The sequence below is a fragment of the Collinsella sp. AM40-7AC genome, assembly GCF_003468125.1.
In the GTDB taxonomy this organism is placed as follows: domain Bacteria; phylum Actinomycetota; class Coriobacteriia; order Coriobacteriales; family Coriobacteriaceae; genus Collinsella; species Collinsella aerofaciens_O.
Map to the genome: position 1 here is coordinate 113,750 of NZ_QSGK01000002.1, position 57,671 is coordinate 171,420.

The 57,671-nt window shown below is 60.6% G+C and carries 42 protein-coding genes (2 of these 42 running past the window's edge); 7 read left to right on the forward strand and 35 right to left on the reverse strand.

Annotated elements, in window-relative coordinates; genetic code table 11:
* The 10 genes from DW892_RS02270 to DW892_RS02315 all read right to left on the reverse strand — a co-directional run.
* Positions 1-36 carry the 5' portion of an HAD family hydrolase gene (locus DW892_RS02270; RefSeq protein WP_117765390.1) on the reverse strand. It extends 786 nt beyond the left edge of the window, so 36 of the gene's 822 nt are visible here — the first part of the coding sequence; its start codon is at positions 34-36; its stop codon lies off the left edge, out of view.
* A gap of 252 nt (positions 37-288) precedes the next feature.
* Entirely contained in the window at positions 289-1,569 is a 1,281-nt protein-coding gene (locus DW892_RS02275; protein ID WP_158551566.1) for an MFS transporter, read from the reverse strand.
* 236 nt (positions 1,570-1,805) lie between these two features.
* Positions 1,806-3,254 (reverse strand): glycoside hydrolase family 1 protein, encoded by a 1,449-nt coding sequence (locus tag DW892_RS02280; protein WP_117563637.1) that lies wholly within the window; start codon positions 3,252-3,254, stop codon positions 1,806-1,808.
* Between the two features lie 653 nt (positions 3,255-3,907).
* Positions 3,908-5,347, reverse strand: a complete 1,440-nt coding sequence (locus tag DW892_RS02285) for a PTS transporter subunit EIIC (protein ID WP_117635881.1) — start codon at positions 5,345-5,347, stop codon at positions 3,908-3,910.
* Positions 5,348-5,465: 118 nt separating this feature from the next.
* A complete protein-coding gene (locus DW892_RS02290; RefSeq protein WP_117765392.1) occupies positions 5,466-6,311 on the reverse strand; it encodes a PRD domain-containing protein in 846 nt (281 codons plus the stop codon).
* 248 nt (positions 6,312-6,559) lie between these two features.
* Positions 6,560-7,144 (reverse strand): histidine phosphatase family protein, encoded by a 585-nt coding sequence (locus tag DW892_RS02295; RefSeq protein ID WP_117563640.1) that lies wholly within the window; start codon positions 7,142-7,144, stop codon positions 6,560-6,562.
* A gap of 242 nt (positions 7,145-7,386) precedes the next feature.
* Positions 7,387-8,688: a molybdopterin-guanine dinucleotide biosynthesis protein B gene (gene mobB, locus DW892_RS10640; RefSeq protein ID WP_117765394.1), complete on the reverse strand. Its 1,302-nt coding sequence runs from the start codon at positions 8,686-8,688 to the stop codon at positions 7,387-7,389.
* A 4-nt stretch (positions 8,689-8,692) separates the two neighbouring features.
* Complete coding sequence (gene moaA / locus DW892_RS02305) at positions 8,693-9,748, reverse strand: GTP 3',8-cyclase MoaA (protein ID WP_233546770.1); 1,056 nt, start codon at positions 9,746-9,748, stop codon at positions 8,693-8,695.
* Between the two features lie 245 nt (positions 9,749-9,993).
* On the reverse strand, positions 9,994-11,892 hold the full coding sequence (locus DW892_RS02310; RefSeq protein ID WP_117765396.1) for an ABC transporter ATP-binding protein: 1,899 nt from the start codon (positions 11,890-11,892) through the stop codon (positions 9,994-9,996).
* Positions 11,885-13,714 (reverse strand): ABC transporter ATP-binding protein, encoded by a 1,830-nt coding sequence (locus DW892_RS02315; protein ID WP_117765398.1) that lies wholly within the window; start codon positions 13,712-13,714, stop codon positions 11,885-11,887. The genes DW892_RS02310 and DW892_RS02315 overlap by 8 nt, the downstream gene beginning before the upstream one ends.
* Positions 13,715-13,975: 261 nt before the next feature.
* Between DW892_RS02315 and DW892_RS02320 the strand changes: the two genes are divergently transcribed.
* Both DW892_RS02320 and DW892_RS02325 read left to right on the forward strand, forming a co-directional pair.
* Positions 13,976-15,322, forward strand: a complete 1,347-nt coding sequence (locus DW892_RS02320; protein WP_055252511.1) for an MATE family efflux transporter — start codon at positions 13,976-13,978, stop codon at positions 15,320-15,322.
* Between the two features lie 64 nt (positions 15,323-15,386).
* Positions 15,387-16,226: a MerR family transcriptional regulator gene (locus tag DW892_RS02325; protein WP_070097163.1), complete on the forward strand. Its 840-nt coding sequence runs from the start codon at positions 15,387-15,389 to the stop codon at positions 16,224-16,226.
* A 57-nt stretch (positions 16,227-16,283) separates the two neighbouring features.
* On the opposite strand, the gene ligA is transcribed toward DW892_RS02325, so the two are convergent.
* From ligA to DW892_RS02405, 16 genes are all read right to left on the reverse strand, one after another.
* Positions 16,284-18,512 carry an NAD-dependent DNA ligase LigA gene (ligA, locus tag DW892_RS02330; RefSeq protein ID WP_117765400.1) on the reverse strand — a complete coding sequence of 743 codons (2,229 nt, stop codon included), beginning with the start codon at positions 18,510-18,512 and terminating at the stop codon, positions 16,284-16,286.
* 248 nt (positions 18,513-18,760) lie between these two features.
* On the reverse strand, positions 18,761-20,227 hold the full coding sequence (locus DW892_RS02335) for a S1C family serine protease (RefSeq protein WP_117765402.1): 1,467 nt from the start codon (positions 20,225-20,227) through the stop codon (positions 18,761-18,763).
* Positions 20,228-20,435: 208 nt separating this feature from the next.
* Positions 20,436-21,098 (reverse strand): response regulator transcription factor, encoded by a 663-nt coding sequence (locus DW892_RS02340; protein ID WP_006234733.1) that lies wholly within the window; start codon positions 21,096-21,098, stop codon positions 20,436-20,438.
* Between the two features lie 50 nt (positions 21,099-21,148).
* Entirely contained in the window at positions 21,149-22,486 is a 1,338-nt protein-coding gene (locus DW892_RS02345) for a glutamine synthetase family protein (protein WP_117765404.1), read from the reverse strand.
* A 134-nt stretch (positions 22,487-22,620) separates the two neighbouring features.
* Entirely contained in the window at positions 22,621-23,643 is a 1,023-nt protein-coding gene (locus DW892_RS02350; RefSeq protein ID WP_158567007.1) for a LacI family DNA-binding transcriptional regulator, read from the reverse strand.
* 125 nt (positions 23,644-23,768) lie between these two features.
* Complete coding sequence (locus tag DW892_RS02355; RefSeq protein WP_117634203.1) at positions 23,769-24,461, reverse strand: GntR family transcriptional regulator; 693 nt, start codon at positions 24,459-24,461, stop codon at positions 23,769-23,771.
* Positions 24,462-25,000: 539 nt separating this feature from the next.
* Positions 25,001-26,254, reverse strand: a complete 1,254-nt coding sequence (locus DW892_RS02360) for an ATP-binding protein (protein WP_158550928.1) — start codon at positions 26,252-26,254, stop codon at positions 25,001-25,003.
* A 367-nt stretch (positions 26,255-26,621) separates the two neighbouring features.
* Complete coding sequence (locus tag DW892_RS02365) at positions 26,622-28,571, reverse strand: NAD(P)/FAD-dependent oxidoreductase (RefSeq protein ID WP_117765408.1); 1,950 nt, start codon at positions 28,569-28,571, stop codon at positions 26,622-26,624.
* 135 nt (positions 28,572-28,706) lie between these two features.
* Positions 28,707-28,907, reverse strand: coding sequence for a hypothetical protein (locus DW892_RS02370; protein WP_035136858.1), 201 nt, complete (start codon positions 28,905-28,907; stop codon positions 28,707-28,709).
* A 175-nt stretch (positions 28,908-29,082) separates the two neighbouring features.
* Complete coding sequence (locus DW892_RS02375; protein WP_117765410.1) at positions 29,083-31,410, reverse strand: ferrous iron transporter B; 2,328 nt, start codon at positions 31,408-31,410, stop codon at positions 29,083-29,085.
* A 123-nt stretch (positions 31,411-31,533) separates the two neighbouring features.
* Complete coding sequence (locus DW892_RS02380) at positions 31,534-31,755, reverse strand: FeoA family protein (protein WP_006234774.1); 222 nt, start codon at positions 31,753-31,755, stop codon at positions 31,534-31,536.
* A 40-nt stretch (positions 31,756-31,795) separates the two neighbouring features.
* Positions 31,796-32,038 (reverse strand): FeoA family protein, encoded by a 243-nt coding sequence (locus tag DW892_RS02385; RefSeq protein WP_022094360.1) that lies wholly within the window; start codon positions 32,036-32,038, stop codon positions 31,796-31,798.
* 189 nt (positions 32,039-32,227) lie between these two features.
* Positions 32,228-32,476 (reverse strand): HPr family phosphocarrier protein, encoded by a 249-nt coding sequence (locus DW892_RS02390; protein ID WP_158559602.1) that lies wholly within the window; start codon positions 32,474-32,476, stop codon positions 32,228-32,230.
* Between the two features lie 421 nt (positions 32,477-32,897).
* Positions 32,898-34,361 carry an amino acid permease gene (locus tag DW892_RS02395; RefSeq protein ID WP_117765412.1) on the reverse strand — a complete coding sequence of 488 codons (1,464 nt, stop codon included), beginning with the start codon at positions 34,359-34,361 and terminating at the stop codon, positions 32,898-32,900.
* A 153-nt stretch (positions 34,362-34,514) separates the two neighbouring features.
* Positions 34,515-34,970 (reverse strand): hypothetical protein, encoded by a 456-nt coding sequence (locus DW892_RS02400; RefSeq protein ID WP_117765414.1) that lies wholly within the window; start codon positions 34,968-34,970, stop codon positions 34,515-34,517.
* Between the two features lie 3 nt (positions 34,971-34,973).
* Complete coding sequence (locus DW892_RS02405; RefSeq protein WP_117765416.1) at positions 34,974-37,982, reverse strand: glycoside hydrolase family 2 TIM barrel-domain containing protein; 3,009 nt, start codon at positions 37,980-37,982, stop codon at positions 34,974-34,976.
* A 376-nt stretch (positions 37,983-38,358) separates the two neighbouring features.
* On the opposite strand from DW892_RS02405, the gene DW892_RS02410 reads away from it, so the two are divergent.
* Positions 38,359-39,375 carry a LacI family DNA-binding transcriptional regulator gene (locus tag DW892_RS02410; protein ID WP_117640050.1) on the forward strand — a complete coding sequence of 339 codons (1,017 nt, stop codon included), beginning with the start codon at positions 38,359-38,361 and terminating at the stop codon, positions 39,373-39,375.
* 242 nt (positions 39,376-39,617) lie between these two features.
* Here DW892_RS02410 and aspS read toward each other — a convergent pair whose 3' ends face one another.
* On the reverse strand, positions 39,618-41,405 hold the full coding sequence (gene aspS, locus DW892_RS02415; RefSeq protein WP_117640048.1) for an aspartate--tRNA ligase: 1,788 nt from the start codon (positions 41,403-41,405) through the stop codon (positions 39,618-39,620).
* A gap of 256 nt (positions 41,406-41,661) precedes the next feature.
* On the opposite strand from aspS, the gene serB reads away from it, so the two are divergent.
* The 4 genes from serB (at position 41,662) to DW892_RS02435 (ending at position 44,739) form a co-directional block, all read left to right on the forward strand.
* Positions 41,662-42,297 carry a phosphoserine phosphatase SerB gene (gene serB, locus DW892_RS02420; protein ID WP_117640046.1) on the forward strand — a complete coding sequence of 212 codons (636 nt, stop codon included), beginning with the start codon at positions 41,662-41,664 and terminating at the stop codon, positions 42,295-42,297.
* A gap of 114 nt (positions 42,298-42,411) precedes the next feature.
* Positions 42,412-43,194 carry a nickel pincer cofactor biosynthesis protein LarB gene (gene larB / locus DW892_RS02425; protein WP_117765418.1) on the forward strand — a complete coding sequence of 261 codons (783 nt, stop codon included), beginning with the start codon at positions 42,412-42,414 and terminating at the stop codon, positions 43,192-43,194.
* 10 nt (positions 43,195-43,204) lie between these two features.
* Complete coding sequence (locus DW892_RS02430) at positions 43,205-44,197, forward strand: LarC family nickel insertion protein (RefSeq protein ID WP_117765420.1); 993 nt, start codon at positions 43,205-43,207, stop codon at positions 44,195-44,197.
* 2 nt (positions 44,198-44,199) lie between these two features.
* Complete coding sequence (locus DW892_RS02435; protein ID WP_117765421.1) at positions 44,200-44,739, forward strand: TetR/AcrR family transcriptional regulator; 540 nt, start codon at positions 44,200-44,202, stop codon at positions 44,737-44,739.
* A 323-nt stretch (positions 44,740-45,062) separates the two neighbouring features.
* On the opposite strand, the gene larD is transcribed toward DW892_RS02435, so the two are convergent.
* The 8 genes from larD to DW892_RS02475 all read right to left on the reverse strand — a co-directional run.
* Entirely contained in the window at positions 45,063-45,794 is a 732-nt protein-coding gene (gene larD, locus DW892_RS02440) for a D/L-lactic acid transporter LarD (protein ID WP_117765423.1), read from the reverse strand.
* A gap of 49 nt (positions 45,795-45,843) precedes the next feature.
* A complete protein-coding gene (gene larA / locus DW892_RS02445; protein ID WP_117647964.1) occupies positions 45,844-47,121 on the reverse strand; it encodes a nickel-dependent lactate racemase in 1,278 nt (425 codons plus the stop codon).
* Positions 47,122-47,586: 465 nt separating this feature from the next.
* On the reverse strand, positions 47,587-50,400 hold the full coding sequence (locus DW892_RS02450; protein ID WP_369831972.1) for a phosphoenolpyruvate carboxylase: 2,814 nt from the start codon (positions 50,398-50,400) through the stop codon (positions 47,587-47,589).
* Positions 50,401-50,658: 258 nt separating this feature from the next.
* Positions 50,659-51,972, reverse strand: a complete 1,314-nt coding sequence (gene hisS / locus DW892_RS02455) for a histidine--tRNA ligase (RefSeq protein WP_117765427.1) — start codon at positions 51,970-51,972, stop codon at positions 50,659-50,661.
* Between the two features lie 171 nt (positions 51,973-52,143).
* Positions 52,144-53,448: an MFS transporter gene (locus tag DW892_RS02460; RefSeq protein WP_117765429.1), complete on the reverse strand. Its 1,305-nt coding sequence runs from the start codon at positions 53,446-53,448 to the stop codon at positions 52,144-52,146.
* 3 nt (positions 53,449-53,451) lie between these two features.
* A complete protein-coding gene (locus tag DW892_RS02465) occupies positions 53,452-54,750 on the reverse strand; it encodes a M20 family metallopeptidase (RefSeq protein ID WP_117765431.1) in 1,299 nt (432 codons plus the stop codon).
* A gap of 116 nt (positions 54,751-54,866) precedes the next feature.
* Positions 54,867-55,850, reverse strand: a complete 984-nt coding sequence (locus DW892_RS02470) for a DMT family transporter (RefSeq protein ID WP_117765433.1) — start codon at positions 55,848-55,850, stop codon at positions 54,867-54,869.
* A 200-nt stretch (positions 55,851-56,050) separates the two neighbouring features.
* A protein-coding gene (locus DW892_RS02475; protein WP_117765435.1) for a YhgE/Pip domain-containing protein crosses the window boundary here: on the reverse strand, positions 56,051-57,671 show its 3' portion. 569 nt of this gene lie beyond the right edge of the window; 1,621 of the gene's 2,190 nt are visible here — the last part of the coding sequence; its start codon lies beyond the right edge, outside the window; the stop codon is at positions 56,051-56,053.

The following is a 57,671-nucleotide window of genomic DNA, read 5'->3' on the forward strand; positions in this document are numbered from 1 at the left end:
GAACACGGCTTTGATGTGGCTGAAGGTGGTGTCCATGGGGGCCTTCTGGGTTGTACGGCGGTGTGGGGTGTATTCGCAAACGGCGTACATGGTATACCAAGGCACAGGCGCGGCCCGTTAAAGCAAAAACCACCACAAAGGTGCCTGGCCCCTTTGTGGTGGCCGGACCCGCAGGGTGGCCGGATCCGCAGGATGGCCTGACCCGGGGCGCAAACCATCACAACATTCGACGTTTTTCGGCAAAATCGCGATTTTCATCGAATGTTGTGATGGTTTCTTACCTGTTTCTTACCGCTTTACGGCACGATCCAGATGCCGGCGTCCAAACAGCAGCAGCGCCGCGGGAACCGCCGTCACGACCATGCCTGCCCCCACGAGTGTCCGTTGTACGCCAAATGTCGCCGCCAGCCACGGGGCAATCGCCAGCGGGGCCACGCCGGCGAACATATTGCCAAAGCCCATGACCGAGTTCACGCGACCGAGCTGCTCGAGCGGCGCCGTCGTTTGCACGATCGTGTTGTGGAGCGGGTTGACGATGCCCCAAGCTATGCCCAGGGCGACCTGACCGACGAGGGCCACACCCACGTACGGCGTCCCCACATAGAGCAGGCTTCCCAGGCCCACGGACATAAGTGCCACGAGCAGCGTTTTAAGGTTGACCAGGTGCGGCGGCAAGCGGAGCGCGAGCACGGCACCCAGCACCGCGCCGACACCGCAGGCAGACGAGAGCCAGCCCATCCACTCAACGCCGACGTGCAGGACATCGCGGTAGAAGAACGACTCCAGCGGATCGAAGGCTCCGTAGCCAAAGTTCGAAAGAAAAATGATGCAGAACAGCAGGGCGAGGACGCTGTTGGTGAAGACTGTCTTGATGCTGGCTGCGAAGGTGGCGCGGGCGGACGTGCTGGGGTTGGAGCTTTGTCCCGCACGCTCCCCTTCCTCTGCCGAATCGGCATCCGCATGCCCGGCGACATGGCTGGTCTGCGGCCTAAAGCCCCAACCGACAACGAACGCCAGCACGGTAAAGAGCATCATGAGCACGAACACCGCGCGCGACGATGCAGCCGCCGCGACAAAGCCGCCCAGCGTGGGGCCAACGATGATACTCACGTTTGAAAACATGGCGATGGCGGAGTTGATGTCTTTGAGCTCGACAGGATCGTCGGTGAGGTAGGCCGGATAGGACGTGGCGATGGGCTGGGCAAATCCCATCACAAAGCCCAGGAACACCGCGCCGAGTAGGACGACGCCGGTCGCGCTACCAAAGGCGATGATTGCCGTGCCAGTTGCGAGAGCGCCGACGATGCTCAGCAAGAAATGGCGGCGCGGACCCCATGCGTCGAGCGCAGCGCCACCCGCAAAGGAACCCAGGATCACGAAAACGTTCATGAACAGGACGGCCAGCGACGTCGCGACGACCGAGGCATCGTCCGCATAGGTAAGCGTTCCGATGACGCCGATAAAATAACTGGTCTGAAACCCGGTGTAGATGAGGAAGCGCATTGCCACCAGGCGTTTAGCCTGCACGGACAGCGATGATTGAGGCTTTGAGAAAAGAGATGCGAGCATGGAGACTCCTTGTTTCATACGAATACGGGCGGTGGGCATTCGCCACCGTCTGTCAAATCAATCTATCCGCATGAAACATTAAGGACGCATCAGGACCCTTCTCTCCGTTTTTCGCCCGTCATGAACTACTTGGTAGATTGTAAGGCATGTCCCACACATCTACCAAAGCAAAAACCACCACAAAGGTGCCTGGCCCCTTTGTGGTGGTTGCGACGTTTACGCTGGTTGAGACTTGGCTAGGCCAGGTCGGCGCCGTTGGTGGCGATGACCTTCTTGTACCAGAAGAAGCTGTCCTTGCGGCTGCGGGCGAGCGTGCCGTTGCCGTCGTTGTCCTTGTCGACGTAGATGAAGCCGTAGCGCTTCTTCATCTCGCCGGTCGAGGCGCTCACCAAATCGATGCAGCCCCACATGGTGTAGCCCATCAGGTCCACGCCGTCCTCGATGGCAATCTCCATCTGCTTGATATGCTCGCGCAGGTAATCGATGCGGTAGCCGTCGTGAATCGCACCGTCCGCCTCGACCTCGTCCACCGCGCCCAGGCCGTTCTCGACGATCATCAGCGGCACCTGGTAGCGGTCGTAGACCTCCTCCAGGTAGTAACGCAGGCCCTCGGGGTCGATCGCCCAACCCCAATCGCTCTTCTTGAGGTACTCGTTGCCGGCGCCACCAAAGATGTTGCCCTGCTCCAGCAGCACCGGGTCAGCCGTGGCCGTGGCGCTCATGTAGTAGCTAAAGCTGTAGAAGTCGACCTTGCCGGCGGCCAGCGTGGCGGCGTCCTCGGGCGAAACCTCCACGTGCACGCCTTCGCGGCGCCACACGCTGGGCGCCCACGAGGGATACGCACCGCGCACCTGCACGTCGCCGCAGTAGAAGTTCATCTCGCGCTGCTGCTTTTGTGCGGCCAGAACGTCTGCCGGATTGCACGTGTGCGGGTAGCAGGCGTTGCCGGCGATCATGCAGCCGATCTTGTTCTGGGGATCGATCTGATGGCCCATGGTGACGCACTTGGCGCTCGCCAGGAACTGATGGTGCAGGGCATCGAAGCGCGCCTGCGGGTCGTCCCAGTCGCAGTCGCCAAAGGCCATGGGCGTGTCGGTTGCCTCGGGCACCATGCCGCCGCCCATCACGCCGCCAAAGCCGCCCATGAGCAGGCAATTGATTTCGTTAAAGGTGAGCCAGTAGCGCACCAGGCCCTTGTACTCGGTCATGACGGTGCGGGCGTAGTTGAGGTAGAAATCGATGAGCTTGGGGTTCTTCCAGCCTCCGTAGTTTTTGGACAGACCATAAGGCAGCTCATAGTGGCTAAGGGTGACCATGGGCTCGATGCCCTGCTCCTGACAGGCCTGGAACACACGGCGGTAGAACTCGATGCCGGCCTGGTTGGGCTCGGCCTCGTCGCCGTTGGGGAAGATACGGCTCCAGTTGATGGACATGCGGTAGCACTTAAAGCCCATCTCGCCAAAAAGCTTGATGTCGTCGAGATAGTGATGGTACATGTCCACGGCCTCGTGGCTGGGATAGTGGTACTGGGGCAGAATGCCGTCGGTAATGTGGCGCGGCTCGGAGACCGTGCCGCCGGTCATGATGTCGGGAACGCCGAGGCCCTTGCCGTCCTCGTTGTATCCGCCTTCGCACTGATTGGCGGCAGTGGCACCGCCCCACAGAAATCCATCGGGAAAAGCCATGTTGGCTCCTTTCGTACGTGTTGGGATGTTGCGTGGACGCCGAAGCGGCGTCCACGAGGTAATTTGCGTCCCGATCGGAGTTCGCGTTGAGTCGGCCGCCACGAAACCGGCCCATCTACTACGTTTAGTCGTGAACCCCCGACCACGCCGCAATTGTCAAAAATAAAACCGCAGGTAGACGGCTTGGCGGTTTTCGAAAAACCACCGTGTGGTTGGCCCCTACCACTTAAACGTAGTAGATAGGCCGGTTTCGTGGCGAGGCATGTTGCGGGACGCGCACGGACCGACCCATCGAAACTATGCCGGCTTAAGATATGCGGACGGAGCTGACGGAGACGACGTTTGCCCAGATAAAACCGACCAAAATAAACCTGTCCCTTATTGGCAGGTTCAAAACCATGCCGGTTTACGGGGCAGAACCAGTGCCCCTTGAGCATGCCAGAAACGGCAAGGACAAAACCGCAGGTAGGAGGCTTGTCAGTTTACGGAAAAACGGGGTATGGTCAGCACTCACCGTTTCAGCCCCGTAATCCGGCATGGTTTTGATTTTGAGCAGTCGCTCGGACGAGCGCATGGCATCTAGCCCCTTTGAAAAAAACCGGCGGGGCGCTCCCCCCCCCCGCCGGCTTGGTACCGAGTCTTTGTCGTTTGGGCTACTTGGCAGCCTCGGGCTTGTAGGTGGCAAACTCGATCGCAAAGCCCACGGCGGCACCCACGAAAGAGGCAACGATAGCCCAGATCATGTGGTTGATGCCGTTAACACCGGAGGGGTCGATGAAGGACAGCCAGTTGAAGACGCCCAGACCACCGGACATGTACACCACGGCGCCGGAGAGACCAATGATGAGGCCGCCCACAGCAGAACCGATGCTGGCGTTGATGAAGGCCTTCTTATCGGGCAGGGCGACACCGTAGATAGCGGGCTCGGTGACACCAAAGAAGAAGGCGGAGATCATGGCCGGCAGCGCGATACCGCGGAACTTCTCGTCCTTGTTCTTGAGATACATGGCGAAGAGCACGGCGCCCAGCGAGAAGGAGTGGGCGATAACGGAGCCCAGGATGTAGTCGTGGCCCAGAGTGGACAGGTTGACCAGCGCGATGGGCACGAGCGACCAGTGGAAGCCAAAGATGACCAGGCACATCCAGAAGGCACCAACGAGGGTGCAGCCCAGGAGGGAGCCGATCATGGGCAGGCCAAACAGCAGCGCGAAGAACTCACCAAGCAGGTTGGTGATGAGCGTGGCGATGGGGCCAATGACCAGATAGCCAAGGGTGACGGTAACGGTGACGACGATCAGCGGGGTGAAGAACATCTTCATAGAAGCGGGCATCCACTTCTTAACCCAGTGCTCGAGGGTGGAGCCAAACCAGACCATGAGCAGGATGGGGATAACGGAGCTGGTGTAACCCGAGGCAGGCATGATGAGCGGCAGGCCCAGGAACGTGGTGTACCAAGAGAAGGTGCCAGCAAAGCCGAGCTCGACGGAGCCGACAACCTCGCCCGAGGTCAGGGCAACCATGGTGGGATACACCAGGGCAAAGGCGATGGCCATGCCGTTGAACTCGCTCATCTTGAACTTCTTGGCCGCGGTAAAGCCAAGCACCACGGGCAGGAAGTAGAACATGCCGTCAGCGACGGTGTAGAGCAGCGTGTAGGCGCCGTCGTTGGCAAAGCTCGGGACCAGGAAGGTAGCGAGCGCCAGCAGGCCCTTCATGATACCGGCAGCGGCGAAGGTGCCGAGCATGGGGGCGAAGATGCCCGAGATGAGGTCGATGATCACATCGGTAACGCCCTTGGGAGCGGCATCGTCGTCATCGGCGTCGACGGCGCCGCCGTCGCTAAAACCGCCGGCCTTGAGAACGGCGTCGTAGACGTCCTCGACGATGTTGCCCACAACAACCTGGTACTGGCCGTTGGCGTGCATGACCTTGATGACGTTGGGCAGCTCGGAGATTGCCTCGTCATTGGCCTTCGACTCGTCCTTGAGCTTAAAACGAACACGGGTAATGCAGTGTGCGACGCATTTGACGTTGGACTTGCCGCCAACCAGCTCTACGATCTGGGCAGCAAGATCGTCGTATTTACCTGCCATGATCTGTCCTCTCTTTTCCAAATTTCGACAAAAATATCCCCTACCGCGAGCCGGTACCTTGCCCGCAGTTAGAAACCAAAAAGAATTGTTGCGATTGCCGCCGGGCTGGCGGCTTTACTCACTCGGTCTGCGAAGCCGATCGCAGACGGTTGATATGCATCATCAGATACAAGAGCTCCTCGTCCGAGCAGCTCTGCTTGAACTCTTTCTCGAACACGCGGTTGATGGCGTACGCACACTGGTAGGCCTCGGGAAAATCGCGGGCGGCCTGCATAAACAGTGAGGAGTTCTCGGTCTGCGTGCAGCTGCCCTTAACAAGGCGGCGAACCAAAAAGCGCAGGTGCGCAAGAAAGCGAATGTAGCAGTACGACGCCGTGTCGAGCGAGCAGCCGAGCTGCTTTTCCACGGAATGGGTTACCTCGTCAAGCACGCGGGTGCTCTTCATGATGAAGTCCATGTCCTTGGCGCGGCCCATGCCGTCGACCTCGGCGTTAACGATGTGGAGCGCGATGCTCGTGGCCTCGTTCTGACCCAGCTTGGCGCCGGTGTGCTTTTGCACGATGGCGAGCGCGGCCTGACCGATTTCGAGCTCACGCGGGTAGATGAAAGCCACCTCATGCTCGAGCGGGTTGGGAGCGCTGATCTGGTCGTCGTCGCGCTGAACGGCAAACTGCAGGTGATCTGCCAGGATAAAGGGCAGGCCACCGGACAGCTTGCAACCAAGCTGCTGGGATGCGAAGCAGGCAATGTCGCTTGCCGCGAGCAGAACGTCGTCGGGAAGTGTGCCGACCATATCCTGCAGGCTCTCGGGAACGTTATAGAATTTGCGCTGGATGAGCGACTCATCGACAAGCTCGTAGGGCATCTCGTGAAAACCGATGCCCTTGCCAAAGACAACAACCTCTCGGCCGTCATCGCTGGCGGCGAGAGCAACGTTATTGTTGATCTTCTTTAAAATGAGCATGAAAAAACTCCTCGGACATCGGCGCTAGACGACGGGGCGATATTCCTCGTCTTCTATTATGCGCAAGTGATGCCTCCCGAGGAGTAACAAACTTGTGAGCACGTGGGCGATTGTAGGATGAAACTTGCATGCAGCGTAAGCCCCATTGGTGCGAAAGTCCGCTGAACGGTAGGAAATCGCCTGTAAACGGCAAAACCACCACAAAGGTGCCTGGCCCCTTTGTGGTGGTTTTGGCTGATGCCCCGATGTTACTCGCGCGGGGTGCCGTAGGGGTTGTACAAATCTGCAAGAGCAAATGTGCCGGTAGTAGCATCAAAGTCGAGTTCGAGCACACAGCAGTTGCCAATGCGGTGCTTCATCTTGAGCGGCTCCACGCCCACGCCGCGCATGACCTGAGCCGCTGCGGCGCCATGGCTCACGCACAACACGCTCTCATGTCCAGGGCGCTGCATGAACTCGGTGATGGTCGCCATCATACGCTCGCGAAACTCGACTTCGCCCTCGCCGTCATACTGCTTGTAAAAATCGCCGTACGGCAGGCGCGGATTCAAATCCTCGCTCGCGCCCTCAAATTTGCCAAAGTTCCACTCCTTAAGGCCCTTGACGCGCTCGTAAGGCTGACCGGGGAACGCAAGCTCAAGCGTGTCGCACGCACGCTCGGACGTCGAACTGTACGCATGGTCAAACGTAAGGCCACGCCCTCGCAGGGTCGCACCGACAGTTTTAGCCTGCTCGATTCCCAGCTCGGTGAGCGGCGAGTCACACCAGCCCTGCTTGCGACGAAGCAAGTTAAAGAGCGTTTGACCGTGACGCATAAAGTACAGTTTTGACATGAGGCCTCCGTGATCGCAATCGTTTGTCAGCGATTATGACACCTTGAGCTAACTTTAAGTCAAAGCTTTTTTGCAAAAACCACCACAAAGATGCCTGTCCCTTTTTGGCATGTTATGGCAGCGCAGCGAGCCGGTTCCAAGTGCCCCAGGTCGCCCCGAAAGAGGAGCGACGCGTACTTTGGTACGCGAGCGACGGCTTGAGGGGCGAGATGGGGTGCTTGGGGCCGGCGCAGCGTCAAGCCTTAAAGGTGATCTTGGATAAGATCGCAGATGGCTCGGGCGTCGTTGATGTTGATGGCTCGGGTCGCAAAGCCGGCGTCGAAGGCCTGACGCGCCAGGGCCTCGTTGCAGGCAAGGGCCAGCGTGTGACCGTCGACCAGATCGAGCGAGCTCTTGCCGCGCAGACGGTCGACACCGGAGCGCGCCACCACGATGTTGTCGAAGCCCTCGGTCTTGTAGCCCTCGATGATCACCACGTCAACATCGTTGTAGCGCGACAGCAGCTCGCGCGCGAGCATCTCGTCCTCCTCGCGCGTATCGGCGTACTCCGCCCAGCGCGTGGCGCAGATGAGTCCCACGTGCTTGGATCCGGCCTGGTGATGGCGCCACGTATCCTTAGCGGGCACATCGATATCAAAGCCATGATGCCCATGATGCTTGAGCGAACCTACGCGCAGGCCGCGGCGTGTGAGCTCGGCGATGACCTTCTCGACGAGTGTGGTCTTGCCCGAGTTTTGGTAGCCGATAAACGCGATCGCGGGAACGGCCGGTGCCGGAGCTGCGGGCGCAACGGCGACGGGTGTGCCCGCGGGTGCATTGCCCGCGGCTCCCACGGCCTCAACAGTAGCGGCCTGGCGTTCGGCACGATCCCACACGCCCGAGCGACCGCCCTCCTTGTGCAGCAGGCGCACGTCGACGATCTCCATGCCGCGATCGACGGCCTTGCACATGTCATAGATGGTCAGACACGCGGCACTCGCGCCGGTCAGGGCCTCCATCTCAATACCCGTCTTGCCCGTCACACCAGCTGTAACCAGTACGTGAAAGCCAACCTGCCCGTCCACGCGCGCCGGCGCCCAGCCCTCGGGCACGTCCTCGGCCGGCGTCCCCGCCGGAGCGATGGGCGCAATGTCGCACTTGCTCTTGGTAATGAGCAGCGGATGGCACATGGGGATGATGTCGCTCGTGCGCTTGATGGCCATGATGCCCGCCACGCGCGCACAAGCAAGCACATCGCCCTTTTTAGCGCGGTCCTGCAGCACCATGGCCTGCGTCTCGGGATGCATGAGGATGGTGCCCTCGGCGATGGCAATGCGATGGGTCTCGGCCTTGTCGGACACGTCCACCATACGCACCTCGCCCTTGGCGTCCACGTGCGTGAGCTCGTCGCGACGGGCGTCACGGGCGGGCTCGGTGGCAGCACCGGCAGTCGGCTGCGCGGACGCGTCGGCGTTGCCAGCATTCGCCGCAGCCGTGACTTTGTGGGCAGACATCGCGGCCCTGCGAGCGGCCTTGGTGGCATCGGCGTACCTGCTCTTGGCCATATGATCATCCTCCGATTTGGGACATAAATCGTTGCGTGCCCTCAATTATCGCGTGTTCCTGCGGTTTGTGGGCCACAGCATCGCGCCAAATCGAAAGTACCTGCATATCATCACCACGGCGCAGCGCCTCACGCACCGAATACTCGGCATCGCTGAACAGGCACGGACGCACGTTGCCATCGGCCGTCAGGCGCAGACGGTTGCAGTTCGCACAAAAATGATTGGACATGGCGCTGATGAAGCCGACCGTTCCCGCCGCACCCGGAAAGCGCCAGTAGCGCGCAGGGCCCGCGCCGGCAGGAGCGTCGTTGATGTCGAGCGGCTCGAGGTCGCCCAGTCCCACCGCGGCGGCCCCGGCATTGATGCGCGCCCGCAGCTCGTCGCTCGGCACGGTATCGCTCGCGTCCCACAGCTCGGGATTGAGCGCGGGCGCATGCGGGTCCACAGCGCAATGCGAGCTCGTGCGCTCGTCGCCAATGGGCATGTATTCGATAAAGCGCAGGTGGATGGGGCGGTCGAGCGTGAGCCGCGCAAGGGCCGCCACATCCTGGTTGAGTCGGCGCACCACAACGCAGTTGACCTTAACGGGCTCAAAGCCCCAAACCAGCGCCGCGTCGATGCCGGCCATGGTCTGCTCGAGCCGACCCAGGCGCGTGATCTTTCCAAACAGCAAGGGGTCGAGCGTGTCGAGCGAGATGTTGACGCGGTTAAGCCCCGCGTCTTTGAGCTGCGGCGCCAGCTTGGGCAGCAAGGCGCCGTTGGTGGTAAGCGAGATGTCCTCGATCTGCGGAATCGCGCGGATGTCGCGAATAAGCGGAATGATACGGCGGCTGACCAGCGGCTCGCCGCCCGTCAGGCGCACGCGGCGAATGCCCTCCCCCGCTACCAAGCGCACAAAGCGGGCGATTTCCTCGGCGCTGAGCAGCTCGTCGTGCGCGCGGGGCGCCACGCCATCGGCCGGCATGCAGTAAATGCAGCGGAAATTGCACTTGTCGGTAACGGCAATGCGCAGGTAGTTGATATCGCGGCCAAAGCCGTCATGTTGCACGTGCCCGTCCACGCAGCCTCCCCTCACGCGGCGTTTTATTCTTCGGAAAACATAATACCCCACGGGAGAATCATGCCGACACCCGTACGACAGGACAGGTCGCTTTGAGCAAAACGGACTTTCCAAGCCCATCCTCAGCACGCAAACCATCACAACATTCGATGCTTTTCCCGTTTTTGGCAAAAAACGTCGAATGTTGTGATGGTTTGAGGCGAGGTGAAGAGCACGGAGAGGTCAAAGCATCGTGCTCGAACGGGTTAATCCAGCTCTTTTAAGCCATGCGCGAGCTGCCAGTATTCGCCGTGCTGAGCGAGCAGCTCTTCGTGCGTGCCGCGCTCGATGATGCGGCCGTGTTCGAGGACCATGATGGCATCGGCGTCGCGGACGGTGGACAGGCGGTGCGCGATCATAAACGTGGTGCGTCCGCGCATGATGCGGTCCATACCGCGCTCGATGAGCTTTTCGGTACGCGTGTCGATGGAGCTCGTGGCCTCGTCCAAGATGAGCACCGGCGGGTCGGCAACGGCCACGCGTGCGATGGCGAGCAGTTGGCGCTGGCCCTGCGACAGGTTGGCGCCGTCGGCCGTGACCGGCGTGTCGTACCCTCTAGGCAGGCGGCGGATAAACGAATCCGCGCAGGCTGCCTCGGCAGCGGCGCGCACCTCCTCGTCGGTCGCGTCGAGCTTGCCAAAGCGGATGTTCTGCGCAATGGTGCCGCTAAACAGGTGCGTGTCCTGCAGCACAATGCCGAGCGACCCACGCAGACTGGCCTTGGCAATGTGCTTGACATCGATGCCGTCGTACGTGATCTCGCCGTCATCGACCTCGTAAAAGCGGTTGATGAGGTTGGTGATGGTCGTCTTTCCGGCGCCCGTCGAGCCCACAAACGCGATTTTTTGCCCCGGCTTGGCAAACAGGTTGAGGTCCGTGAGCACACGGGTGCCCGGCACGTAGGAAAAGTCCACGGCATGGAAGCGCACGTCGCCGGCAAGCGGGACCAAGCCGCACGTGAGCTCGGTACCGTCGGCAGCCACCGCACGGCCCGACTCATCAACGGCAGCCACATCATGCAAGTGCCCGTACGCGCCCACGCCCTGGCCCTCGGGAATCTTCCACGCCCACGAGGCGTCGCCCGTCTGCACCAGCTCCACGCAGCCCTCGTCCACCTCAGGCTTAAGGTCCATCGCGGCAAACAGACGCTCGGCACCGGCCAGCGCATTGAGCAAGAAGTTGCCCAGCTGCGTAAACTGGTTGATGGGCATGGCGGCCTGGCGTACGAAGACCAGATAGCTCGCAAGCGCACCTACGTCGGCGAGTCCCTTGATGCAGAGCATGCCGCCCGCCACGGCGACGATGGCGTAGTTGGCATAGCCGATCACCACGGTCATGGGCACCATCGAGTTGGCGTAGGCTTGCGCGGCGCCACCGGTGCGGCGCAGTTCTTGGTTGCGCACGTCAAAACCAGCCACGTTGGCCTGTTCGTGATTAAAGACCTTGATGACCTTTTGGCCCGAGACCATCTCTTCGATATATCCGTCCAAATCGCCCAGCGACGCCTGCTGAGCGGCAAAAAAGCGCTTGGAACGCATGCCCGAGTAGCGCGCGTACAGCACAATGGCCGCGTCGCACACGAGCGTGATAATCGTGAGCTGCCAGTTGAGGATGATGAGCATAGCCGTGGTGCCGACCATTTGGATGCTCGCCTGAATCACGTTGGCAAAGCTGTTGTTGAGCGCCTCGGAGACGGTGTCGACGTCGTTGGTAAAGAAGCTCATGATGTCGCCCGAGCGCGTGCTGTCAAAATAACTGAGCGGCAGCGTCTGGATGTGCGCGAACAGGTCGCGGCGGATATCGGATACCACGCGCTGGGCCGCACGCACCATAATTTGCGAGTAGCCCAGAGCGGAGGGTACGCCCACGGCGTAGATGATCGCCGTCAGGATGACCTGCTTGGCGAGCAGTTCCTCCCCGCCCGTGGCCAAACCGTTAACGATGGGGCGCACCATGTAGGTGCCGGCGAGGCTCGCGATGGCGGCGACGGAGGCGAGCACGCCCACCGCGAGCAACGAGAACTTGGCATGCCCCATGTAGGAGAGCAAGCGACGCACAGTGCGCTTGAGGTCGGCAGGGCGTGCTTGGGCTGCGGTCTTAGGCATGGCGCTCACCCCCTTCCAAAGGCGATCCGCTGGAGGCGAAGGAAAACGGATCATTCGTGCGGTCATCATCGCTGCCGTCACCGGTGTCTGCGTTCCCCGCGAACTCCATCTGCGAGGCATAAATCTCCTGGTAGATGTTGTCGCCCGCCAGCAATTCCTCGTGCGTGCCCTCGCCGTGGACACGACCGTCGTCCAACACCACAATGCGATCGGCATCCATGACGCTCGCGATGCGCTGGGCGATGATGAGCACGGTCGTATTGGGAATCCGAGCGATGTGTTCGCGAATCTTAGCGTCGGTCGCCATATCGACCGCGCTGGTGGAGTCATCAAAAATGAGCACGCGTGGATGCTTGAGCAGCGTGCGCGCGATGCACAGGCGTTGCTTCTGGCCACCCGAAACACCGGCGCCGCCTTGGCCCAACTCGCCGTCCAGCCCGCCGATGCGATCAAGGAACTCGTCCACGCACGCCGCACGGCAAGCCACGAGGAGCTCATCGTCCGACGCCTGCGGATTGCCCCACTGCAGGTTCTCGCGCACGGTGCCCGTGAACAGCACATTCTTTTGCAGCACAATGCCCACGGCGTCGCGTAGGGCCGCAAGGTCGTAGTCGCGCACGTCGTGTCCGCCCACAAGCACGGTGCCCTCAGTGGCGTCGTACAGGCGCGCAATCAGCTGTACAAGCGAGCTCTTGCCCGAGCCCGTGCCGCCGAGGATGCCCACCGTTGAGCCGCTCTCGATGCGAAGGTCGATATGCTCGAGCACATCCTCGGCTGCATCCGCGCGGTATTTAAAGGAAACGTCGCGAAACTCGATACTGCCGTCCGCTGGCGCCGCAGTCGCGAGGTCTCCCGCAGGGTTGGCGATAAAGGGCTCTTCATCGAGCACCTCCGCGATACGGCCCACACTCGTGAGAGCGCGCGTGAGCAGCAAAAACACGTTGGAAATCATCATGAGCGAGTTCATGATCAGCAGCACGTAGCTCATAAAGCCCGTGAGCGAGCCCACGCCCAAGCGACCTTCGATGATCATGCGGCCGCCAATCCACAAGATCGAGAGCGCAGCCACGTACATCGAGAGTTGGAACACCGGCAGGTTGAGCACGGCGGTGCCGAAGGTCTTGGTCGCCGTGCCGGCGAGCTCGGTATTGACGGTGTCGAACTTGTCACACTCGTGCTCGGCGCGCACGTAAGCCTTCACGGCGCGCACGGCGGTAAGGTCCTCTTGCACCACGCCGTTGAGGTGGTCCATCGAGGTCTGGAGTTGGCGGTAGAGCGGGCTCACGCGCACGGTAATGATACCGAGCACGATGGCGAGCATCGGCAGAATGACGGCAAAGACCGCCGCGAGCTCGCGCGAGAGCGCAAAAGCGTAGACGAGGCCCATGACCAGATTTACCGGCCCGCGCACCATGGGGCGGAAGCCGTTACCTACGGCGTTTTGAATCACGGTGATGTCGGTGGTCATGCGAGTGACAAGCGAGCTGGCGTCGTAGTTGTCCAGATTGCCAAAAGCGAGCGTCTGGATCTTGCGATACTCCGCCTCGCGCAGGTTAGCGCCCAGCCCCGAGGCGACGCGAGCAGACGTGCGTGCATAGCCCAAGCCAAGTACCAGCGAACATGCGGCGCATACCAACATATACGTGCCCTGCAACAGCATGTAGTTGATGTCGCCCGCGGGCACGCCCACATCGATGATATTTGCCATGATGACCGGGATAAACAGCTCGAGCGCCGTCTCGGCCGTCACAAAGAGCACGCCGAGTATGGCATCGCGGCGGTATGTCCCCAGATAGGAAAACAAAATCTTGAGATTGCGCACGCAGATTCATCCCCCATCAAACGTTGTTCGCAAACCCACGTATTATGGCGCGCCGTGCGGCGGTGTCAAGTGATGCGAAATCGATTTCTGCAAGGCTAGTGCAGGCGCCATGCTCACAGGGCGCACGTCCGTATTCAATTAGAAATGAACGCGAGCGTGACTTTTTCGCCCCACTGCCGACACAAACCTTGACTCTACAATCGTTGTAGGGTTTTCACTACACTGGTACGTAAACGACCCAAGCCAGAAAGTGCCCCGCCCATGGAACACGACCTCACACGCGGCAATGTCCTCAAGACCATCGCGGTCTTTGCCCTGCCTTATATGCTCTCGTACTTTTTGCAGATGCTCTACGGCATGGCCGACCTGTACATGATGGGGCAGTTCAGCGGCGCCGCCGGCATCACCGCCGTAGGCAATGGCGCGCAGACGCTCTATATCATTACCGTGACGCTCGTGGGCCTGGCCATGGGAACGACGGTTATCGTCGGCCACGCCGTGGGCTCGCGCCGGTTTGACCGCGCCGAGACCGCCATCGGCAATACCATCACGCTCTTTATGGGTGTCTCGGTGGTACTGGCCGCTGTCCTGCTCGCGCTTTGCCCGCAGATCGTGGCGCTCATTGGCACTCCCGCCGAAGCCGTCGAAGGCACTGCCGCCTACCTGCGTATCTGCTTTATCGGCATTCCCTTTATCGCCGCGTACAACATTCTTTCGGCCATCTTTCGCGGGCTGGGCGATTCGCGCTCGCCCATGTACGTAATTGGCGTGGCATGCATCATCAACATCGCGCTCGATTTTCTGTTTATCGGCCACATGGGGCTCGGCCCCGTGGGCGCGGCGCTCGGCACGGTGACCGCGCAGACGGCCAGCGTTGCCCTCGCGCTCGTGTGGCTCAAGAGCCGCCGCACGAACATCCACGTTAAGCGCAGCGACCTGCGCCCCCAGCCCGAGGTGCTCGGTAGCATTCTTAAGATCGGCGTGCCCGTGGCCGTGCAGGACGGCTGCATCCAGGTGGCGTTTATGTTCATCACCGTCATCGCCAACCACCGCGGTCTGGTCGACGCCGCCGCCGTGGGCCTGGTCGAAAAGATGATCAGCTTTTTGTTCATTGTGCCGAGTTCCATGGGCGCTACCGTCAGCGCGCTCACGGCGCAAAATGCCGGCGCGGGCAAGGGCGATCGCGCGCGTCAGGTACTCAAGGACGCCATGACCATCTCGGTGGTGTACGGCTGCCTGATCACGGTGCTGATGTGGCTGGTGGCGCCGGCGTTTATCGGCTTTTTTGCCAAGGACGCTGCAGTAGTCGCCGCCGGTACCGGCTATATGCGCAGCTATATTTTCGACGCGATCTTTGCCGGCATCCACATTTGCTTTAGCGGCTTTTTCGCTGCGTATGGCAAGAGCTACATTGGCTTTGCGCACAACGTGCTGGCCGTGGTGCTCATTCGCGTGCCCGGCGCATGGCTGCTGTCGAACGCCTATTCCGACACGCTGTTCCCCATGGGCATCGCCTCGCCGTGCGGGTCGATTCTGTCGGCGGGCATCTGCGTGATTGCATTTACCGTGCTCAACCGGCGCGGGGCTTTTGACAAGCTGGTGGCGTAGCGGGGCGACGCGGGCCTAGCGCCTCTCCCCTGTTTTTACCGAAAGGAGTGGTCCTGTGACCGACATGCCAAGTGAACACACCGAGGGCCTGCTCCGCATTGGCGAGGTGGCGCGCCTGCTCAATTTAAGCGTGGGCACACTGCGTCATTACGAGCAGATGGGGCTGTTGGAGCCGGCATATGTCGATCCGGCAAGTGGGTACCGCTACTACGGATCGCGGCAGCTCTCCACCCTCAACACCATCGGCAACCTGCGCGTTCTCGACTTGCCGCTGGCGCAGATTCGCGAGTTTGTCACTACGCGCGATATGGATTTGATACAACGGCAACTGACCAAGCAACAGGAGTTAATTGAGCACAGGCGGCGTGAGTTGGAGCGCATGTCGCGCAAGATTGACCAGCGGCTTGCCTTGCTTCATGGCGCTTTGAATGCTGATCTCGACACCATTAGCGAAATCGAGGAACCCGAACTTCGCTGCGCCACGCTGCACGAGCGCGTCAATCCCACCGACGCCTATTCGCTGGGATGGCATATCCGCCAGCTTCAGCAGGGGCAGCACGAAACCTTTGCCTATCTGGGCAATCTGGGTGTGGGCATCGCGCCCGAACGCCTCGCCGCCGGCGACTTTGATGGCTACGACGAGGTCTTCCTGCTGCTCGATGACACCGATGATTACTTGGGCGACGTTGAGACGCGACCTGCCGCGCGCTGCCTGACCATAAGCTTCCGCGGCACGCACGGGCAAGCAGCCCCGCGCTATAAGCAGCTGCTCGGCTATATGCGCGAGCACAACCTGGCGCCCACCGGGCCTTCGCGCGAGATCGCCCTTATCGATGACATCATCAGCGACGACCCGGCAACCTACGTAACGCAGATCACGGTGCCGGTTGCCCCAGCAAAGTAAGAACCGCCCGGAAGGCATCGTGCTTCCGGGCGGATCTTCACTTTGGTTATCGATGCGCTAAGCCCGGGGCACCTCGCCAGTAGCCAAGATCCGCTCGAGCGCATCCTCGTCCAGTACGGGCACACCCAGCTGCTCGGCTTTGGTGAGCTTGGAGCCTGCTTTGGGGCCGGCGATCAGATAGCTCGTCTTCTTTGAAACACTGCCCGAAACCTTGGCGCCGAGCACCTTGAGCGCCGCGCCCGCCTCGTCGCGGGTGCGGTTGACGAGCGTGCCGGTGAGCACGAAGGTCAGACCCGCGAGCGGTTGTGCATCGGCGAGCTCGCCCGCCACGCCCGCGTCGGCTGCGGCTTGTGCATGCGCGGCGCCCAAGTCGACCTCGAGCGACAGGCCCGCCTGGCGCAGGCGCTCCAGCACGGCAAGGTTTTCGGGCACGGCCAGGAACTGCTTGACGCTCGCCGCAATCTTGGGACCGATGCCCTCGCACTCGGCGATGTCCTCTTCGCTCGCCAAGATGAGCTTGTCGATCGACAGAAATCGCTCGGCGATGACCTCGCCCACACTCTTGCCCACGTGGCGGATACCCAGGGCAAACAGCACGCGACCGAGTGGCTGGCTCTTGGACTTGTTGAGCTCGGCGATGATTTTCTCGGCCGTCTTGAGTCCCACCGGGATGGGGTCGCCCTTCTTGACGCCCTTTTTGCTGTTGGAGCTGGCATAGGTGCGGCCCGTGTCCAGTCCGGCGATGTCGTCCACCGTGAGCTGGTAGAAGTCCGCGACGTCGTGAATCAGCCCGGCGGCGATCATCTTGTCGACGATCTCGTCGCCTAGGCCATCGACGTCCATACAGCCGCGGCTCACCCAGTGGAGCAGGCGCTCCTTGAGCTGCGCGGGGCAGTCGATGGACACGCAGCGGTATGCCACCTCGCCGTCCTCGTGGACCACGGGGCTACCGCACACGGGGCAGACCTCGGGCATGTGCCAGTCGACCGAATCGGCCGGGCGCTTGTCGAGCACCGGCCCCACGACCTCGGGAATCACGTCACCCGCCTTGTGCACGATGATGGTGTCGCCCTCGCGCACGTTTTTGCGGCGGATCTCATCGATGTTGTGCAGCGTGGCGCGCGCGATGGTGGAGCCGGCGACCGTCACCGGGTCGAACTCGGCGACCGGCGTGAGCACACCGGTGCGGCCCACCTGGATGCGAATTTCGCGCAGGACGGTCTGCTTTTCCTCGGGCGGGAACTTAAAGGCGATGGCCCAGCGCGGTGCACGAGCGGTAAAGCCCAGGTCGAGCTGCTGCTGGAAGCTGTCGACCTTTACGACCACGCCGTCGATGTCGTAATCCAGGTCGCCGCGGTGCTCGAGCGCCTGGGCACAGAACTCGTGGACCTCGGACGGCGTGGCGCAACGAGCCACGTTGGGGTTGACGCTGAAGCCGGCGCTACGCAGCCAGTCGAGAAACTCGCGCTGGCTGTGGACGTGCAGCGGATCGGTATCGGCGATGGCATAGATAAAGGTGGCCAGGTCGCGGCGCGCCGTGACCTTGGGGTCCTTTTGGCGCAGGGATCCTGCAGCAGCGTTACGCGGGTTGGCAAAGGGGTCGCGGCCCTCGGCATCGGCCTCTTCGTTTAGACGGACAAAGCTGCCCTTGGGCATGTAGACCTCACCACGCACTTCGATGGTACGCTCGCGATCGGCGCCCATGTGGGCGAGCGCCGGCTCGGACAGGTGCATGGGCACGTCCTTGATGGTACGGACGTTGAGCGACACGTCCTCGCCCGTGGTGCCATCGCCGCGCGTGGCGGCGCGTACGAAGGTGCCGTTTTGGTAGGTAAGCGCGACGCCCAAGCCGTCAATCTTGAGCTCGCAGGTATAGGTGACGCTACCGGCGCCGAGCGCATCCTCGGTGCGCTGGAGCCACGCGTCAAGTTCGTCCAGGTCCATGGCATCGTCCATGGAATACATGCGGGCCATGTGCGTGACCGGCGTAAACTGCTCGCTCACGTATCCGCCCACGCGCTGGGTATAGCTGTCGGGCGTCACCAAATCGGGATAGGTCGCCTCGATTTCCTGCAGCTCAACGAGCATTTTGTCGAAGGCGGCGTCCGTGATCTCGGGCGCATCGAGCATGTAGTAGCGGTACGCGTGGTAATCGAGCTCGTGGCGCAGCTCGGCCGCGCGCGCGGCGGCCTGGGCATGGGCGTCGGCCGGTGCAGCGGCATCCGCGCCCGCGGGCGTTTCGGTATCGATGTCCACGCCGTCACCAAACAGGCTCGATTGCTCCATAGCGGCACTCCTTCGCTCGATTTCAAACGGATACTAGAGTACCACCGGTCACCATGGCGCCGAATAACCCTTTCGAACCGCACCGAATCGGCAGCCGCCAGACTGGGGTGGATCGCGCGATCAAACCATGCCCTTGCCAGTTCTAAATGATCCGTTTTCCTCCATCCCCAATGGATCACTACGAAAAGAGGGGTTGTCCCGCGTTGGCGGAACAGCCCCTCTGGCATCGGTATGTGCGATACGGCTCGTTAGTAACCCTGGCCGTAGCCTTGACCCTGGCCCTGGCCCTGCTGGCCCAGCAGCTCCTCCAGGTACTGGCGCAGCTGTTCATCGGTAATACCACCGTTGCCGGTGTCGGTCGCGCTGTCATTCTGCTGCTGGTTCTGCAGCTCCTCGTCGGAGCCCAGCTCGACCGTGACCTTCTTCTCTTCCTTGCCGCGCATGAGCGTGATCTCGACCTTCTCGCCCACCTCGTGGCTGCGCAGCGCGATGATCAGACCATCGGCGCTCGAAATCTCATCGTCGCCCAGCTTGGTGATGACGTCGCCCTCCTGGATGCCAGCCTTGGCGGCGGGACCGTCCTCGACGACGCTCGCCACGTACGCGCCGCTATCGGTGCTCAGCTTGTTGGTGCGGGCGTTAAGCGCATTGACGCTCGAAAGCGTGGCGCCCATGTACGGATGCACCGGCGTCTTGCCGTCGATGATCTGGTCGGCAATGTTCTTGGCGTAGTTAACGGGAATAGCAAAGCCCACGCCCGAGCTGGAGCCCGAGTAGCTCTCGATGAGCGAGTTGATGCCCACCAGCTCACCATTGTCGTTAACGAGCGCGCCACCGGAGTTGCCCGGGTTGATGGCGGCATCGGTCTGGATCATGTTGGCATAGATGGTGTTACCGCTGGTAGAGCTCATGGCCGTGGAGCGATACAGCGCCGACACAATGCCCGTGGAGACAGACTGCTCATTGCCAAACGGCGAACCGATCGCCATGACCCACTCGCCCACGTTGAGCTTGGAGGAGTCGCCGATCTCGATCGGGGTGAGCTTGGAAGCATCGGCGTCCTTGAGCTTGATGACGGCCAGGTCGCTCGAGGCATCGTTGCCCACGAACTCGGCCTCGTACGTAGTGCCGTCATCCATGGTCACCACGTACTGATCGTAGCCATCGACCACGTGGTTGTTGGTGAGAATGTGGCCCTCGGTATCGAGTACTACGCCCGAGCCGACGCTGCCCGAGTTATTCGAATCGTCAGCAGACTGCGAAAGTGAGCCATTCTGGCTACCGCTCGAAGTAGCGGTAATGGAGACCACAGAGGGCAGGGCCTTGGCAGAAACGGCCTCGGCCAGCGTGGTGTCCTCGGAATCAATCGTAATCTTTTGCGTCGACGAACCCGAAGCGCCCGCCGTCACGGCATTCTTGCCACCGCCGATATCGAGCGTGCCACTCATAATGAGTGCGATGACCAGCAGGGCGCCGCAGGCGCAGCCGGCAAGCGCCGTAATAAAGATCGGCAGCTTTTTGGTCTTGGTCTTGACCACTGTGTGCTTGTTTACAACCTGCTGGCTGCCCAGCGGCTTGCCGGTCTGCGTGTCGTATGCCTGCACGTAGGGAATGTTGCTGTCGGCAGGCGTCGACTCCACCTGCACACGCGGCTGCTGCTGGGTCTCGCCGGCGTTGCCCGCATCCTGGGGACGCTGGGAATCGTTCTCGCTCATGGCTGCGATCCTTTCGTCAAATAACCAAAGGCCCGCCAAACACGTGGCGGGCCATCGTTGTTCACGTTGAGTTGTACCCCAATATGCGGGCACAAGTGTATGAGAACGCAATCTTTTAGGAAGGCTTAAGTTCTGTTGCAGATTCGAGAGGAACCCGCACCTGCGTCAAAGCCACCACAAAGGTGCCTGTCCCCTTTGTAGTGGAAATCTAGTCCTTAAACAGATAGCCCACGCCGCGGACGGTGGTGATGTGCGCCGCGATCTGCGGGCCCACCTTGGAGCGGATGCGTCGAATGTGCACGTCGACGGTGCGCGTGCCGCCGCAGTACTCAAAGCCCCACACGCGGTGCAGCAGCACCTCGCGGCTGTAGGCGCGGTTGGGGTGCGTCGCCAAAAAGCTCAGCAGTGAGTACTCCATCAGCGTCAGGTCGATGGGCTCGTTATCGAGTGTCACCTGGTAGGTAGCTAAGTTGATCTCGAGGTTATCGATGTTGAGTACATCGTCGGCGGTGACGGTCTCCTCCTCGCCCATCAGGCGCTGCGCGCGAGCCTTGAGCTCGTTGGGTGTCGCCGTGGGGCATACAAAGTCGGCATGCGCGTGATTGGGCAGGCGCAAGGTACCGAGCGCCTCGTCGTCGACGATCACCAGCATGGGGACGCCGCCGCGATCGTCAAGCCACTTGGCAATCTGATCGATGCGGTCGCTGCGGATGCCATCTGAATCGAGAATCAGCAGGTCAAAGTCGTGCGCCGCAGTTGGCGAATCGGGGGTTGCCAGGCTCACCTCGACACCCAGGGTAGTCGTCAAGCTGCGGGCAAACTCGTGGAAGCGCGTCGTGCGCGCCATGAACAGGGCACTCTTTTCGGACATATCGGCCTCCAAAGAAATGAGCTCAATCGTACTGGAACAAGCCAGCGCGATTAGGAGTTCGCCAGGTAGTGCTTGATCTCCCACTCGGTGATCGTAGACTCAAACTTATGCCACTCGTCGCGCTTCTTTTTGAGGAAGAAGCTGTGGATGTGCTCGCCGAGGGCATCCTTCATAAACTGCGAGTCCTCAAACACGTCGAGCGCCTCTTTGAGCGAGCGCGGCAGCGGCGCGTAGCCGGCCTCGACCATCTGACGGTCGGTAAGCTTGAGCGTCTCGGCCGTGGCCTCGGGCGGGAGTTCCAGCTTGCGCTCGATGCCGTCCAGACCAGCCGCCAGCGTGACGGCGTTGACCAGGTACGGGTTGGCCATGGGGTCGGGACTGCGCAGCTCGATGCGCGTGGACAGCGGCTTGCCGGGCTTGTAGACCGGGATGCGGACCATACTCGCGCGGTTGCGCAGGCCCCACGTGGCGTACTGCGGCACGGAGTCGCCACCCGTTGTGATGCGCTTGTACGAGTTGACCGTGGGGTTGGTGATGGCGCTGATTTCGCGCGCGTGCGCCAGAATACCTGCCATGTAGTGCTTGGCGACGTCGGAGAGATGGTACTTCTCGTCGTCCTCGCCCCAAAAGACGTTGTTGCCGTCATGGTCGAACAGCGACTGGCACAGGAACATAGCACTGCCATCCTCGCCCGCCAACGGCTTGGGCATAAAGGAGGCGTGGCAACCGCTCTCGTAGGCCTGCTGCTTAATGATGAGTTTGGCCGTAGTGATGGCGTCGGACATGCTCAGGGCCTCGGCGTGACGCAGGCTCATGCCATGCTGTGAGCGGCCGGCGGCGTGGAAGGTGTACTCCACGGGCACGGACATCTTCTCGAGCGTGAGAACCGTGTTGCGACGCAGGTCGCGGGCGGCATCGCTCACCGAAAGATCGAAGTAGCCCACGTTGTCGAGCGGCTCGGGGGTGTGCTCGTCGGGGAAGTAGTAATACTCCAGCTCGGCACCCACGTTGAGCAGATAGCCAGCCTTCTCGGCCTTGCGGAACATGCGGCGCAGGGCATCGCGCGGGTCGCCGGCAAATGGCTTGCGATCGGGAGTGCACACGTCGCAGAACACGCGGGCGACGCCGTTGTGGCTCGGGCGCCACGGCAGGATCTGGAAGGTCGAAGCGTCTGGGAACGCCAGCATGTCGGCCTCCTCGGGCGTGGCAAAACCCTCGATGGCGGAGCCGTCAAAGCCAATACCCTCCTCAAAAGCGACCTCGAGGTCCTCGGGGCTAATGGCAAAGTTCTTGAGGCGGCCGAGAATGTCGACAAACCACAGGCGCACAAAGCGGATGTCACGCTGCTCTACGGAGCGGAGTACGTAATCGATGTTCTGCTGGTTCATGTCGCTCCCCTTTCTTTCGGGCGGGTTTCGACTGGTCTATATCGCAGATACTATCGCAGAAAAATGTTTCCGCAGGGTTAAAGCGTATCAAGCGCTCAAAAAACGTGCTTGAGCAGGCCGTTGCGAACGAGCGGCTAGCGCGAGGTCGAAGCGCGGTGTTCGATGTGGCCGGGGATCTCGATGCGCTTGGGGGCGAGCTTTGCGGCATCGCCCACCGTAGTGGTAACGACATCGATACGCTCGGACAGGCGCTCGACTACGCGCTCGGCAATGGTAAGAGTGTCCTGCGCGGCCGTGGTCACACCGCCAAAGAGGACGTGGTTCCAGGGATAGTCGTCAAACGTTGCAATCTTGAGACCCGCGGGCAACGAGGGCCCCAGCTGGGCCAGCGCCTCGGTCAGGCGCAGGAAAACCAAGCCGTTGACGGCAATGAGGCCGAGCTTTTTACCCGCATAGCCGCGGATGGTCTCGTCCAGGCGACTGACACCCTCGACACCACCGTCCGCCAAGGTGACGACCTCGCCGGCCAGGCCGCGGCGCGAGAGCTCGTCGGCAAACGCCTCGGCGCGCTCGCGACGCACGGGGCTGTCATCGCTTGCCTCGGTGAGCAGGCACAGGCGCTCGCTGCCAGCAGAGGCCAAGGCGTCTACCAGGCCGGCGACCAGCTCACGGTTGTTGGAGGTCACCAGATCGACACCACCGTCGGCAACATCGCGGTCGAGCAGCACGACGGGCAGGCGTCCCGCAGCCTCGGCGATCGCCTTGTCGTTGCCTCCGCAGGTATTGACGACCAGGCCGTCCACGCCGGCATCGATAAGTCTGGTGAGCGACTCTGCCTCCTTGGCGGGGTCGTTGCCGCTAATGGCCGTCATGAGCGAGCAGCCGCGCGCGGCGGCGCTGGCGGAAAGCCCTTCGAGCATGGCGCTGGAGAACGGGTTAGCAATGTCGGCCAAGATCACGCCGATGAGGTTGGTACGCGAGCTGCGCAGATTGCGCGCGGCGGCACGTGGACGATAGCCGGTGCGCTCGATAACTGCCGCGATGCGAGCACGGGTTTCCTCGGTCATCTGCCCGGGGCGGTTGTTGAGATAGCGCGAGACCGTGGCCGGGCTCACGCCCGCCTCGGCAGCAATGTCCTTAATCCTCATCTGCGCCATAGCGCACCCCGTTTCCCAATTGTCAGCAGTCTGAGCCATTTTAGGCATTTTTTTAAAAATCTCGCTTGCAAAACGTTGTAGGTGAGCAGGATCGTTTTTGCGTCTCGAGCAGATGCGGTGATGGGCTAGATAGACGAGTCTTTGGACAGCTCGAAATAGTCGGGATGCAAGGCGATAACCGGGCCCTGCTCCTCGGGCATCAGGTGCAAGTGCGTCTCTGCCAGGTAGCTCGCCGTGTCGGTATCGCCCCTCTTAATGGCCTCGAGAATCCGACGATGTTGTCGACGAATCGGCTCCCAATCCAGATCCTGCGACACCATACGCAACCAGTTGTATCGCTCAAAATGCGTGTTGACGCTCTTCATCCAATCCCACAGCATGTGACGACCGGCAATCTCAAAACACGTCTCATGAAACAGGTTATCCAAGTCGAAAAAGCGACGCGTCTCGCTATGGTCGAGCGACTCGGACTCGGCAAGAATCTGCTCGAGCCGATGCTTTTGCTCGGACGTGGCAGCCGGACAACATTTAATGAGTACGCTTCTTTCGAGTTTCTCGCGCAAGAAACAGGCATTCTCGGCGTGTTCCATGCTGATCTTAGAGACGTAGGTGCCGCTCTTGGGACGCGTTTCCACCAGCTCTTGCTCGCGCAGGCGCACAAAGGACTCGCGAATTGGCGTGCGCCCGATCCCCGTCTCCTTTTCCAGACCAATCGCCGAAAGGCGCGTGCCGGGCTTGAGCTCGGCATAGATAATCTTGGAGCGCAGTGCGTTGTATGCCTGATCTTGCAGGCTCTGATAATGCTGGTGTTGTTCCATAAAGCCCTCGGATGAAGCCCACGGTTTGTCGAATTCCACCACGTAATACTATCGCATCGACACGCCCCAGCTCCCAATCAGTCTTTTTGGGACGGGGCTCTTTTAGCTACCCTGGCCCGCAGATCGGCCCCCTTGCCACAAAAGTGGCCCATCTACTACGTTAACACGGATAGCCTCGGCCATACCGAAAACCGTGAAAACAAAACCGCAGGTAGACAGCTTGTCGATTTTCGAAAAAGCCGACTATGGTTGACCCCTGCGGCTTAAACGTAGTAGATAGGCCCTTTTCGTGACGCAGTACTACCGCACCCCAAATTGGCACCCCGAGCCTGTTATAAGTTGCTGTGAAATACGGACGGTGATAATCAAGGGTTGATAGTCAAGGCGCGCTATACGGCTTGCTATATTTCACTATACTTTGCTGTACGTCGCTATACTTTGCTATAACTTGACAATAATCGGCCCGTTACCATCCGGGATATAACGGACCCCAAGCCAACGCTGGCTTGGGGTCCGTCTTGTACCATGGCTCTTTTGGACTATGAGCGCTCGTATTTCGTGGCCCGCCCGGTTCCCTGCCTTACGATTGCATTCCGTTCAAGCAGAGATTCGAGTGCCGCCAACGTCCGCATGCGGCTCAGCCCCGTCTGTTTTTCAATCTCGCTTCGCGACATAATTCGCCCGCCCGACAAGGCATTGAGAACCTGGATCTCTTCCTCGGACCCTTCAAAGGCATCGGTAGCGGGCAATGTGACGGCCACCATGCCGCCGCGAACATCAAAAATTGGTTGATTGATCGAATCGCGATAGGCACGTCTAATGCGCGCGATTCCCGTGCCAAATTTCTCGATGTAATCCAGCTTTAAAAAGACCTCGGCGACAATTGGGTTTCTGAGCACGGATATCTGCCCATACAGGTATTGTTCCGTCGTCAAACCGGCGGGCAGTGATCCGGGCGAAGTCACAACAACACGATCGTCGTACAAGGCAATTTGAACATTCGCTCGAACGTCCCACGTCCGATGCACCAAAGCGTTTGCAACAGCTTCGCGGAATGCCTCAAGAGAAATTCGATCGGTTTGGACGCGCTCCATCCCTTCGATACGCTCAAAACGGTAGTAGCGTGCAAACATAGCCACCGCCCTGTCCACCTGCTCAATTGCGGATACATTTGTCGTCGTCTCACGGTCCAAGATCACATCCTCGGTATCGCCAAAACGGACGCAGTCGATGCCCGGAGAATCATTCTTATCCGCCAAAATCGCCGCAGCGTTGGTATAGCCATCTTTGCCGAGCAAGCGAAGCGTGCGCATAATATCCGGCGTTAGCTCGGAAATGCCGAGATGTTCAACACACTTATGCTCGAGCGTGTGAAAACTCAAGTCCTGGCGAGCCGACGTGAGCGCGTCGAACGTTACGTTGCTGCCTTCGAGCGTCAGCCTGCCATACTCAAACCGGTCGACCTCCACCGTTGCCGAATCGTTTCGCCTGTAGGCCTTTCCCTTGCTTCGATAGGGTTTGTCCTGGCCCTCATAAACCGTAAGGATTACGGTCCCGTGTTTCTCATCGCGCTCGAGCGTGTAACGGGGAGCGGGATCCAAGCTGTCATTAATCATGTTCTCGATGCGGAGACACTCTGCGACCGGATCTGCAAGGCCGACAGCCACGCCCTCGTCATCAACGCCAAACTCAATCTTGCCCGTCCCGTAGTTTGCATAGGCGCTCACCGTTTTAAGAAACGTCGGCGTAACGCTTTCCTTGTATTCGACTGTAGGGTTCTCTCTAACAACCATATGCACAACCCTCTCGTTTCGTACCATTCATAACCGTATTATAAGACGAAAACCGTTTGCATACTGATTTATCAAAGACGCAAACGGTTTTCGTCTTTATTTGCGTACGGAATTAAGACGCATAATTTCGCTTTCGTATGGCTCAATACCGGACACAGACTGTTTTCGTCTGTCAATACGCCTGCAATCCAAACGAAAAGAGCCCCGAGCTCGTATGAACTCGGGGCTCTTTGTGCCGCACATCTATGAGAGGAGAAATTCGATGCGTACGGGCGCTACTCCATGAAGCCGCAATGGTGCAATGGGGCCAGATTTACATGCACCAAGTTGGTGCAAAGTAACCTGCCCCCACGCAACAAGGAGTTGACTAGAGCTCGCAGGCAACCTTGTAGCCATCGCCGATGGCATCGCGGATGTTGCCGCACTTGTTGGCATCGCCCAGCACGTGGGTGGCAACACCGGCAGCGGCAAGGTCGTCGGCCAACTTGGTATTGGGACGATAGCCCATGGCGAGCACCAGCGTATCGGCATCGGCGATGGTGTGGGCCTCGCCATCCTTCTCGTAGCTGATGGCATCCTCGGTGATCTCGGTCACCTTGGCCTCGGTTAGCACATGGACGCCCTTGGAGAGCATGCGCGTGATGAGCACCGCGCGACCGGCACCACCCTCGTTGGCGGCGAGCGTCTTGGTCATCTCGATAACGGTGATGTCGCGGTTTGCCGGCGACAGATCGTTGACCAACGGGGCCAGGTAATCGGCCGTCTCGCAACCGACGGTGCCGCCGCCCACGATGACAATCTTCTTGCCCGGGAAAGCCTTGCCACCCAGCAGGTCGTCAGCCGTCATGACCTGCTTAAATCCCTGCATAAAGGCCGGGGCGATGGGTTCGGCGCCATAAGCCAGGACAACCTCGTAGCCCGCGTAGTCGCGCTGGATGTCCTCGGCCGAAAGCTCGGTACCGAAGACGCACGTGACGCCGGCCTCGGCCAGGCGACGGTACTGATACTTGATCACGCGCGTGAGCTCCTGCTTTGCCGGCGGAACGGCCGCAATGCGCATCTCGCCGCCCGGCTCGTCCTGCTTATCCACGAGCACCACGTTATGGCCGCGCTTGGCGGCAATATAGGCTGCCTCCATGCCCGCGGGACCGGCACCCACAACGAGCACGTTCTTTGCCTCGGCGGCAGGCTCGTAGCCAGCCTCGTCACGCTCCACGTCCGGGTTGACGGTGCAGGAGATGCGCTTGCCAAACATGATACCGTTCAGGCAGCGCAGGCAACCGATGCAGGGGCGGATGTCGTCGGCGTTGCCGGCAGCAGCCTTGTTGCAGAATTCGGCATCGCACAGATTGGCGCGGCCCATCATGCAAATGTCGGCAGCGCCGTCCTCGATCAGCTCCTCGGCGATCCATGCCTCGTTAATGCGGCCGACCGTGGCAACGGGAATGTTGACGTGCTTTTTGATCTCGCGCGAGCAGGCGGCGTGCGAGGCCTGCTGCGTGCCGGCGGCGGGAATGGCGGAACCGCGCTTGATGGTGGTGCCGCCCGACACATGAATCATGTCGACGCCGGCCTTCTCCAGGCGACGCGAGACGTAGATCATGTCGTTGAGGGTCAGGCCGCCATCGGTGTACTCGTCGCCCGAGATACGGACGTCGATGATAAAGTCCTTGCCGCAGCGCTCGCGAATCTCGGCGATGACCTCGAGCAGGAAGCGCATGCGGGCGTCGAGCGAGCCGCCGTACTCGTCGGTGCGCTTGTTATAGAGCGGGGTCAAAAAGCCGCCGAGCATGCCGTGGGCGTGTGCCGCATGGACCTCGACGCCGTCGACACCGGCCTTCTGCATGCGCACAGCAGCGTCACCAAACTGATGCGTGAGCTCGTGGATCTCATCGACCGTGATGGGGCGCGGCGCCTCGCGGGCATAGGACGGGCCCACAAAGGACGGAGCGATCAGGCGCGGCGTGCCCGGAATGTTAAAGGCCATGTAGGCGGGGTGGAAGAGCTGCGGCATGATCTTGCAGCCATACTCGTGGACGGCTGCGGCGAGCTTTTCCCAGCCGGGGATAAACGTGTCGTCGTAGCAGCACATATCGCCCGGCAGATAGGTATAGGTGGGCTCGACCGTCACGACCTCGGTGATGATGAGACCCACGCCGCCCTTGGCGCGGGCACGGTAATGATCGACCAAGTCGTCGGTCACATAGCCGTGATCGGCCAGGTTGGTAGATACCGGCGGCATAAAGACGCGGTTCTTGACCTCGGTCGTACCGACCTTGATCGGGCTAAAGAGCATCGGGTAGGCGGAGGACTCCATGCAGGTTTCCTTTCGATTGAGCCGCTCGGCGGCAGTTACTGACGTACCTATCGTAGCAGTAACTGCGCAGCACCCGACAGATCGCAGATTGCACGGCACTCGTCAAAAGGAGAAACAGAGACGTCCCCGTTCACCTTATTTGATACCGCGGCCCAAGTCTTCGGCGATTTTGTCTACGCCCTTAAGTGCGGCGCAGGTCTTTTTGTTGGAGCAATGTCCTGTGCAAACGCCACCTTGAGCGCAGTCGGCGCAGGTGCCCTTGCGATAAATGCGCACGCACACGGCGACAAACGCAATGCCGATAACAGCCAGTACAACAATATCGATAGGTGCCATAGCAAGCCTCCTCTAGTTAACCACCACTTACTTTACCCCATTCTCCACCTGCCAAAAAGGGACAGGTATATTTTGGTCGGTTTTATCTGCGGAAACGCCACATCTCCCTCACCAAAAAGCCCGAGTGTCGCTGGGACACCCGGGCTCGTGGAAAGGGGCTAATCCTTATTCGGACTTAAGCGGAAACTGCGGCGGAAGCAGTGTTGGTCTCGTCCTCGTCGGTCCATGCATGCTTGGGCATGGGACGGAAGATCTGGAAGAGCATCGCAACCAGCAGCACGATGGCTACAATCGTCCAAATACCAAACTGGCCCAACACAAACAGGTTGTAGAACTGGTTGATGAACAGGCCGATCACCCAAGCGAAGGCGCACTCGTAGCCGATGGCAATCGCGGTCCACTTGCCGGAGTCCATCTGGTTGCGGATAGTGCCCATGGCGGCAAAGCACGGAGCGCACAGCAGGTTGAAGGCACCAAAGGCCACGCAAGCACCCATGGTGGGGAACATGCCCGCAAACGCGGTCCACAGGCTCGGGTCGGTCTCGCCAGCATCGGCGACGGAGAGCAGCGAGCCGGCGGTAGCGACGACATTCTCCTTAGCCACGAGGCCGGAGACGGTCAGCGCGGTGGCCTGCCAGGTGCTAAAGCCGAGCGGGGCGAAGATCCAAGCGACCAGGTTGCCGAGCATGGCGAGCACGGAGTAATCCATGAACTCCTCGGGGATGCCGTCCATCGCGGGCAGGAAGCCAAAGGAACCGTTGTAGCTACCAAAGTTGGAGAGGAACCAAACGACGACGGTGGACGCGAAGATGACCGTGCCGGCCTTCTTGATAAAGGCCCAGCAGCGCTCCCACACGTGCAGCGCCCAAGAGCGGATCGCCGGGAAGTGGTAGGCGGGAAGCTCCATAACGAACGGCGTCGGGCGACCGGCGAAGAGCTTGGTCTTCTTGAGCATGAGGCCCGAGGCGATGACGGCAAAGACGCCCAAGAAGTAGAAGAGCGGGCTGATCCACGCAGCGGTGGTAGAAGAGTCGCCAATGATGGAACCCATGAGCAGGGCGATGATCGGCAGCTTGGCGCCGCAAGGGATGAACGTGGTGGTCATGACCGTCATGCGGCGGTCCTTCTCGTTCTCGATGGTCTTGGTGGCCATGACGCCGGGGACGCCGCAGCCCGAGGACACGAGCATGGGGATAAAGGACTTACCGGACAGGCCAAACCGGCGGAACACGCGGTCCATGATGAAGGCGACACGGGCCATGTAGCCGCAGTCCTCCAGGAAGGACAGCATCACAAAGAGCAGGAACATCTGCGGAACGAAGCCGAAGATGGCGCCTAAGCCGCCGACGATACCGTCGCAGACCAGCGAATCAACCAGGCCGCCGTCCTCGGTACCACCCGCCACAAGGGCGTCGTGCACCACGGTGGTAATACCCGGGACATAGGGGCCGTACTGCGCCGGGTCGACCGAGTCGGCGTTGTCGCCCGCAGCCTCAACAGCTGCGTCATAGGCGTCACGACCCTGACCGAGCACGTACCAGCCGTCGGTGCCGAAGAGCTGGTCGTTGGTGAAGTCGGTCACCGTGCCGCCCAGGGTGGAAACGGCGATGTAGTACACGCAGAACATGATGACCACAAAGATCGGCAGGCCCAGGATACGGTTGGTAACCACGCGGTCGATCTTCTCGGAGGTGCTCATCTTGGCAGGAGCCTTGGTGAGGCACTCATCGATGATGTGCGCGATGACACCATAGCGCTCGCCGGTGATGATGGACTCGGCGTCGTCGTCGCAATCCTGCTCGCACTGGGCGACCAGCTGCTCGACGCGAGCGGCCTTCTCCTTGGTGAGGTTGATGAGCTTGCAGGCGTCCGCGTCGCGCTCAAACAGCTTGACAGCGTAGTAGCGACGCTTGTTGGCGGGAACGCTCGCCGGCAGGTTGTTCTCGATGTGGTCCAGAACGTCCTCGATGGAGGAATCGAACTTGTGCTCCGGCACCTGGCCCTTGGAAGCAGCAGACTTCTTGACCTGCTCGAACAGCTCCTTGATACCCTTGTTTTTAAGGGCCGAGATCATCATGACCGGGCAGCCAAGCTTCTTGGAAAGCTTGTCCGTGTCGATCTTGTCGCCGTTCTTCTCCACGAGGTCGGCCATGTTGAGGGCCACGACCACGGGCAGGCCGGTCTCGATAACCTGAAGCGCCAGGTACAGGTTGCGCTCGAGGTTGGTGGCATCGACCACCTGGACAACGACATCGGGCTCGCCGCTCATGAGGTAGTCGCGCGAGCACTGCTCCTCGGGGCTGTAGGGGGAAAGCGAGTAGATGCCGGGGAGGTCCGTGATGGTAACGTTCTTGTCGCTTAGGAGCTTGGCTTCCTTTTTCTCAACCGTGACACCGGGCCAGTTGCCAACGTAGCCGTTGGCGCCGGTGATCAGGTTGAAAAGCGTGGTCTTGCCGCAGTTGGGGTTACCCGCCAGCGCGACATGGATCTGAGAATCCGCCATTCAATCCTTCTTCCTTGTGTGCCCGCGCTGTCATCTCCGAGCGGGCTGGATATTGTGCTTCAACGTTGCATTGCTAAGTTAGAAAAACCTAACTTTACCTGCAAGAATACATGCCGCTGGCCCTTACTGGACCTCGACGACGGCAGCCTCCTCCTTGCGGATGGAAAGCTCGTAGCCGCGCACGTTGATCTCGACCGGATCTCCGAGCGGTGCGACCTTTACGACCTTAAACGACGTGCCCTTGATGAGCCCCAGGTCCATAAGGTGACGGCGCAGTGCACCCTCACCGTGAAGCTTGACGATGGTAGAGCTCTCGCCCACCTTGACGTCACCCAACGTCTTCATGTACTTGTCCCCCTTTCAGCTTTTTGCGAAATGCTACGAACTAACCGACGGTCATGATGTGCATGGCAACCTTGGAATCGATACCAAAGCGTGCACCCAGCACCGTGACGATGATATTGGCGCCACTCGAGCTCACCACGTGGATCTCGTTGCCCTCGACAAAGCCGAGGTCCTTGAGATGGTGCTTCATATCCTCATTGCCCTTTACGCGAGACACGCGCACGGTTTCGCCCGCTTTTACCATCGAAAGCGGCATAGCCGGCATCTGCGGTCCGCAAGACATGAGTGAGCTCCTAACGTCAGTTCGTCCTCAACATCGACGCAGCAAAAGTTAACCACGTCTATGTTCGCTATAGTAAACTAGCACGTGGTTAACTTTTTGGAAAGGGTCCCCATTTAGATTTCGAAAAAGTTTCCTATACGAAACAAAAAGGCGCGGCAAAGAGCTGTCCTTTGCCGCGCCCTGTCATGCTTAGAGCGAGAGGTTTCTGATCGATGTGACGCAGGAAGCCTCGTCTACGCCCGAAACGCGGAAGATGATGTCCTCGCCGCACTCGCCGTAGAGAGCCATGAGCCCCATTACATCGCGGCCGTCGGTATGGCGATCGCCGATACTGACCGATACGTTGCTACGATGCTTGGCAATGATGTCGTAAAGCAGCGCAACCGGGCGGGCATGCAGTCCCAACGGATCTTTAATCGTCTTTGTAAACTCGACCATGTCCCCTCCCGCGGCATCGCACATTCGGCCGGCAAACCCAACCACGTGGTAGTTATTGTAGCGTTAGATGCTTGTCGAGAGCTCCTCTGAACACCTCGTGGGCAAAAAGTGGCAAATATGAGTACTGTCACCGATTTAGTAGCAGCAAAATCGCGAGCAAAGTGCCTGCTTTGAGCGATTCGAAGAGGTTGAAAGCCGTCAAACGCCCTTTAAAGGGGGTTAGATAAATTGATTTTGAGCCCGTTTTTGCTCAGAACAGGCCGAAAAATATGACACCTCTTTTGCAACAGTACTCATATTTGGCATTTTTTGACCACGGGGTCCAAAACCATGCCCCAAAACACAAAAGGAGGGGCCTCGTAAGGCCCCTCCTTAGGAAAGGGAATCGATTTATTCCACAGCCGTAGATTAATCCTAGCCGCTACTCCATCATGTCGAGGACGGAGGGGCGAAGCTCGTTCTCGGCGGCCTCGGGATCGGTCTCGCGCAGGCGGTTGATGTAGCGGTTGTACCACATCACGGCAAGGCCCAGGAAGACAACTACACCGCCAACGTTGTAGACCAGCGTCAGCCACAGAGGCTGATCGAGCGGAATGGTGCCGCAGATAAGCACGAAGCAGAAGACAACGAGCAGGAAGGCGGCAATGACCAGACCGAAGGTGCGCGAACCCATACGGAAGTCGCGGGGCGCAGCGTCGAAGTTCTTGCGCAGCATAAAGTAGGCAAGCAGAATCAGCAGCGGCGGGAGCAGAGCGGTGGCAGCCGTCATGTTGGTGACGATCATGAGCAGGTCGTCTAGGTTGCCGGAGCCCAGGGCCGGGATGATCAGGATGGGGACGACGATGGCGAACTGCAGCCGGGCAGCGCGGGCAGGAATGCCGTGCTCGTTGAGCTCGACGATCTTGCTACCAAAGACGCCCTTGGGGATCTCGGTGAAGAAGACCTTGATGGGAGCAGAGGTCCACATCATGAGGGAGCCCAGCGTGGCGGCAAGAAGGATCAGGCCAATGACGCGCGTGGACACTTCCATGGGAATGCCAAAGTGGGCAAAGACAGCGCCGAATACGTCGAAGATACCGGTGGAGATGGCAACGCCGCCCTCGGGAATGAACAGGTTGACCAGCAGCGAAGCGCCTGCATACAGAAGGCCGATGGTCAGGCCGGCGATAACGACGGTGCGCACGAAGGCCTTGACGCCACCCTTAAGGTCGTTAAGGAACACGCCGACAGACTCAGCGCCGCCAACGCCCTGGATGATCCAGGCAAGCGTACCGAAGAAGCCCCACATAGTTGCGAAGTTGCTCGTGTCGGGAGCCATGTTAGCGGGGGTAGGAGCCGTAGCGAACTCGACGCCGCCAAAGGCAGCAGCCAGGGACAGCAAGATGAACACGGCAGTCAGGCCGAGAGCCGCGGTCGAGCCGAAGGAGGAAATGGAGCCGATCCACTTAGCACCCTTGGTCGAAACCCACGTGGCGATAGCAAAGACGACGATCTCGATAATGGTGATCCACAGCTGCGAGAGCTCGGCATTGGCACCAAAGAACACGTAGCTCGCGTAGATGATGACGTTAGGCAGGACGGACGCAAAGTAGAACAGGTTAACGAACCAGTAGCTAAATGCCGTCAGGAATGCCCAGCGACCGCCCATCGAGGTCTTGACCCAGGCGTACACGCCCGACTCGGAGTCCTTGTTAAGGCCGACGAATTCGGCGGTAACCAGGGTATAGGGGACAAAGTACAAAAGCGTAGCGAAAAAGAACGACGGCGCAGCTGCCAAGCCGATGGCCGCGTTGTTGTTGATGATGTTCTTGATACCGAACACGGCGGCGACCGTCATGCCCAGCAGAGCGAACGAACCAATCGTTCCTCGTTTTTCAGAGCTCATAAGCCCTCCCAATCATCCGTTATATCTCATCTAAAACCGTCCGGACTGCAAGCGCAATCGTGGACGGCGCACCTGCTAAGGGGAATGGGGAAAAGGGAGTCAACAAAGCCATCCCCCTTAACGGCGCGAAGCAAACGTCCAAACGGACGAATACTACTTGTTGGGGAAGGAATAACCTTCAACCGTCACGTGCAGTACCACGACGCGGGAATCCGCGGCATCGGCCACGACACGGTAGGCCTCGTCAATTTCGACGACGGCAACGCCGCCGGCGGGAATCGTCACGGTCTCCCCCGCACCCTCAAAGCGCTCGCGATCATCGATATCGCTGTAAGCACGGATGCAGGTGAGGTCTGCCTTGGGGGCAACCTCGACGGTCAGGTCGCCGTCGAGCGGAGCGAGCACGGCATGGTAGCGACGGTGACCGACCAGATCGGCGGTAGCGGCCTCGCGGGCATAGACCCACCAGTACACCAACGAGTCGCCGATGGAGTAAGCCACGTCGTGCTGCAGGTCGGCAACGCCATCGAGCGCCTGACCGGTGCGCATCCACTTCTTGACGGACTTCATCTGAGCGTCGAAATCGGCGCGCGAGTTAAAGACATGCATGACTTATGCCTCCTTAATGGGTGCCAGCGCCTGAGCCAGATCGGCAGACGTCAGCGGTCGCAGGGACACCTCAAAGCTGAAGCTCTCAAAACGGGTGCGGTAGGAATCGAGCACCTCGGAACCCCAAGAGTTCGAACCAAGGCCGAGCAGCTGGTCGTTGATATTGACCGTAACCGTGTCGCCCTTGACAAGGTCGTAGACGTGCTTGGCGTTATCTATAGCCTCGCAGCTATAGGGCCATGCCGAGAACGAGAACGGGTTGGAGGCGGCGTCGCTCGGACGCGTCACGACCAGACCGTCACCGTGGCTAGAGCGCAGGGCGACCCAACGGGTGCCCTCGCGGTTAGCACAATCCTGAGGCATAACGTAGGGCGTGAACATGTCGTCGACCGTAGTGCGGTAATGACCGACCGGGTTGGCGCGCAGCGAGTCCGGATAGTTCTCGCCCGGGCCGTGGCCATACCACTCGACGGCACGATCGCAACCGGGGACCTCGAAGGAGATGCCGATGCGCGGGATGATATCCGAGTAATCGCCGTAGGGCTCGCCGGAAACCTTGAGGTCGACTCGACCGCTCGGAAGCACGGTGTAGACGAGCTCGACGCGCATGCCGAACGCGCGGACGGGAGGAGCGATACGCTGGCTCACGGTAACGACGACCGCATTGCCATCCTGCTTCCAAGAAACCTTGCGGGTAGACGTCTGCATCACATCGATGAAGTTGTCCTTCCACAGTGAGTCATACTCCTGGGCATGGTTATCGACGAGCGGATGCCAAAAACCAACCTGGGGACCAGAGGCCATGACGTCGCGGCCGGATGCCTTCCACTCGCTCACGGTACCGTTGACTTTGCTGAAGGTCAGCTCGCCGTTGAGGGAGTGGATGCGGATCTCCTGCTCGGTCTCCTCAACCGTAAGCTCAGGACGAGCGGGGGCCACGATGGTCGGCGCCGGATGGTTTGCGATGGCAAACTGGCTAGCGCCCAGCTGGAACATCGGCTCGCACCAGACGTGAGCGGCCATGGTGTAGGCGCGCACGGTCAGCAGGGTCTCGCCCACTGCGGCCTCGCGAATCACCAGTGGCAGCTGGACGGACTCGCCGGGGGCAACCGCGCCGGGCATGAGCGTCTTGCGGCAGACCACGTCGCCGTCCACCAGGGTCTCGGCCGACAGGCAGACATCCTCGAGGGTGGTGAACCAACGCTTGTTGGTGACGGTCAGCTCGCCTGCCTCGGCGTCATAAGCCATGCGGACCGGGCAGATAACCTGGCCGTACTCGGTAAGGCCCGGACTCGGCTGCTGCCAGGGGAACACCATGCCATCGATGCAGAAGTTGCTGTTGTTGGGGTAATCGCCGTTGTCGCCACCATACATATCGTAGGCAACGCCGTCCTCGGTCACAGCAGCCAAACCGTGGTCGCACCATTCCCAAATGAACTGGCCCTGGATGCAATCCCAACGATCGAAGACCTCCTGGTACTCGGACAGGCCTCCGGGACCATTGCCCATGGAGTGACCGTACTCACAGTTGATGCGCGGCTTGGGGAATGGGTGCTCGCCAAAGTCGTTCATCTGCGAAACACGGGAGTACATCGTGGAGATAACGTCGACGGTATCGGCGTTGCGGTCCTCCTCATAATGGACCGGACGATCATCGAGCTCGTGAGCCTTGGCGTACATCGCGCGGATGTTGCAGCCATAGCCGCTCTCGTTGCCCATCGACCACATAATGATGCAGGCGTGGTTGCGCTCCTGCATCACCAGGCGCTCAACACGGTCAACGTAAGCCGGCTCCCAGGCAGGGTCGTCGGTGACCAGGGCGATATTGCCGATATTCTCGAAGCCGTGGCTCTCCATATCGGTCTCGGCGACCAGCATGATGCCGTACTCGTCGCACAGCTCGTAGAAGCGCGGATCGTTGGCGTAGTGGGACGTGCGCACCGCGTTGATGTTGTGCTGCTTCATGAGCTCCAGGTCGCGGCGCATGCGCTCGAGACCCACGGCGCGGCCCTTGTGATCGTCGTGGTCGTGGCGGTTGACGCCATGCATCTTAAAGTAGGTGCCGTTGAGGTAGATATGATTGCCCTCGACCGTCACCTCGGCAAGGCCTTGGCGATGCGGAACGTACTCGCTGACCTCGTCGCCGTCGTAGACCTCAAGCGTAAGGTCATAGAGGAAGGGGTCCTCGGGGTTCCAGAAGTGGGCATCGGCAACGCTGCACTCGGCATGGCCGTCGACGCACTCGCCCGTAGCGACCACATTCTGGCCATCGCTGAGCGTATACACGACGCGACTTGCGCCCTCGGCAACCGTATCGAGCGTGATCAGAGCGGCATCGCCCTCGCGGTGCGTGCGGAACCTAAAGTCGACCAGATGCGCGGCGGGACGCTGCATGAGGTACACATCGCGGAAGATGCCCGATGCCCACCACATGTCCTGGTCCTCGATGTAGCTACCATCGCTGTACTGCAGAACCTTGACCGCAAACAGGTTGTCGCCCTCGACGAGCGCGTCGGTCACGTCAAACTCGGCGGACAGGCGCGAACCCTTGGTCATGCCGATAAACTTGCCGTTGACATACAGCTCGCCGTAGCTCTCGATACCGTCGAAGCGAATAATCTCGCGAGCGCCGGCAGGCACGGCGGGAAGTTTGACGATGCGCTGGTAGACGCCCGTAGGGTCGTCGGAGGGAACGAACGGCTGATCCACCGGGAACGGAAAACCCTCGTCGGTGTAGGCAAGGTTGCCATAGCCGTCTACCTGCCACAGGTGCGGAACCTCCACGTGATCCCACTCGGGCTTGTACGTGCAAAGTGCTTCGTTGGAGACGGCCGCGGGGCCCTCAAAAAGGCGGAACTGCCACGAGCCGGACAGCTGGACAAATCCGCGCGACAGCTCGCGGCTGTACGTAGCGGCGAGATCGGCGGCCTCATAACCCATAAAGTACGCATGGGGTGCCAGGCGGTTCCTGTGGGTGAGCGCTTGGTTTTCCCAATCGTTAATGGCGTCCATGGTGATGCTCCTTCGTCATCGTAGTGCTTCTTTGTGCAACCGGTTGTCCTTATCTTACGGGCGGTACAAAAATCTGTGCAACCGGTTGTCCGCCGAACGGTCGATTTTGTCGGATTAACGGTGCAACCGGTTGTACAACCATGCTACTTATGTCACCCTAAGCTTAGGTGCACAGCACGGGGCATCGTTCTTGAACTCACAGGCAACTGTCGCGCCTGCCTATGTCTCGCCCATACATGCCGTGCTCAGTCGCAGTTTGATTGCAAAACGACACCGGTCACCGGATACCATGGACGCCGTTCACGCGCGCTATAGTAATCTGTATCCGCATTAGCCTTTATCGATAGCCCACCGACCCAATTGCACAGGAGACGCCATGACCCAACCAGCACGCACCGCACCCACGCTTGCCGAGGTTGCTGAAGCTGCCGGTGTTTCGCGCTCCACGGCATCGCGCGCCCTCAACGACTCCCCCCGCATTAGCGAGGAAACTAAAAAGCGTGTCCGCGCAGCGGCGAAAAAGGTTAACTTCGTTCCCAACGCACGCGGCCGGGCGCTCGCCGTCGGACGCACGGAAATTATCGCCGTGCTGGTTACCGAGCCTTTGAGCGAGCTGTTTAGCGATCCCACCTACAGTGAGTTTTTAAGCGGCATTACCGAGGAACTTTCGGAGTCGTCTTACTTGCCCGTGATCTTGCAGGCATCTTCCTCGCATGAGCGCAACCGCGCACGCGAGCATTTTGAGCGCCGCTCGTTTGACGCCGTCATCGACGTCTCGCCCTACAAGGGCAGTGAGCTGCTCGAGGTGCTGCGCGAGCTGGGCGTACCCACTGTGTTATGCGGCCAGCTCGAGGGCCATCCCTATCGCGACGTGTTCTCGACGGTCTACTCCGACGACGAAGAGGGCGGACGCTTTGCGGCGCTCGCTATGAAAGATCGCGGACGCAAGGACATCGTTGCCGTGCTGGGGCCGCAGGATAACCCCGCCGTCATCGACCGCCTTCGCGGCTACCGTGCAATTTTGGGCGAAAGCCTTCCGGATGAAAATGTCATCTATACCGGATGGAGCAGCGGAGACGGCTACCAAGCCACGCGGCGGTTGCTCGCGCGCGAAATACGTGCCGACGGCGTGCTATGCGGATCGGACCGTATCGCAACCGGCGTTATCGCCGCATTCAACGAAGCAGGAATTAGCGTACCCAAAGACGTTTCGGTCGTGGGCTTCGATGACCACGAGGTCGCAGCTCGCAGCGTCCCCGCGTTGACGACCATTCGTCAGCCGCTTCGCGAGGAAGGCCACATGGCCGCAGGCATTGCGCTCGATATGATCAATGGCGCCGTACCCACCACCACCGTCATGCACATGCAGCTCGTTCAGAGAGACTCACTGTAGGAAACTGGGCCGGGCTTTCCGCTAGGCTGCTTTAGCGGAAAGCCCGGCCCATTCCGAACGCCGATTCTGGGATGTACTTTCCGCCAGAAGCTCAACCGGAAAGTGCGACCCGTTATTTGGCTGGATTCTGGGTCGCAGTTTCCGCGACGTCCGGTCACCCTATGCCCTCGCAACCTCGGCGTATAAAAAACGAGGGAAAGCACACGTCCTTCCCTCGTTGCAAGCAATATGTAGCCGCTTGCCTACATCAGGCGCAGGCTGACGTCCTTGAGCTGGGCGCCGGAAACGGCACTCGGAGCGCCCGACATGAGGTCGGAGCCGCTGGCCGTCTTGGGGAACGCCATGACGTCGCGGATGGAGTCGGAGCCGGTGAGCAGCATGCACACGCGGTCCAGGCCCAGAGCGAAACCGCCCATCGGGGGCGCACCAAACTTGAGGGCCTCCATGAGGAAGCCAAACTGAGACTCGGCGCGCTCCTCGGTGAAGCCCAGGAGCTTGAGCATGGACATCTGCATCTCGGCGTTGTGGATACGCATACCGCCGCCGCCGGCCTCAAAGCCGTCCATGACAAAGTCGTAGGTGCAAGAACCGGCTGCCAACGGGTCGGCCTCGATCTTGGCGATGTCGGTCTCGGTCGGCAGGGTAAAGGGCTGGTGCTCGGCTGCATAGGCCTTGCGGTCCTCATCCCAGTGGAACAGCGGGAAGTTGACGACCCACAGGAAGTCGTGGCCCTCGCGCTTGATCTCAAGCGCGTTGGCCATGTGGGAACGCATGCCGCCCAGGATCTCGTCGGAAAGCAGGCGCGGGCCGGCGGCGAACATCACAAGGTCGCCGGGCTCGACATCCATGCGCTCGCGCAGAGCCGCCATCTCCTCGTCCGAGAAGAACTTGACGATGGGGCTGTTGATGGAGCCGTCCTCGCGGAAAGCGATCCACGCCAGACCCTTGGCGCCAAACGTGGAGGCCACGCCGGCAAGCTTATCGATCTTGGCACGTGCCCAGGCACCGGCGCCCTTGGCGTTGATGGCCTTGACGACAGAGCCCTCCTCGTTTGCCGCAGTCGCAAAGACCTTGAACTTGGAGTTGGCAAAGATGTCGGTCAGGTCGACCAGATGCATGCCATAGCGGGTATCGGGCTTGTCGGAGCCATAGGTGTCCATGGCCTCCCAGTAGTTCATGCGACGCAGCGGCGTGGGCATCTCGACACCCATGCGGCCGAAGGCATCGGCCAGGACCTCTTCGAGCGCGCTCATAACGTCGTTCTGGTCCACGAAGGACATCTCGATATCGACCTGAGTGAACTCGGGCTGACGGTCGGCACGCAGGTCCTCGTCGCGGAAGCACTTGGCAACCTGATAGTAGCGCTCGACGCCACCGACCATAAGCAGCTGCTTCAGGAGCTGCGGGGACTGCGGCAGGGCGTAGAAGTTGCCCGGCTGAATACGGCTGGGAACGATGAAGTCACGAGCGCCCTCGGGCGTGGACTTAAACAGGGAGGGCGTCTCGACCTCCATGAACTCACGGTTGTGCAGCGCCTCGCGAATGGCAAAGGTAAAGTCGGAGCGCAGCTTGAGGTTGGCCATCATCTCGGGACGACGGAGGTCCAGATAGCGATAGCGCAGACGGGTGTCCTCGCTGGTCTCGATGCCGTCCTCAATCTGGAACGGCGGGGTGACGGACGTGTTGAGCACCTCGGCGTGGTCGGTCAGGACCTCGATCTCGCCGGTCGCGAGCTTGGCGTTGGTGGTCTCCTCGCCACGGGAGCGCACGACGCCGTGGATCTTGATGGGCCACTCGGGACGCATGGTCTCGGCGATCTTAAATGCGTCGCCGTCAGAGTGCTCGGGGTCGAAGGTGAGCTGCGTGATGCCCTCGCGGTCACGAAGGTCGCAGAAAATAAGGCCGCCGTGGTCACGGCGACGGCTCACCCAACCGGTGAGGGTGACCTCTTCGCCCACGTTCTCGCGGCGAAGCTCGCCGCAGGTACGGGTGTGCATGGAATGCTCGTCGATGGGACGGGTCTGGCTCATACCAGTGATCCTCCTTTATGGATCTGTGCCGCCCCGTGTCGTTCCGGGCGGCGTCGTACAGATTTGCCCAGCCTGCGTAAACCGCGCAGCCAGACATGGCGTTCTATCTTATCGCACCTGTGTCGATGTGCCGCGGAAAAGTAGTTCTCGCCCAAAGACTTGACGGAGACGAAACAATTGACGCGGCCTGGCCGTCGCCAAGGCGCGCCGCGTGCGACAATGTGCCCCAATACAACTGCACTCGGAAAGGCCCGCCATGACTGCACGCCTCATCGTTATGGATATCGACTCCACGCTCATCAACCAGGAGGTCATCGACCTGTTGGGCGAGGAGGCAGGCGTGGGCGAGCAAGTTGCGCGGATCACCGAACGCGCCATGCGCGGCGAGCTGGACTTTAAGCAAGCGCTCGAGGAGCGCGTGGGGCTGCTCGCCGGCCTGGACGAGAGTGTGTTCGAGCGCACCTTTGAACGCGTGACATTTACCCCCGGCGCGCTGGAGCTTGTGCGTTCGGCACACAGCAAGGGCTGGAAGGTCGGCGTGGTAAGCGGCGGCTTCCACGAGATCGCTGACAAGATCGTAGCCGCCGCGGGTATCGATTTTTGCCTGGCCAACCGCCTGGAAGTCGTGGACGGCAAGCTCACCGGTAAGTTGGCTGCCGGCATTGTGACCAAGGAGTCCAAGCTCATCCAGCTGCTGGACTGGGCAGTTGAGTGCGGCGTCGATATGGCCCATACCGTCGCGATCGGCGACGGCGCCAACGACATCCCCATGATTCAGGCCGCGGGCACGGGCATCGCGTTTTGCGCCAAGCCCAAGACGCGCGAAGCTGCCCCGTTTGCCATCGACGAGCGCAACCTGATGCTCGCCATGGACATCATCCTGCGTGACTAATCGATCCGTCTAACAATTGAATCAATCCGTCCTATAGTTTCCGAACAATTTTGTCTTAGTGTTCGGAAACATACCCTTTGAGTGCTAGACTTTGCGCCGTCGAAGGGAACATATATGGATAAGCGAGATCTAGAGCAGCTGCTGAGCGATGTTGCCGGCGGATCAGTCACCCCCGCCGACGCCCTTACGCGCATCCAGACGGCTCCGACCGCCGATTTGGGCTTTGCGCAGCTCGATCTTTCGCGCGGGGTGCGCCAGGGAGCCGGCGAGGTTGTCTACGGTGCGGGTAAAACCGCCAAGCAGATTGCCGCCATTATCGAAGCGCTGCGCGATGCCGGCCAGGAGCGCATCCTGGTCACGCGTTTGGACGCCAAAAAGGCCGCCCGCACCTCGGAGCTTCTCGGCAACGGCATCGACCTGGGATATGTCCCGGACGCCCAGCTCGCCCTGGTGGGCGGCAAGCCCTCCCCCACCGGCAACGGGCGCATCGTTGTCGCCTGCGCCGGCACGAGCGACCTGCCCGTCGCCGAAGAGGCGGCACTGACGGCCGAGTTCTACGGCAACGAAGTCGATCGCCTCTACGACGTAGGTGTCGCCGGCCTGCACCGCCTGCTTGCGCATGCCGAGGAACTTGCCCAGGCGCAGGTGGTCATCGCCATCGCCGGCATGGAAGGCGCCCTGGCGAGCGTCATCGGCGGCCTGGTAAGTTGCCCGGTCATCGCCGTTCCCACCAGCGTGGGCTACGGCGCGAACTTTGGCGGCGTGGCCGCGCTGCTCGCCATGCTCAACTCCTGCGCCAGCGGCGTCTCGGTCGTCAATATCGACAACGGCTTTGGTGCCGCCTACCAGGCAAGTCTTATCAATCATCTGAGCGCCGGCACGCCCTGCGCCCGCTAAGGAGCATCCTATGTCCAACCATCAGCACACGCTTATCATCGACGGCACCTCGGGCATCAGCGGCGATATGACCGTTGCGGCCCTGCTCGACCTGGGTGCCAGTGAGGAGCACCTGCGCGAACAGCTCGCCACGCTGCCGGTCGATGGCTTTTCGATCGCCGTCACGCGCGTAAACAAGCACGGCATCGATGCCTGTGACTTTGACGTTCAGCTTGCAGAGGAACTCGAGAACCACGATCACGATATGGCCTGGCTCTACGGTAATGAGGCTGCTGTCGAGCGCGAGCATGAGCATATGCATATGCACGAGCACGAGCACGAGCACGAGCATGAGCACCATCATCACGACCATGTTGAGCACGACCATGTTGAGCACGACCATGTTGAGCACGACCATGTCGAGCACGACTACTGCCACGAGCACGACCATGGGGAGCACGGTCATGGCCACGAGGGTCACCATCACGCCCACCACCATCACCACCGTTCTTTGGCGGACGTCACCGCCATTATCGATGGCTCGCAGCTAAGCGATGGCGCCAAGCGTCGCGCCCTCGCCATCTTTACCGCACTCGCCGCCGCCGAGGCCAAGGCCCACGGCAAAACGCCCGAGACCGTCATGTTCCACGAGGTGGGCGCCGTCGACTCCATCGTCGACGTCTGCTCTGTCGCCATCTGCCTCGATGACCTGGGTATTGAGGACATCGTGGTTGAGTCGCTCTCCGAGGGTCACGGCACCATCCGCTGCGCCCACGGCCTCATGCCCATTCCTGTGCCCGCTGTCGCCAACCTGTGCCAGGCGGGCAATATTGCCCTCACGCCCGCACCGGTCGCCGGTGAGCTCGTGACGCCCACGGGCGCCGCCATCGTCACCGCGCTGCGCACATCCGAGCATCTTCCGGCCCGCTACTGCATCGAAGCCGTCGGCTACGGCGCCGGCAAGCGTCCCTACGAGGGCTGCTCCGGTACGCTCCGCTGCCTGCTCGTTCACGCGGACGCATAGCCATGGATGCCCGCAAGGCAAAAAGCCGCGCCGCCATCGTTGCGGCGTTCTCCGAGCTGCTGCGCGAAGAGGACTACGGCAAGATCACCGTCGGCGACATCATCGCTCGCGCCCATGTGGGTCGCGCGACGTTCTACGGCCTCTTCAAGAGCAAAGATGACCTATTGTCCGAGCTCGTGAGCGACATCTGCACCCACGCCCTCGATGACGATGGCGCACCGCTCGACGACCCACTCGTGCAGGTCGAGCATATTCTCAACAATCTATGGGAACGTCGCCAGGGCGTCCGAGCGCTGGTAGCCGGCGCCGGATCACGCGTCTTCGCCGACTGCCTCCGCAAGACCATCATGTCGCGCGCAGCCGAAACCGTCCCCATCGACCCCACAGGCCCCGCCGGCACCATGGACCGCAGTTTCTTACTCCACCACATAGCCTCAAGCTTCGTAGCCACCGTCCAATGGTGGGCCTGGCACAACTTCCAAGCCAACAAATCCAACGTAGCCAAAGACTACCTCTCAGCCATACAGCCCCTCTTCACCTAACTTAAAACTCTTATCCCAAAGTCCCGCTCCCAACCCAAAGTGTCGCCCCAGCTCAAAGCACGATCCATTTCAAAGTGTCGACAGCAGAGCAACGCCCCTACCAGCAACAAGCCCCTCCCATCCAAATTCAGATATATATGTTGGCTTGCTTGTTCCAACGCGACCAGGATCCCGCAGCCGTCCGCATGGGGCAACTTCCCAGCGCATTCCGCAGGACGAAAGAACCCCCGCCGCAGTTCAGTGCGCAGCGGGGGTTCTTTCATGTCCGAGGACGCGCTGGGAAGTTGCCCCATGCGGACAGCGGACAACTATGTAGCCTCAGACTAGAACATGCCCAAGAAACCATGCACAAACAACGCAGCCACGATGGCACCGACAAACGGAGCGATGCCAGGAACAAGCAGGCCGTACTTCCAGTTGTTGTCAGCCTTGTTCTTGATCGGCAGCACCTGATAGGCCATGCGAGGACCAAGGTCACGAGCCTGGTTCATGGCGAAGCCGGTGATGCCGCCCATGCCCATGCCAACAGCCCAAACGATCAGGCCGACGCAGATTGCGAGCATCAGAACGTTCTCGCCGGCGCGGCTAGCGGCAGCAAGGATGGCGCTGATGAACACGAAGGTGCAGATAGCCTCGCAGAAGAAGTTACGAGCATAGTTCGTGCCCTCGGTGGTGGGGTTGGTCGAGAAGATGTTGCGCTGGGCAATGGGGTCGACGACGCCCTCGGAAGCCTTGAACTCATCGGCATACATAAACCAAGCGATCACGGCACCCACAAAGCCGCCGAGCATATCGGCAAGCATGAAGGGGATGCAGTTGCCCCACGGCACCAGGCCGACGATGCACTGGGCAAGCACCATGGCGGGGTTCATGCACACAGCGCCACCAAAGACAAACAGGCAGACCGAGATGCCAAAGGACCAGGTGGTGATGGCAAACATATGGCCGGAGCCCTGATACTTGGTGCCCTTGAGCACGGTATCGCAGTGAACGCCCACGCCAAAGACGATCATGAGGGCCGTTGCGCCGAATTCGCAGAGGAGTTTGGTAAGCATAAAACCTTATCTTTCTTGTCGGTTATAAACGATTCGTTTAAGCCGCGCACTAGTGCTGTGCGACAACAACACCCAGGCCATCGGGGATGACGGCGACCTTGGCATCGGCACCCTTCATCTCAAAGGCGAGCTTGAGCGCTTCCTCGATAGTGTTGACCGGCGTCATGTGCATATCCTTGAGCATCTGGTGATCGCACAGGTCGGTGACCATGATCACAGGGTGATGCGCCAGGATGCGGGCAAAGATCTGGCTCGTCCACTGATCGGGCAGGGTCTCGTCCTTAGGACGATCGATGCAGGCACGCTCAAACTCTGCCGGATCGTTGTCGGCGATGTTGTGATAGAAGCCCTCGCCGCCGTGACCGTCGGCACAACCGGCGACATCGATAATCACGCCACCCTCGGGAAGCGTGGCCTCGGCAGCGCACATGCCCTTCACAGCCTGATAGATGTTCTGATCGAGGGGGTAGCCGCCGTTAGTGGTAATGGCGATCTCGCACTCGACGGGCTCAACGCCGGCAAGGCTCTTCACGAACTCGCAGCCAGCCTCGTGCGCCTTGTGGATGTCGCCGGCAAAGGAGCCAATGACCTCGTGCTTGCCGTTGAGCACCACGTTGAGCACAAAGGCAAGGTGAGCCATCTCGGCGGCGGCAAACATGTCCTCGCTCACGTGGTTGTGGCACAGGTTGCCGGCACGCGAGTGGGAATCGTTCACAAACTGACCGTTGTGGTTGTACATGATGGTCTTGTAGCTGGCGATGCCAGGCAGGACGGACTTGCGGCTACCAGAGAAACCGGCAAAGAAGTGCGGCTCAATAAAGCCCTCGGCAAGCAGCAGATCGCAATCGGCCGCGATCTTGTTGATGATGCACTCGCCACCAGAAGGCAGGGTGCCGATCTTTTTCATCATGCTGTCGTCAGTCGCGACGTGCATAACGATTTCTTCGTTGGCAACGATCTCCTCGCCGTACTTGTTGACGAGCTCCTCGTGCGTCGACGGACGATGCATACCCGTAGCAACCAGAATGCGAACGCGCGCCTCAGGCGCAGCGGAATGGATGTGATGCAGCAGAATAGGCATCGTCACACGCGAGGGAACGGGACGCGTATGATCGGAGCTAATGATGACAATATCCTTCTTGCCAGCACAAAGCTCCTCGAGCGAAGGCGAGCCGTAAGGGTTGGCAAGCGACTCCTCCACCAGCTCTTCCTGCGATTTCGTGGTCTTAAACTCGTTTTGATGACCTTCCATCACACCCGCGAAGTTCTTATCCTCGAGTTCCAGATGCAACGTCTTGTGGTCAAACGGCAGTTCACATTCAAACAATGACGAGCGCCCTCTTCCTTTCAACTGACACACTAGATAAACCGTTGGAAGGATACGCCGCTCACCGAAAAACACCACCGTCTACCGACTCATTAACACAACGTTCATATTTGACCCACAACAAAACGGCCACGATCCCAAACGGAACCGCGGCCGCTACAGTCGTAAGTCGAGAAGCGCCACATGCATCTCAATCCCGATCGATAAGACGCGAGGCGCGAAGCGCCAAACGCGCCGCCGGGACAAACCCCATCCAAAACGCGCAAAGCGCGCCATTATTCCCCCAGCCAGTAATCCACCGAAGACCGGACATCGTAGGGCCCGCCATCAGCTTACTTTTAGGCACACTCCGCAGGACGCAAGAAGCCCTCGCCGCACGAAGTGCGCAGCGAGGGCTTCTTGCATGTCCGAGGACGTGCCTAAAAGTAAGCTGATGGCGGGCCCGGACGACTACAGGGCTATCGATTACCCCGTGTTCTGCAATCCTGCCGAGACGCCGGTCACAGTCGAAAGAATCAGGCTCATGTACTCGGCCTTCTTCTCCTCGGCCATCTCGTCCTGGTTCATGCGCACCTCGCGAAGGGCGCGGACCTGGGCGATGGACAGGGCGTCGACGTAGGGGTTGCGCACGCGAACAGCGCAGCCAAGCACGCGGCGGCGCTGCAGCGGCCACTCGTCACCGACGATGGCAAGGACCCACTTACGGGTGAGCTGCATCTCGGTGAAGACCTTCTCGGACAGATCCTGGCGATCGCCCAGGTGCAGGTACATCTTGGCGATGCGCTGATCGGTCTTAGCGATCGACATCTCGATGTTGTCGATAAAGGTGCGGAAGAACGGCCACTCCTGGTAGGCAGCCTTGAGCTGGTCAAGATCGCCCAGCTGCTCGCAGGCGGTGCCCAAGCCGTACCAAGCGGCCAGGTTAATGCGTGCCTGGCTCCAGCTGAAAATCCACGGAATGGTACGCAGGTCGTCGAGCGACTTGGCACCCAGGCCGCGCTTGGCCGGGCGCGAGCCGATCGGCAGCAGACCGACCTCGGTCAGCGGCGTCACGGTCGAGAACCACGGTGTAAAGTCCTCGGTGTTCAGCAGGTCCAGATAGCGCTCATGGCTTACTGCGTTGAGCTTCTCCGCCATATCCCAGAACTTCTGCGTGGTCTCGGTGTTGGTCCTCTCGACGCTCGGGGCCGACTGCAAAAGCGTTGCGGCGGCAACGGACTCAACATGGCGCTGAGCCAGCGTGCGGTTGCCGTAACGGGCAAAGATGACCTCGCCCTGCTCGGTGAGCTTAAAGAAGCAGTTGACCGAACCCTTGGGCTGCGCCAGCACGGCCTTGTTGGCCGGGCCGCCGCCACGGCCCACGGCACCGCCGCGACCGTGCATGAGCACCAGGTCGATATCGTTCTTCTCGGCCCACTTGGCAATGCGCTCCTGCGCGGAGTGCAGCGCGAGCATGGCCGTGGTAGGACCGGCATCCTTGGAGGAGTCGGAATAGCCCAACATGACCTCCATGCGGCGGTTGGTCTGGGCAAGGCGCTTTTGCACCACGGGCAGCGTAAGCATCTGGTCGAGCACGTCGACGCAGCCCTCGAGGTCCTCGAGCTGCTCGAACAGCGGGATCACGTCGAGCTCGGGGACATCCTCCTCGTGTGCAAAGGACAGGTGGGCAAGCTCAAAGACGTCGGCCACATGCTGAGCGCTCTTGGTGAACGAGATGATGTAGCGGTGCGCCATCTTCTTGCCGTAGCGCTTTTGGATGGAGCCGATGGCGCGGAAGGTATCGATGACCTCGCGCGTCATGGGCTGCAGATCGCCGTGGATACCGTTCTCGTGGATATCCTTGAGGGCGCGGGCGTGCACCACGGAGTGCTGACGGAACTCCATCTCGACCATATGGAAGCCGAAGGACTCGACCTGCCAGATGATGGTCTGGACCGGGCCGTAGGCAGCACGGACGGCACCGCAGGCGGCCAGGGAGCGCTGGACGACGCGCAGGTCATCCAGGAACTCGTCTGCGCTGTGATACATGGTGTCGGTGATGCGACGAACGGTGGCGTTCAGACGGTCTGCCATGACGAGCATGACGGCGCGATGCGGCTCGTGCTCGGAGATCAGCTCGGCGCGGGCCGTGTACTGGGTGCTCATCTCGACCTGATGGTTCCACAGGTTGATGAGCTCGGCAGACGGCTTGCTGTAGGTGGCCTCGAGCGTCAGGTTGCGGCCGATGCGGCGGCACTTGTCCTCGAGCTTGAGCACCATGTGAGTGAAGTACTTGGCGGCGACCTCGCGGCTCACCTTGGCGGTGACATTGGGGTTGCCGTCACGGTCGGAACCGATCCAGCTGCCGGGATGGAAGAACGCCGGGCACAGCGGCGGCACGGTACCGGCCTTGTCGCCCAGCACCCAGTCGTCAAAACGACGGTAGATGACGGGAATCACATCGAACAGCGTGTTATCGAAGATGTCGATGATGGTATCGGCTTCCTCGACCGGCGTAGGCTTCTTAAGCGCGATGGGGCTCGTACGCACCAGGGCGTCGATCTCCTGCAGCATATGGCGCTCGTTCTCCACCAGGTCGGAGCCGCCCAGGCGCGGGCGCTCCTCCAGCAGGTTGGAGATGCGGCGAATCTTGCCCTCGACGGCCTTGCGACGGGCCTCAGTGGGATGCGCGGTAAAGACAGGGTGGAACTCAAGCTTGCCGAGCAGTTCGTTGGCGCCCTCGACGCCCATCTCATCCACCAGCTGGTGATAGGCGACGGTGAGCTCATTGGCGGGGTCGACAACGGTGTCGGTCGACGCGCCGGCCTCACGCTCGCGCAGCTGAGCCACACGGTAGTTCTCCTCCGACAGGTTTGCCAGATGGAAGAAGCTCGTGAAGGCGCGAACGATGACCTGCTGCTTATCGAGCGGCAGACTGTCGATCAGATCGACGACCTCGCGAAACGCCACGGCGGTGGGCTCGTCGGCGGTGGGCACGCCCTGCTCGTCGACGGCCTCGTCGGCAGCACGGGCACCGGGGTTTCCGGCGTTGGCCACAATCTCTGCCGTCAGGATCTTGTCGAACAGGTCCGCGATCTCGGGATCATACTCGCTAAGCACACGGCGCTCCAGGCGCAGGAACAGCGCCAAGTTGTCGCGCAGCTCCTCGGGGATCTCGATCTCGGCGAGACGCTCCCTGGACTCGGCATTCGAGCCGATTCGGTTAACGAGGCGGTTGACCACGGCAGCGACGCGCGCCGCGGCTTCGGGTACAGACTGGTTGCTTAGGTTCTCAGCCACGTTTCCTCCCATTCCTCCTTCTATGCACGTAACATGCGGTATTCATTATAGGCGCTTGAGAAATACTTTCGACACTGATTGCGCTTTACCACACAAAAGTATTTTCTGCATTGCAAGGGTTTTTGCTCTAAATGGTCGTATTTCTCGGTGGACGGCATACACAAACGGGGGCATTCCGCATAAATGCGAAACACCCCCGTAACAATCGCTCGCAATGGACGGGACACCCAAGCGGGCCCGCAGCTCAAGAATCATGCGCTACAGGCGCTCGCGAACCGCCTCGACCACGTTGGCCAGATCGGCGAGGACCTCGTCGTGGCTCTGCATGTCGCGCACTTTGACCTTGCCGGCGGCAAGCTCGTCGCCGCCCAGGACCAGGATGAGTTTGGCGCCCACCTTGTCGGCCTGCTTAAACTGGGCCTTGAGGGAGCGACCCTGATAGTCAGCCTCGGTCACGATGCCTGCGGCGCGAAGCTCCTGCGTAATGGCAAAAACGTTCTGACGCAGCTCCTTGCCGGCGTTGGCGACATACACGCACGGGGCTTCCTCGGCACCCAGGTCGCTACCAAAGGCCTGCAGGGCCAGCAGGGCGCGCTCAAAACCGACGGCAAAGCCGACGCCTGCCGTGGGCTTGCCGCCCTCGAGCTCGACCAAGCCGTCGTAGCGGCCGCCGCCGCCGATGGAGCCGACGCCGGCGCCGGGGGCCTCGACCTCAAAGACGGTACGGGTATAGTAGTCCAGGCCGCGCACCAGGGTGGGATCCTCGACATACTCGATGCCTGCGGCATCCAGATAGCGCTTGACCTGCTCGTAGTGCTCGCGGCACTCATCGCACAGGTTGTCGCCCATCAGCGGGGCCTCGGCCATGATCTCGCGGCAATGGTCGTTCTTGCAGTCGAAGGCGCGCAGCGGGTTAAGTTCGGCGCGCTCGCGGCACTCGTCGCACATCTCGTCGGCGTGATCGAGAATGAACTGCTTAACCTGCTCGCGATAGGCCGGACGGCACTGGGCGTCGCCCATTGAGTTAATGAGCAGGCGAAGCTTGGAAAGATCGAAGCCCAGGCGCTTGTAGAACTCCATAAGCATAATGATGCACTCGGCGTCTGCCGCCGGATCGGGAGCGCCAAGCCACTCGATACCTACCTGATGGAACTGACGCAGACGGCCCTTCTGGGGACGCTCGCCACGGAACATGGCCTCGGCATAGTAGGCCTTAAACGGCGTAGAGCCCTGAGGCACCAGGTTGTTCTCCACGACGGCGCGCACTACGCCGGCCGTGCCCTCGGGACGAAGCGCCAGGCGCTGCTTTGGCTTGAGCTTGGTGTCGATGCCCTCGGTAAAGACGCGCTCCAGGTTTGCGCCGCTAAACACGCGGAACATCTCCTTGCGCACGACGTCGGTCGACTGGCCGATGCCGTGGACAAACACGTCCACCTGCTCGATCGAGGGCGTCTCGATGGGCTTAAAGCCAAACGGCTCGAATACGCCGGCGGCAATCTGCTGCATCTTTTGCCAGGCGCGCATCTCGGCGCCGATAAGGTCGCGGGTTCCCTCCGCTTTCTGTGCCTGCATGGGCAAACACCTTTCTTTTGTATCGCGTCATAGGTAGTGGACATTATACGGCACAAACACAAACAGCGGCGGCGCGTCTGACCGAACGAGGGTATGGGGACTCGTTCGGCCAGACACGCCGCCGCGGTAGCCACGGACGAAGCGGACAAGCGGCAATGCGCTTTGGCCTATCTACTCCCCCGCCACGCTTGCGCGCAGCTTGGCGGCGATGGGCTCGGATGCCAGCAGGAACACGAGCATGACCACGGAGCACGCCAGGCACACGATCCAGGTGCTCGCAAAGGAGCCCGTGGCATCGAACAGCACGCCCGAGACGATAGCGCCCACGGTGCCGCCGACCATCTCGAGCGAGGTAATGGTGCCCGTGACCTTACCGAGGTCGGCCATGCCAAACTGCTTGGACGCGGCGATGGTAGGCGTGATGGTGCCCATGCACGTTCCAACACCAAAGCTCACAGCAGCGACAATAGGACCGAGGTCCGTCGTCGGGAAACACAGCGCCACGCAGGCGATAATGCACGCAACGGAGCCAAGGATATTGCCAAAGCGCAGGCCAAAGCGGTCATAGATCGCACCGAGCGAAATCTTGGCGATAACGACGGTAACCATGTAGGCCGAAAGCACGGTGCCTGCCCACATGGGGTCGTGGCCGCCCGTGACGATCTTGGCACCGTTGACGGTAACACTCGTCATGTTGGTAACCTGGTTGGGCAGGATGGCGCCATTGACCAAGCCCATAAAGAGGAAGGCGACGACGAGCAGCCAAAATGCCGGGCTCTTCTTGATACGAGACCAGCCGACGCTAACCTCGGGGGCTGCCTTCTCGTTCTTATCACCCGTGGCAGAAGCAGACGGGTCGCCTGGATTCTCGCCGAGCGGCTTAAGACCGATCTCGGAAGGCTTGGTGCGGAAGGAATAGGCCGTGACGGGCAGCGCCGCCACCATGCAGATAGCCGCGAGCACCAGGAAGGCGGAACGCCAGCCAACGCTCACGATGAGCGAGCTCACGATGGGAGACAGAATAGCGCCGCCAAAGCCCGAGCCCGAAAGTGCGATGGAGATGGCAAGGCCTCGCTTGGCCGTAAACCAGTTGGCGGTCACCAGGCTGATGAGCAGGCGGGTCGAGGCGACGGCAAAGCAGCCCGAGACGGCAAAGAGCACGTAGACCTGCCACAGCTCACCGACAAAGCTCATACCGGCAAGAACGGCAGAGGTGGCGATTACAGTGAGGGAGCCCAAAACGCGGCCGCTTACTTTATCGGCGACATGGCCAATGACAAGCGAGCCGATAACGCTCACCACGGTGGAGATGGCGTTGGAGATGTTGTACTGCGCAAGCGTGATGCCCAGGTCGCTTACGATGAGCGGCTGAAACAGGCTCATGCAGTTAACGAAAATCGTGTAGCACGTGGCCATGATCACAAAGCCGGAGGCCACCACGAGCCAGCCGGGGAAAAATTTACGTTGCTGGGACATGGATTACTCCTTGTGGTCCGCAATGTATCCGAGAGCGACGGCGGCATAAGCCGCGGCGCCGAGGGGAAGCTCGGCATCGTTAAAGCGCGCCTTGGGATGATGCTGGGCAAAATGCTCGTCCGTATCGGTCACGGCCGCGCCCACCGTAAAGTACGCACTTGTGATCTCGCTCGAGATAAGTGCGAAATCCTCGCTCGCCATGGCGTGGAATAGCGGCAGGAAGGCAGCCTTGGGCAGCACCGCGCCCACGTAGCCAAGCGAGGCCTGGGTCATATCGCTGTCGAGCACGAGCGGCGGAACGTCCGAAAGCGTCTCGATGGTTGCCAGCGTACGATATGTTGCGGCAACGCCGTTGACGACCTCCGCGATGCGGGTCTTAAGGTGAGCCATGAGCTCGACATCGAAGCCGCGCAACGTTCCCTCGAGCACGCAGGTGTCGGGGATGACGTTGGCCGCCAAACCGCCAGCGAACTTACCCACGGTAAGCGCGACCTCCTTGGCCGCCGGCACCTCGCGAGAGATAAGCTCCTGAAGCGCCAGGTGCACATGCACGCCGGCCGTGATGGGGTCGATGCAGATCTCGGGGCTCGAGCCATGGCCACCCTTGCCCTGCAGCGTGATGCGGAAACCGTACACGCCCGAGAGCGCCGGACTCCCATAGAGCACCAGGCCGAGCGGCGACTGGCTATTGACATGCATGGCAAAGGCGGCCTGGGGACGCGGGTTCTGCAGCAGACCGTCGGCGATGGCGGCGCGGGCACCCTCAAAGGTTTCCTCGCCCGGCTGGAACAGCAACTTAACTGTGGCGTTAGCGTCGACAAGCTCGGACTCGCGGGCCTTGAGCAAACGGGCCGCGCCGAGCAGCGCCGTCGCATGCATATCGTGGCCACAAGCGTGCATGCAGCCGTTGGTGGAAGCGAAAGGCTCGCCCGATTCCTCGACAACGGGCAGGGCATCCATGTCGCCGCGAAGCATGATGACCGTACCGGCCTGTTCGTCCGTGCAGACGCCATTGCCCTGGGCCGCGGCGGCACCGGCGCCGACAAGGCCCACAACACAGGAACCATCGACGAGCGTGGCAAATGGGATTTCCATCTCGGTCAGGCGCGCTTGAATATACGCGGAGGTCTGCGGGAGGCTATTACCCAGCTCGGGCATCTGGTGTAAATCGTGTCGCCACACAGCGAGCTCGTCTGCAAAAGCCTGAGCTTCTGCAACGAGACCGTCACCGATAGCGGCCTGCGCCGCTGCGGTGGCCTTGGGCGCTGATTGCGGTTGAAGATCGGACAGAGCTGGTGCCATAAATGCCCTCCAGTAACGTTTTTGCAGCAAGCACTTTGATAGCGTAAAGTGCAAGGTACAACTTTAAGGGCGACGCATAAAAAATGCCGCCCCGAGAGGGCGGCGCAACAAGTTGTTTACAATTGCGGGCGCGGCTTTTTGCGCAAAAAATCGAAGTGAGTCTCGCTCAAGATAATCGACAGGAAGATAAGCACGAAGCCGGCGAGCAGGCGCGAGGTGAGCGCCTCCCCCATCAGCAGCACCGAAAACAACACGCCCGAAGGCGACTCCATCGAAAGAAGCAGTGAGCCCGTCGAGGCGGGGACATGCGCCAAACCGACGTTTTGGACGAGCAGCGCCGCGCATGTGCAGCCCACCGAGAGGAAAACAGCCACACCGATAAACTCCGGCGTCCATGCAGAGAGGGGCGCCTGAGTCTCGAATAGCAGCGACGTGATTAAACTCAAAACGCCATTGCCCACAAACATCCAAAACGTGATGACGTTGATGTCCATCTTGCGACCGTACTTGGCAGTCACCGCCATCTGGATGGCGAAGAAGATCGCGCCGCCCAAGGTAATAACATCGCCGGCATTGAACTCGACGCTATCGAGCGCTACCAGGCCAATACCCGCCAGGCACAACAACGCTGCACCCAGGTTATACCGGGTAAGCTTTTCACCGCTCAGGACATAGCTTGCAAACGGCACAAGGATGCAATACGTGCCGGTCAAAAAAGCGCTCTTGCCCGCCGTGGTCTGTGCCAGGCCGATCGTCTGCAAACCGTAGGCACCCCACATGAGCGCGCCCATGCCAAGCCCGACGATCAGGTTGCGGGCATTGAAATGAGCGATGATGCGCTTATGGAAAATTGCAAACATAACCAGTGATGCCGGGAGAAAGCGAACATAGACCAGCTCGAACACCGGAATGGTGTCGAGTGCGTCCTTCATAGTGGTAAAGGAGTAGCCCCAGATAATCGCCACCGAAAGCAGTAGAACTTTCCAGAACAACGGCGAGCGTGCGCCGGCACCCCGGGGAATACCACCCGCGCCCAAATCCTCACGGGCTACAGGGCTATCGGGCATGTTTTCGATTTCGTTGGCAGCGTATTGGGCCATGGAACATCCTCGCACTCAATCTGGGCGTGGTGTCCGCACGCGTATGGCTGCGTGCCGCCTCATGGTCAAATAAAAACGGGACGCGCCGGACCCCCGGCACGCCCCGCTACTGTAGCAACAACCAAGCAGCTCATGCAATTCACTCAACTAAAGCGTCGAGCCGGAAGGCCTCGATGTTCCGTCAACGCCACATTGTCGCGCTAAATCAATTTGGTCGACTCCAGCTTTTCGATGATCCAGTCGTTGGCCTTGATGACCGGGCGGCGGAAGACGACGCCCAGGCCCAGCGACGGAATCAGGTAGCTCGCCAAGATACCCAGCTCAATCCAGTACTCCATATGGTAGGCGCCAGCCATGGCGGCGTGCATGGCGTTGATGCCGTGGGTAAACGGCAGGAACGGGTAGATCGCCTGGAACACGGGGCCGGTCATCTCGATGGGGAACGTACCGCCTGAACCGCCGACCTGCATGACCAACAGCACGACAGCGAGCGCCTTGCCGATATCGCCAAACGAAACCGTGAGCGTGTAGACGATATTGGAGAACACGAGACTCGCGACCCAGCCCGCCAGCACAAACTGCAGCGGGTTGTCGCATTGGATGCCAAAGAACAGGATGTCGCCCGCGCACACGAGTGTCGCCTGCAGCAGGGCCAGACCTCCAAAGAACAGGTAGCGGCCCAGGTAGATCTCGTGCAGGCGCACGGGGATCAGCTCGTTGATGAGCTCATCGTCAACCGATACCTTCATCATGGCCGCCAGCACGATCGAGCCGACCCACAGCGACAGGATCGTATAGAACGGCGCCATGGCCGAACCGTAATTGCGGATCGGATAGACCGGCTTGCGGTCGAGCGCGACGGGGCTGGAAAGCGACACGGCCAAACCCTCGGGATCGTTGCCGATCATCGTCTTGATCGTGGCAAGGTCGTCCGACATCAGGGCGCCATCGAGCTCGTCCTTAAAGGCGCTGATCTTGTCCGATGCCTCACCCAGCTGATCGGAAGCCTTGTTGACCAGCGTCGCAGCCTTGGAGAGGCCCTTTGCGAGCGAGCCAGAGGCGTCGGTCAGACCGCTCACGGCGCTATCCAAGTCACCCGAGATACCGTTCAGGGAATCCAGAACGCCCGAAATGGTCTTCTTGAGCTCCTTGGCCTTAACCGAGAACGTGGAATCGTAGTCGGACTTGGCTCCCGAGATACCCGCCTTGGCATCGGCGATGGCCTGGTCGACCTCGGCACGCGAGTTGTTGACCTCCGCCATGCCGTCCGAAAGGGACTTTGCGGTCGCCGTCAGGTCCTTCGCATTGTTGCGGTACTCCACGGCAATTCTGCCCAGCGACGTCGCAGCGGACTCGAGACCGTCTTTGAGCTTGTCATCACTCACCTGGTCGGCAAGGTTACGGAGCTGATCGGTCATCGCATCGATATCGTCAGCACGCGTATTGAGCGCCGCTGCGGCTTCGTTGAGCTGAGACACCGTAAGGTCAACATGCTGATTCGCGGCATCGAATGCCTTCGCAAGCTCGGCGGACACGTTGTCGAACGAGCCCGCGCTTCCGTCAATCGCCGCGTCAACGGCATCGTTGGCGGCCTTGAGCGCTTCCTTGGAATCATTGATGCCACTCTTGGCGTGCTCCATCAGCTGCTTCGTCGACTCATCAACGGTGCCCGTCTGCTTGAGCATGCCGCCCGCCGATGTCAGTGAATCGGACGTGGAGCTCAAAATGCCCGCGAGCGACGTCGCACTCGCCTGAACGTCCTGCAGGTCCTCGACCGAATCGCCCAGCGTCGAGGACAGATTGGCGATAAAGCTGCTCACC

What these genes read in the sequence shown, in the direction of transcription:
- DW892_RS02335 (WP_117765402.1), bottom strand. Translation starts at nt 20,227, where the DNA reads ATGAGCGAGAACGATTCCCAGCGTCCCCAGGATGCGGGCAACGCCGGC.
- DW892_RS02345 (WP_117765404.1), bottom strand. Translation starts at nt 22,486, where the DNA reads ATGAACCAGCAGAACATCGATTACGTACTCCGCTCCGTAGAGCAGCGT.
- serB (WP_117640046.1), top strand. Translation starts at nt 41,662, where the DNA reads ATGACTGCACGCCTCATCGTTATGGATATCGACTCCACGCTCATCAAC.
- DW892_RS02280 (WP_117563637.1), bottom strand. Translation starts at nt 3,254, where the DNA reads ATGGCTTTTCCCGATGGATTTCTGTGGGGCGGTGCCACTGCCGCCAAT.
- DW892_RS02275 (WP_158551566.1), bottom strand. Translation starts at nt 1,569, where the DNA reads ATGCTCGCATCTCTTTTCTCAAAGCCTCAATCATCGCTGTCCGTGCAG.
- DW892_RS02395 (WP_117765412.1), bottom strand. Translation starts at nt 34,361, where the DNA reads ATGAGCTCTGAAAAACGAGGAACGATTGGTTCGTTCGCTCTGCTGGGC.
- DW892_RS02380 (WP_006234774.1), bottom strand. Translation starts at nt 31,755, where the DNA reads ATGAAGACGTTGGGTGACGTCAAGGTGGGCGAGAGCTCTACCATCGTC.
- DW892_RS02290 (WP_117765392.1), bottom strand. Translation starts at nt 6,311, where the DNA reads ATGCTCATTTTAAAGAAGATCAACAATAACGTTGCTCTCGCCGCCAGC.
- DW892_RS02295 (WP_117563640.1), bottom strand. Translation starts at nt 7,144, where the DNA reads ATGTCAAAACTGTACTTTATGCGTCACGGTCAAACGCTCTTTAACTTG.
- DW892_RS02310 (WP_117765396.1), bottom strand. Translation starts at nt 11,892, where the DNA reads ATGCCTAAGACCGCAGCCCAAGCACGCCCTGCCGACCTCAAGCGCACT.
- DW892_RS02410 (WP_117640050.1), top strand. Translation starts at nt 38,359, where the DNA reads ATGACCCAACCAGCACGCACCGCACCCACGCTTGCCGAGGTTGCTGAA.
- larB (WP_117765418.1), top strand. Translation starts at nt 42,412, where the DNA reads ATGGATAAGCGAGATCTAGAGCAGCTGCTGAGCGATGTTGCCGGCGGA.
- DW892_RS02360 (WP_158550928.1), bottom strand. Translation starts at nt 26,254, where the DNA reads ATGGTTGTTAGAGAGAACCCTACAGTCGAATACAAGGAAAGCGTTACG.
- DW892_RS02355 (WP_117634203.1), bottom strand. Translation starts at nt 24,461, where the DNA reads ATGGAACAACACCAGCATTATCAGAGCCTGCAAGATCAGGCATACAAC.
- DW892_RS02365 (WP_117765408.1), bottom strand. Translation starts at nt 28,571, where the DNA reads ATGGAGTCCTCCGCCTACCCGATGCTCTTTAGCCCGATCAAGGTCGGT.
- DW892_RS02320 (WP_055252511.1), top strand. Translation starts at nt 13,976, where the DNA reads ATGGAACACGACCTCACACGCGGCAATGTCCTCAAGACCATCGCGGTC.
- DW892_RS02465 (WP_117765431.1), bottom strand. Translation starts at nt 54,750, where the DNA reads ATGGCACCAGCTCTGTCCGATCTTCAACCGCAATCAGCGCCCAAGGCC.
- aspS (WP_117640048.1), bottom strand. Translation starts at nt 41,405, where the DNA reads ATGAGCCAGACCCGTCCCATCGACGAGCATTCCATGCACACCCGTACC.
- DW892_RS02350 (WP_158567007.1), bottom strand. Translation starts at nt 23,643, where the DNA reads ATGGCGCAGATGAGGATTAAGGACATTGCTGCCGAGGCGGGCGTGAGC.
- DW892_RS02285 (WP_117635881.1), bottom strand. Translation starts at nt 5,347, where the DNA reads ATGGCAGGTAAATACGACGATCTTGCTGCCCAGATCGTAGAGCTGGTT.
- DW892_RS02435 (WP_117765421.1), top strand. Translation starts at nt 44,200, where the DNA reads ATGGATGCCCGCAAGGCAAAAAGCCGCGCCGCCATCGTTGCGGCGTTC.
- DW892_RS02370 (WP_035136858.1), bottom strand. Translation starts at nt 28,907, where the DNA reads ATGGCACCTATCGATATTGTTGTACTGGCTGTTATCGGCATTGCGTTT.
- DW892_RS02460 (WP_117765429.1), bottom strand. Translation starts at nt 53,448, where the DNA reads ATGTCCCAGCAACGTAAATTTTTCCCCGGCTGGCTCGTGGTGGCCTCC.
- hisS (WP_117765427.1), bottom strand. Translation starts at nt 51,972, where the DNA reads ATGCAGGCACAGAAAGCGGAGGGAACCCGCGACCTTATCGGCGCCGAG.
- larD (WP_117765423.1), bottom strand. Translation starts at nt 45,794, where the DNA reads ATGCTTACCAAACTCCTCTGCGAATTCGGCGCAACGGCCCTCATGATC.
- DW892_RS02325 (WP_070097163.1), top strand. Translation starts at nt 15,387, where the DNA reads ATGCCAAGTGAACACACCGAGGGCCTGCTCCGCATTGGCGAGGTGGCG.
- mobB (WP_117765394.1), bottom strand. Translation starts at nt 8,688, where the DNA reads ATGGCCAAGAGCAGGTACGCCGATGCCACCAAGGCCGCTCGCAGGGCC.
- DW892_RS02385 (WP_022094360.1), bottom strand. Translation starts at nt 32,038, where the DNA reads ATGTCTTGCGGACCGCAGATGCCGGCTATGCCGCTTTCGATGGTAAAA.
- DW892_RS02400 (WP_117765414.1), bottom strand. Translation starts at nt 34,970, where the DNA reads ATGCATGTCTTTAACTCGCGCGCCGATTTCGACGCTCAGATGAAGTCC.
- DW892_RS02375 (WP_117765410.1), bottom strand. Translation starts at nt 31,410, where the DNA reads ATGGCGGATTCTCAGATCCATGTCGCGCTGGCGGGTAACCCCAACTGC.
- DW892_RS02430 (WP_117765420.1), top strand. Translation starts at nt 43,205, where the DNA reads ATGTCCAACCATCAGCACACGCTTATCATCGACGGCACCTCGGGCATC.
- DW892_RS02405 (WP_117765416.1), bottom strand. Translation starts at nt 37,982, where the DNA reads ATGGACGCCATTAACGATTGGGAAAACCAAGCGCTCACCCACAGGAAC.
- DW892_RS02470 (WP_117765433.1), bottom strand. Translation starts at nt 55,850, where the DNA reads ATGGCCCAATACGCTGCCAACGAAATCGAAAACATGCCCGATAGCCCT.
- DW892_RS02340 (WP_006234733.1), bottom strand. Translation starts at nt 21,098, where the DNA reads ATGTCCGAAAAGAGTGCCCTGTTCATGGCGCGCACGACGCGCTTCCAC.
- DW892_RS02390 (WP_158559602.1), bottom strand. Translation starts at nt 32,476, where the DNA reads ATGGTCGAGTTTACAAAGACGATTAAAGATCCGTTGGGACTGCATGCC.
- ligA (WP_117765400.1), bottom strand. Translation starts at nt 18,512, where the DNA reads ATGGAGCAATCGAGCCTGTTTGGTGACGGCGTGGACATCGATACCGAA.